The sequence below is a fragment of the Limnohabitans sp. Jir72 genome (assembly GCF_003063575.1).
GTDB lineage: Bacteria > Pseudomonadota > Gammaproteobacteria > Burkholderiales > Burkholderiaceae_C > Limnohabitans_A.
This window is the reverse complement of sequence record NZ_NESC01000016.1, coordinates 1-50342: the sequence shown is the minus strand read 5'-3', so window position 1 is coordinate 50342 and position 50342 is coordinate 1. Positions and strand designations below refer to the sequence as shown.

The following is a 50342-nucleotide window of genomic DNA, read 5'->3' as shown; positions in this document are numbered from 1 at the left end:
GTGGTCGCTCAAGATCAGGCGGTGCACACCGCCCGAGTGCTCAAAGTGGTAGTTGATGCCCCACTCTTGCATGAGGCGGGTGATGAATTCAAAGTCGGTTTCGTTGTACTGCACGCAGTAGTCGCGAGTCGGATACGTTTCGATCAGGCGCACTTCGGCAGCAAAGGCGTAGTCGGCCAAGACGGCGCGGATGACTTCAACCGGGGTTTGGTCTTGAAACACTTTGCAGTCAGTCGTCAGCGTGGCCAGGTGCAGCCAGGGGCGCAGGGTGAGCGCATACAGGGCGTGGCGGCTGTCGGTGCCCAGGTGGCGGGCGGCGGTGATGAGGCCAGAAAGTTCGCGAACGCCTGCGCCCAGGTTGGCTGCGCCCAAGTTGCCCGCCAAGCCCGCTACAAAGCTGCCGTGCCCGTCCAGAGCGATGGCACAAGTGATCTCGCGCCCGACCATGTCGTGCAGGGGGAAGTTGCTGGCGTCGTTGGCGGCAAACTGCAAGGCGTCGGGGCTTTGCAGGATGAGGGTGTACTCAAAGAGGGTGTTGACGGCCTCATGGCCCGAGAGCTTCAGGGGCACCAAGGCGGCAGCGCCGGCCACTTGGGGGATGGCGGGGCTGGTGATGGTGAGGACGCGGGGGGATGGAAAGAAATTTGGCATATCGAATCTGCAAACCTGAACGGAATTCGAGATTAGATACCAAAGTAAACATACAAAACAGCAGAAATTTCAAAGAATCATGACGCAGGGGCAAAAGTACTGGGAAATGAACCTTTGTAGCAATACGCTGGTGCGACGTTTTGGACATCAACCCCAGGCGCACCAGCCACCCCGGCGCGGTGCCACCCAACGTGCGCACGGCGCGGCAGTGAAGTAGACCAAGCCACGCCACGCGCTCACCCTGTTGGTCTTGAGCCATGGAGGAGCCTTACCCCGTGCGCGATTTTGCGCAAACCACAAACCATCGCGCACGGGGTGCGGCTCCTACAAACTCAAGGCGCGTCAATGCATCAAGCCGCCGGATCTTGCCAAGCCGGGTGCTTGGCCATGATCTGCGCATAAGCCTGAGAGCCTTCAAAAGCAGTCAGCCAGCCGCTCAAGCGGCCCCAAGGCTGCGCCGCAAACCAGACCGGGTCGGTGTGCGCGAACTGCCGCACAAAGGGCGCCAGCGCCGCATCCGTCAGGCCCCAATGCGCGCCTGAAAAAAAGGCCTGCTGCTGCAAACGCGCATCCAGCTGCGCCAGCCACTGGGCGCCCAAGTCGCGATCGGTCACGCCACTGGCCAGGCCCGAGCGCTGCGGGTATTTGTAGCGGTCCAGCCGCTGCTTGAAAGGCCCATCGTTGAACGCGATGTCTTGCAAAGCTCGTGCCAAAGCATCGCCCTGCGGCAGCCAATGCATCGGGTCGTTTTGCGCCAGCGCCCACAGCATGATGTCCAGGCTCTGATCGATCACCTGCGAATCGGCCGGCAGCCACAACACCGGCACCGTGCCCTTGGGCGACAAAGCCAGCATGGATGCGGGCTTGCTTTTCAGCACCACCTCGCGGTGCTCGTAAGCCACGCCGCTGACCTGCAAAGCCAAGCGGGCACGCATGGCGTAGGGACAGCGGCGGAAAGAATACAGGATGGGGGAGGGCATGAGGGGGAATGATAGGGCTTGCGTCTGGTGCCCAGGCCAATTCAGTTAGAGTCCCGTCCATCCTCCAATCCGAGAGCGGTCAAGTCCGTGAACCCCTCTCTGTCCTTTGTCATTCCCTTTGGCCGACCAAGACCCGACCCCCACCGCCCCTCTTTCTGTTGAACACGAGTTACGCCATGTGCGCGCGCTCATGCAACTGGAGCAACAGGAAGACCAGGCGCAGTTCAAGCTCAAAAATGCCAGTGCCAGCATCAAAGAGCGCCGTCGGCGTGGCCTGACTTGGTACCCCGTCACCATCACCCAAGAAGACATTGGTTTTGGGGGCAAGGTGGTGCTGGAGCTAGAACGCCCGGCGCATCGGCAAGACCTGCATTTGTTTCAGGTGGGGGCGGCTGCGGCGCTGTTCAGCAGTGCGCCCGGCTACTCTGGGCCTGACCGGCCCGTGGTGAGTGGCGTGGTCACCCGCGTGCGGCGCAACAAGCTGCTGTTGGCCACCACCAAAGAAGCGCTGCCCGACTGGGTGCTGGACGGCAGCACGCTCAACGGCAGCACGCTCGGCATTGACCTGACCTTTGACGAGGTGAGCTACCGCGAGATGAACCAAGCCCTGAGCGCGGTCATGGCCGCACACGGCAACCGCTTGGCCGAACTGCGCGACGTGCTGCTGGGTGCCAAGGCAGCCCGCTTTCGCGAGCCCCAAGCCGACGACCTGTTTTACCCCAGTGCGCTCAACGACTCGCAGCTGGCGGCGGTGCGCCATGTGGTCACGGCGCAAGACGTGGCCATCATCCACGGCCCGCCCGGCACGGGCAAAACCACCACGCTGGTGCAGGCCATTTTGGAAACGGTCCGGCGCGAGCGGCGCGTGCTGGTGTGCGCCCCCTCGAACACCGCCGTGGACTTGCTGACCGAAAAGTTGGCCGAGCGCGGTGTGAATGTGATCCGCCTGGGCAACCCCAGCCGCGTGTCGGAGCTGCTGCTCAAGCACACGCTCGACGCCGGGGTGATGGCCCACGCCAGCTACGCCAAGATGCACGCGATGCGCCAAACCGCCGAACAGCACCGCGAGACGGCCAGCGAACGTGTGCGCAACTTTGGTTTTGAAGAGCGACAGCGCCGCCAATGGCTGCGCGAAGAAGCACGCACGCTGCGCCAAGCCGCCGACGATTTAGAGCGCTTCATGACCGAGGACGTGCTCGAATCGGTGCAGGTCATCACCTGCACGCTGGTGGGCGCCAGCCACCGCCACATTCGCCACCTGGGCTTTGAGACCGTCTTCATCGACGAAGCCGCCCAGGCCTTGGAGCCGGGTTGCTGGATTCCCATTGCCAAGGGCCAGCGCCTTGTGTTGGCGGGCGACCACCACCAGTTGCCGCCCACCGTGAAAAGCGAAAAAGCCGCCCGTGAAGGCCTGCGCGAAACCCTGTTTGAAAAGTGCATCCAGCGCCAACCCAACACCGCCCGCATGCTGACCACGCAATACCGCATGCACGCGCACATCATGGGCTTCAGCTCCGAGAAGTTTTATGGCGGCCAACTGGTGGCGCACGCCAGCGTGCGCCACGCCGACTTGGCCGCCTATGACTCACGCTTTAATTCCCCGCGCTTCAATGACCCGCGCTTTGCACCCGACCTGCCCGTGGAATTCATCGACACGGCGGGCTGCGGCTTTCAAGAACTGGCCATCCCCGAAAGCCGGTCAACCGCCAACCCCGAAGAAGCCCACTTGCTGCTGGAGCGCCTGGCGCAGCTGCTGGCCCCACTGCAGACACCCTGCGAACCCACCGACCCAGACCAGCGCCCGCTGACCATTGGCGTGATCGCACCGTACCGCGCCCAAATCAACTATTTGAAAGACGCCATCGAAGACAGCGCCGTGCTGAATGATTTGCTGCTGCAACGCAGGCTCAGCGTGGGCACCGTTGATTCATTTCAGGGCCAAGAGCGCGACATCATTGCCATCACCTTGACGCGCAGCAACCCCCAAGGCGAGATCGGCTTCCTGTCTGACATCCGCCGCATGAACGTGGGCATGACCCGCGCACGGCGCAAGCTGCTGCTGGTGGGCGATTCGTCCACGCTTTGCAGGCATCCGTTTTTTGGGGAGTTGTTGGCTTATGTGAAGGGCGTGGGGGGCTACCGCACGGCGCATGAGGTGGCCAGACTGAACTGAAACAGAGATGGCCCTTGCTGAGAAGTCAGCGCCTCAATCTATGCGCCCTTGGGCACCTTTGATTTCACCCGCACTTTGGGCTGGCTCGGCGGTGCCGGTTGGGGCGCATCCAGCAAATCTGGCGAAGGTGCTGCGGCCAGGTAGTTGGTTTTGCTCACCACTTTTTTGCCCGTCTTCGCCTCTAGCGCTTTGCGGGCGTTGCCGGCAATCTTTCCGCCCTCTTTGGCGGACGTCCGGTTCTCATCAAAACCCTGTGCGTCGCTGCGGCGGGCAATTTCGGTGGTGCTGGCTTCGCCCAGCATGGTGAAGATCAACTCCAGGTCGGTCATGTGGTCGCGCAGGTTGTTGCCGGTCTTCACCGCATCCAGGCCTTTGAGCTGGCTGTGTTCGACGGGCGTTACGCCAAAGGTGGCGCGGGCAATTTCGGCGGTGAGTATTGAATACTCTTTGCCCTCGGCCACGCCGCGTGCTTTCCACTCGTCGGTCAGCTCCCCGCGCACGGAGATGGAGCGCAGCCGCTTCTCGATCCATGCCTGCGGGTAACCCTTGGCCTGATAAAGCTCGCGGGCACGGGCGCTGGCCAGTTCGGGGTTTTCTATTTCTTTGACGCGCTCGTAACCCACCTGCGCCAGCCAGCGTTTGAACGGCTCGGCCTTGGGCGACGGGATGGACTGGATGATGCGGAATAGTCCTTCGGTGTTGGCGCAATTCACCCGCTGTGCACCGCCTGCCGTTGGAACACGAAGGGGGGTGGCAATTTGCCCCCACCCTTTGGCAAGCTCCGGGTCACGACGGCGCAGGTCTTTCACGTAGCCCTCTGGCTGCACCGAATCGGTCAGCACCCCCACCACGTCAACAATGGCAAACCACCATTCCTCGTTGTGCCAGACACGGCGAATGGTGGTTTCCTGGAATACCGCGATGTGGTGCGCGGGATCGTTGGGGGTGGTGATTTTTTTCATATGGCTCCCTGAAGGGCTGTAATTTTATACAGCTGTTTGGGATTGCTGCAACCGCTATTTCTTCCCTCAGCGATGGAGGTATGGAACTCGCTGGAAACCATTGTCAGAAAACTGGCGATTGGCGTTTATGCAGACTTAAAACCGCAGGCAAATAATTGCGACGCAAGCTGTTGCAGCTGGTCGCGCATTCGGGGCTTATGCCATCCAGTCTTCAAGCTTCAAACCCGGCACCCGCTTGAAGTGCCGTGTGTTGTGGGTCACCAAGGGCAGGCCCAGCGCCAATGCATGCGCGGCGATTTGGGTGTCCATGTCGCCAATGGGCTGCCCGGTTTGCTGCAGGTGGGCGGCAATTTCTCCATAGCGGTCTGCGGCCTCCAGCGTCCATGGCAAAACGGGCAACTCATTGAGCATCAAATCAATGGTTCGGCGGCGTTTGTCTTCGGCTTGCAGCAGTGCTTGCCCAAACCGTGTTTCGGCGCGGGTGATGGCGGAGATGGCGATCTCCTGCTTTTTGAGCGCTACCAACATGCGCGTTTGCAGCGCGGCAGAACTGTTGCGTGCAAAGTAGCCCAAGATGTTGGTGTCGACCAAGTACTTGATCACTTGCGGGCCTTGGTTTTGGCGGTGCGTTTAACGGAGGCTTTGGGGGCTGTTGGCGTATCCCAGTCCGCAAACGGATTTTTCGGTGGATTGTTTTGCCGACTGGAATCCGACAAAAAGTCGTCTGGTAATGGGTTGGCTGTAATGGCAGACATCAGCGCATCCAGCCGACGCTGGCGCAAGGTTTCCGTGTCCTTGGGCTTGAGCGTGATCTCCCCAGTCACCTCGTTGCGAGCAATCCACATTTCATCAACATCCACGCGAAAAGCCTTGGGCAAACGAATGGCCTGGCTGTGGCCGTTGGTGAAAACTTTGGCGGTAGCGAGCATGGCACCCTCCTTGGAATGTATCTATGAAAACGTACCTACTTTATCACCAGCCGAGTCATTCAGTCAAAGTCAGCCGAGGTCGGCTTCCTGTCTGACATCCGCCGCATGAACGTGGGCATGACCCGCGCACGGCGCAAGCTGCTGCTGGGGGGCGACTCGTCAACGCTTTGCAAGCATCCGTTTTTTGGGGAGTTGTTGGCTTATGTGAAGGGCGTTGGGAGCTATCGCACAGCGCATGAAATGGCCAAGCTGACCTGAATCCGTGATGTCCATTGCTGTGAAGTAGGCGCGTTAAGCTATCGGATGGGAATTGCCTGTGTGCGGTTGTAACGCCTGGAGGAATCGAAATGAAAAGCTTGAAAGACCTGAAAGCCCAACTGCTGGCCAACCCCGCCGTTCGCCAAGCCTATGACGCACAAGCGCCCGAGTTTGAGCTGGCCCGTGAACTGATTGCAGCACGCACGAAAGCGGGCTTGACGCAAGGCGATGTGGCCGCACGCATGGGCACGACCCAAAGCGTGGTGGCACGCATCGAAAGTGGCAGGGGTACGCCATCCATGCGAACAGTCCAACGCTTTGCAAGTGCCGTTGGAGCGCGTGCTGTGGTGCGCATGGAGCCTTTGACGGCTGCATGACCCGCTGCCGCAACGCAGGCTCAGCGTGGGCACCGTCGATTCGTTTCAGGGCCAAGAGCGCGACATCATTGCCATCACCTTGACACGCAGCAACCCCCAAGGCGAGATTGGCTTTCTGTCCGATATCCGCCGCATGAACGTGGGCATGACCCGCGCACGGCGCAAGCTGCTGCTGGTTGGCGATTCGTCCACGCTTTGCAGGCATCCGTTTTTTGGGAGTTGCTAGCTTATGTGAAGCGAATGGGGGCCATCGTAAGGCACTTGGGATTGTCATGCCGACGTGATGCTGTGATGGCCATCGTAGCGAATACGCCATGCGAGTTTGCTCTGAACGGCTTGGCTGACTAATCATTAAGTGACGGACGGGCGACTCGGTTTTACCCCGTGATGGAAGGATGGGCCGAGGACGCTGTCATGTTGAGCAATCGCTATATGCTTGACTTATCCTGCGAAGAGTGGCGATTGACATTTTGAACATTGAGCGTACTTGTTATCCGTTTTGTATTCCCCTTGCCAATAGATATTTTTCGCTCCACAAAAAATGCACCTATGTTGGCCATTTTCAAAGCGCGAACCTGGGAAAGAATAGTATTCTGGGGAGGAAAGCCAGCGATCGGGATTGATAGAAAACCCTAGAGATAAGACTGCCATCACAGTGAATGCCACCACCACTGCTATGCCTAGGTGTAGAAAATAGCTCGCAAGGGCAATAAGGCCAAATATTAAAAAAAGACTCCACACAAGCGGGTTGCGTTTAGCAGCCCGTAATGCCAGTTCTTTGCGGTAGTTGTCATAAGCTTCGCGGCCATTATTGGAAAGAACGTGCTCTGCGAGTCTTCGTTGTTTCCGTTCAGCCTCCTCCTCAAGCCGCTCAGATCGTTTGCGGATCTGTCGGCCACAGTTGGAGCAATATGAAGCGCCGGAAGGCAGTTCATGACCACAATCGTGACAAAGCCTTTGTTGTTTATTCATCTTTTCCTCCGAATTTTGTAAATTTCGACAGCTATCGCGACACTCAACGTAATTTATTTTGAAGAACCCGGGGTGCAGCTTGTACAGCCAGCAAGCTGGTGATGCGTTGGTACAGATCGAACAGAAAGGCCACGCGTTCGGCGTCGGAGGCGTAGGACTTTTTGCCGCCGCTGGGTTGGTAGGCGGCGTCTACGGCGGTGTCTAGTTTTTGGTGGGCCTTGAGCAGGGCCGGGGGCATGGTCAGCGGGTCGTAGAGGTCGGCCAGTGACGAGCTTGCAAATTGGGCACGGGCGTCGAGCACGCATTGGGCGGCTTGTTCGATGGCTGTGCGGTGTTTGTCGCTGAGTGCCTCGCCAGCGAAGCCGGGCCAGGGGTAGTTGTTGTAGACGATGGTGTTGGAGTAGCTGTAATCGCTTTTCAACCGTCCACAGGTGTATCGCATCCAGGCGTTGTGCATCGTGCTGGTGAGCACGCCAAAGGTGAACAGTGAGGCGTCGTCGACAAAGAAAATTTTGTCGCCGCAGATGACGTCACTGTCCAGATAGCCGATGGGGATGAATTGGCGGCGTTCGGAAGAAACTTTCGGGATGGCCAAATAGCGTTTTGATTTGGGTTGGCGAATTTCACCGAACAACGTGGGTGTGCTGGCCAGGGACACAGTTGCAGCTTTGGTGCTGGCTTCGCGCATGGCGCGTACACCTTCGACACGCTTGAGCACATGGGGCATGGCGCGAAGTTCCGCTGGTGGGATGTTGACCAACCACAAACACCAGCGGCCGATGTTGTTGATGAATTCATCGCCCATTAAAAATGGGCGAATCCATTTCGCGGCTTTGGGTTCGATAGATATCAACTCAGCTTTTTCTTCATCGCTCAGGAGGAGGTTTCCACCGTCGGTTGCTTTGCCGCCATTGGCCATAGCGCTGACGTTGCAAACTGGTGTTGTTCGCTTATTCAAAAAAACGTTTGGCGCATCCACCAAATATGCGTTGATGCGCTTGACAGGCACGGCATGCGGCAGGCCTTTGATGTCCTCGTATTCGAAGATGGTTTTGACGGCTTGGTTCTCGGGACCAAAGCCCACGATCACGCAATGCACAGCTGCTTTGCCGCTGGCTTCGTTGCTCCACTGAAACGTACGGTGCGCAAAGTGGGTGTGCATGCCCAGGCGCCGCATTTCGCCCCAAAGCACGGCCACTTGTTCGCCTTGTGTGATGCTGTTGGTCGACACAAAGGCGGCTTGCGTACCCGTGCGCCCCTGCATGTATTGCGCGGCCAGCACATACCAGCCGCACACAAAGTCCAGATCACCCGCGCCGTGTATGCCGTGCATCACGGCAGCCAAGTCGGCTTTTTGTTCCTTGCTTTGGTAGGTCTTGCCCAAGAACGGCGGATTGCCCAACACATAGCTGCACCGCTCCGCAGGCAGCACCTCGTTCCAGTCCAGCCGCAGCGCGTTGGCGTGGCGTATTTGCGGTGAGCTTTTGAGCGGGATGCGGGCAAAGTACAGGCCAAACTCCACGCTCACGCGCAGGTTCATTTGGTGGTCCACCAGCCACATGGCCACTTGGGCAATTTGCGCCGGAAACTCTTCGATCTCGATGCCAAAGAATTGGTCCACGTTCACGCCGATCAGGCCATGCACGTCCACCGTCAGCTGGCCTTTGTGGGCGCTCAGTTCGTGGTCGGCCCGCAGCACCTTCAGCTCCAGCTCGCGCAGTTCGCGGTAGCTGATCACCAAGAAGTTCCCGCACCCGCAGGCTGGGTCAAAAAACGTCAGCTGGCGCAGCTTTTTGTGAAACTCAAACAGCTTGTTGCGGTGGCCTTTCACGCGCTCAAACTCGGCGTGCAGTTCGTCCAGAAACAGGGGCTTGATCAGCTTGAGGATGTTGGCCTCAGACGTGTAGTGCGCGCCCAGGTTGCGTCGGGCTTTTTCGTCCATGATGCTCTGAAACAAGCTGCCAAAAATCGCCGGGCTGATGGCCGACCAGTCGAGCGCACAGGCGTCCAGCAGGGCTTCGCGCATGGCGGTGCTGAAGTCGGCCATGGGCAGGGTTTCTTCAAACAGGCGGCCGTTGATGTACGCAAACTGGCCCAGCTGTTCGTCGATGTTTTTGCTGCGCTGGCTCTCGTGCGTGTTGAGCACCTGAAACAGTTGCCCCAGGCGCGGCCCCAGGTCCGAGCCGTCCGGCGCGGTGCGTTCTTCCACAAAGTCTCTGAACGATTGCGCGGGCTGAAAGATGCCCGTGTCGTCGGCAAACAAACAAAACAGCAGGCGCACCAGCAGAACTTCGAGCGCGTGGCCGCTGTAGCCGCTGGCTTTCAGGGCGTCGTGCAGGCGGCCCATGCGTTCGGCGGCCTTGATGTTGACCGGGTCTTCCGAACGGATGTCTTGCACCTTGTAGCCCGCCAGCAGGCCAAAGAGCTTGACGTGTTTGTGCAGGTGCTTGAGCTCAAACTCCACGGTCTCGCCCGTGGCCAGGCGCCGCACCCGAAAGCGGGCAAAGTCGCACACCACCACCAGCTGGGGCAGGTCGCGCTCGGGCAGGTTGTGCAGGTAGCCAATGGCTTGGTCCACCGCGTCGTCCAGGTTTTTGCCGCGCGACTTGTGCTCCACCAACAGCACGCCGGGCCAAAACAGGTCCACAAAGCCTTGTGCACCGCCGAGCTTTTTGACGTTCAGCTCAAAGGTGGCAACGCGTTTGTTGGTGATGCCAAAGATTTCAAAGAAGTCGATCCAAAAGGGCTTGGCTTGGCTGTCTTCGTTGCAGGCGTCGGCCCAGGTTTTGCTGAAAAGCAATGCCCTGGATTTGATTTCGTTCCAATTAAGACCCATTTGGTACTCACAAAATGAGCTGGGATCGTAACTGAAAGTATTCGGTTTTCTGGCGGGGTGAGTGCCAGAGGTGTAACGGTATGGGGTGTGGCCTGGCTCATACAGGCCCCTAGGGCGCAGCAGCTGCCTCTATGCAAAGCATTTCCTACCGTGTCTTCACGTATGGCACAGGCCCCGGGGCTGGGTAGCATCGGTCTCATTCTTTTGACCTTTTTGAGCCTGCGAGATCACCATGCGATTGACCACCACTGCTTTGCTGGCGACGAGTTTGCTCACCGCCTGCGCCATGCCCCAAACACCTTTGAGCCCCGAACCCATCGCCGTGGTGGCGGCGGGCAGCTTGCGCGAGGCGATGACTGAAATTGCCAGCGCGCACGAGGCCCGCACCGGTCAAAAACTGGCCTTGTCTTTTGCGGCCTCTGGCCTGCTGCGCGAGCGCATCGAAAAGGGCGAGGCGGCCCAAGTGTTTGCCTCGGCCGACATGGGGCATCCGCAAAAGCTGGCTGACGCCGGCAGCTGGAGCCCGCCCCGCGTGTTTGTGCGCAACCAGCTGTGCGCGCTCACCCAAGCCAACTTCAATTTGACGCCCGAGCATTTGCTGAGCGCTTTGCTCGATCCGGCCGTGCGTGTGGGCGCCAGTACCCCCAAGGCCGACCCGGCCGGTGACTATGCTTGGGCGCTGTTTCGCCGGGCCGATGCATTGAGCGCTGGCGCTTACGCCACGCTGGACCGCAAGGCCTTGCAGCTGACCGGCGGCCCCACATCGCCCAAACCACCGGCAGGTCGCGGCGCCTACGCGTGGGTCATGGACCAGGGGCAGGCCGATGTCTTTCTGACCTATTGCACCAATGCCGTGGCGGCACAAAAAGAGGTGCCGCGCTTGAAGATCGTGGCCGTGCCGCCCAATTTGCAGGTGTCTGCAGACTACGGCCTCACCGTGCGCCGTGGCACCCACCCGGCGGCACAGGCCTTTGCCGACGCTTTGCTTGCGCCAAGCGCACAGGCGGTGTTTGCACGGTATGGGTTTGGGAGTCCTTGAGTTGATTTGGTGAGGTCAAGGGCGGACGGGCTTGTTCGGGGCCGGGGGCCATGAATTACCCACTTTTATCTTGAAAAAGATAAATTATCTTTTTCAAGATAAAAGTGGGTAATTGGGTTGAGCTCCACAGTTGTGCAAAGATCCCGCATTTCCCCCCCATTCAAGGAGACCTTTGTGAACCACGATCTGATTCAGGATGCCCAGGCTTTGCTGGGCAAGAACGCGTTTGACGGCAGCACGCGCCGTCAGGCTTTGCAGCTGGCGCTGGGGGCCGGGGTGGGCGTCGGGTATGCCGCTGCGGCGGGTACGGTGATGGCGCAGACTGCCATCAAAACGCCTTCAACCGGCTTGGTCTCGGGCGAGGTGACCATCGATGTGAATGGCTTCAAGATGCCCGCTTATCGCAGCGCGCCTGCGGGCAAGACCAATTTGCCGGTGGTGTTGGTGATCTCCGAAATCTTTGGCGTGCACGAGTACATCGCTGATGTGACGCGCCGCTTGGCGCAGGCCGGTTACATGGCCATTGCGCCCGAGCTGTTTGTGCGCCAGGGCGACCCCAGCGCCTACGGCGAGATCGCCAAGCTGCAGTCCGAAATCATTGCCAAGGTGCCCGATGCGCAGGTGATGGGCGACCTGGACGCCACCGTGGCCTGGGCCGCTGCCAATGGCGGCAACACCGACAAGCTGGCGATCACTGGTTTTTGCTGGGGTGGGCGCATCACTTGGCTCTATGCCGCGCACCAGCCCAAGATCAAGGCGGGCGTGGCCTGGTATGGCCGTTTGGTGGGGGCAGCAACACCCCAGACGCCGCAGCACCCCGTGGCGCTGGCCGCACAAATCAAGGCGCCGGTGCTGGGCCTGTATGGCGGTGCCGACACGGGCATCCCCCTTGACACGCTTGATAAGATGAAAGCCGAACTGGCCAAGAGCACAGCCGCTGGCAAGGCGAGCGAGTTTGTGGTTTATCCTGAGGCCCCGCACGCTTTTCATGCCGATTACCGGCCCAGCTTCCGCCAGGCGGCGGCCGAGGACGGTTGGCAGCGATTGCTGGCATGGCTCAAGCGCCAAAGTGTGGCTTGATGAATGCATGAAAAACCGCCCTTCGGGGCGGTTTGTTTTGGCGGTGATGTGAACACCGCGGATGGAAAAATGACTCTATTGGCAATTTTGATCGGCACCTTGGTGGCCGGTATCGGCAGTGTTTGGTTGGCCGCGTGGCTGAGCTTTGGCGTGGTCAGCCGCTACACCCAGCACATGCTCAGCTTGGCGGCGGGCGCTTTGTTGGCCACCGCTTTTTTGCATTTGCTGCCCGAGGCTTTCGAGGCGGGTGTGTCCCCGCAGGCCTTGTTTTTGACCTTGCTCTTGGGCTTGGTGTTTTTCTTTTTGCTCGACAAGGCCGAGCTGTGGCACCACGGGCATGAGCACCACCACGGGCATGGCGGCGATCACGCAAACGATCACGCCAACGACCATGCACACGATCACCATGGCCATGCGCACCACCACCACGCGCATGGCGAGCGCAGCGCCGGGCATTGGGCGGTGTTGGCGGGCGACAGCGTGCATTGCTTTGGCGATGGCATCTTGATCGCCTCGGCCTTCATGGCCGATGTGCAGTTGGGGGCGATCGCCTCATTGGCGGTGCTGGCCCACGAGGTGCCGCACCACATGGGCGATTTGGTGGTCTTGCGCCAGGGCAGCAGCAACCGCCAGGCTGCAGTCCTCAAGGTGTCGATGGCTGGGGCCATCACGGCTTTGGGTGGGGCGGTGGGCTATGTGCTGGTCGACGCCTTGCACGGTGCCTTGCCTTACTTTTTGGTGGTGGCCAGCAGCAGCTTCATTTATGTGGCGCTGGCCGATTTGATTCCGCAATTGCAAAAGCGCCTGAGCGCCAAAGAAACGGCCGCGCAAGTGATCTGGCTGGTCGGCGGCATGGCCATGGTCATGGCGGTGAGCCAACTCGCCCACCCGGGCTGAGCGGCTCAGCCCTTGGCGTTCAGCCCTGAGCGCAGGGCAGGCCGGGGGTGCGGCTCCACTCGCTCCAGCTGCCCGCATACAGGGCTGTGGGGCCATGACCGGCCAGCTCCATGGCGATCAAATTGGGCACGGCGCTCACGCCACTGCCGCAGTGGTGCACCACGGTGCTGGCGCTGCGGCCCGCCAAGACTTTGTCCCACTCGGCCTTGAGCACTTCTGGGCTTTTGAAGAAGCCTTCAGGGGTGAAGTTGTCGGTGAAGGGCCGGTTGAGTGCGCCGGGAATGTGCCCGGCGATCGGGTCCAGCGGCTCGACTTCGCCACGGTAGCGCGGGGCGCCGCGTGCATCGACCACGGTTTGGGTGGGGCGGCCCAGTTGTTCCACCACGCTGTCGATCATCACCAACTGGCGCAAAGGCGCTTTGACGGCAAAGTTGACGGCTGCACCAGCCGCTTGGGCGGGGCCTGAAGCCACCGCGCCGCCAGCGGCTTTCCAGCCTTGCAGGCCGCCGTCGAGCACGGCCACGGCGTCATGCCCCAGCCATTTGAGCATCCACCACAGGCGGCCGCAGTAGTTGCCGGCTTGGCGGTCGTACACCACGACCTGGGTGTCGTTGCCAATGCCTTGGCTGCCCAACCAGGCGGCCACTTTTTCGCGGGCGGGCAAAGGGTGGCGGCCACCGTTGACTGCGTCTGCGTCGTGGTGGGCACTGAGGTTGCGATCCAGGTGCGCTTGCAGGGCACCGGCAATGCGCTCTGACTCGAACATGCTGTCGGCCGTCTCGGGCTTCATCAGGTCCGAGCTGCAGTCGAGCACGACCAGGTTCTGGCCTGACTGCTTAAAAGCTTGCAATTGGCTGGTGGTGATGAGCAAACGGTACATGGTCAATCTCCTGGGTCAGTGTTCTTCGGCGGGGGCTTGGGGCAGGGCGCGTTTGCGCAGGGCAGTGGCGGCGATGCCGCTGGCGATGATCAGGGCCATGCCGATCCAGCCGATCAGCGGGATCACATCGCCAAACAAAAACAGGCCGTACAGCGCGGCAAACACGATGCCCGAATATTGCAAATTGGCCACCAGCAAGGTGGCGCCTCGGGTGTAGGCCTTGGTCATGCACAGCTGGCCCAGCGCGGCCAACAGGCCAATGGGCAACAACCACAAGGCTTGCGGCCAGACCCATTCGCTGGCACCGGTGAACAACATGGCCACGCCGCCCACGATGGTGGTGCCGATCGAGAAATAAAACACGGTGCGCGACTCGGGCTCGCCCATGCGGCCGAGAGCCGCCACCTGCATGTAGGCCAATGCTGCGCCCAGGCCCGAGAGCAAACCGATCACACCGGCAAACAGCTGGTTTTGTTCGATGGTGGGGCGCAAGATCATGATCACCCCGGCAAAGCCCGAGAGCACTGTGAGCACCACGGGGCCTTGGCGGCTGGCGTCTTGCAGGCGGCCCATGACCAAAGTGCCGCCCACCAAAAAGGCCGCCACCCACACGCCGCTCATGTAGTTGAGCGTCATGGCGGTGGCCAGGGGCAGGTGGGCGATGGCATAGAACCAGGCCGACAAGGACACCACGCCGATGGCCGAGCGCCAGACGTGCATCAGCGGCACGGGCGTGCGAATGGACACGCCCTGTGCACGGCACAGGCTGGCCATGACGACCATGCCGATCAGGCCCCGGTAGAACACCAGCTCAAAGGTGTTGAAGTGGCTGGCCGCGAATTTGATGCACACGCTCATCGTTGCAAAAAACAGCGACGCAAGGATCATCCAGGAGGCTTGCATCGGGGCTTTCTGCTCAGGGCGCGGTCATTTGACGGCGGTACCACTCGTGGAAGTGCTGCATGCCGTCTTCCATGGGGCTTTGGTAAGGGCCCACTTCGTTGTCGCCACGGGCCAGCAGGGCTTTGCGGCCCGCGTCCATGCGCTCGGCAATCTCGTCGTCTTCGATGCAGGTTTCCATGTAGGCGGCTTGCTGGGCTTCGACGAACTCGCGCTCAAACGCCACGATTTCTTCGGGGTAATAGAACTCGACCATGTTCAGCGTTTTGCTGGGGCTGATCGGGTGCAGGGTCGACACCGTGAGCACATGCGGGTACCACTCGACCATGATGTGCGGGTAGTACGTGAGCCAAATTGCGCCGCGCTCGGGCAGTTGGCCGTTGCGGTACTTGAGCAGCACCTCGTGCCAGGTTTTGTAGGCGTCCGATCCGGGCTTGCCAAAGCCGCCCGACACGCCCACGGTTTGCACCGAGTAGTGCTCCTTGAACTCCCAGCTCAGGTCGTCGCAGGTGACAAACGAGCCCAGCCCCGGGTGGAAGGGGCCGACGTGGTAGTCCTCCAGATAGACCTCGATGAAGGTCTTCCAGTTGTAGTTGCACTCGTGCAGCTCGACGCGGTCGAGCGCGTAGCCCGAAAAGTCCAGCTGCGAGCGTGGGCCCATGCCAGACAGATCGGCGGCGATGTCGCGGCCGTTGTCTTCAAACAGCAAGCCGTTCCACTCTTGCAGCTTGTAGTTGTTCAGGTTCAGGCAGGGGTCGTGCGAGAAGTGCGGTGCGCCCAGCAGTTGCCCATTTGGCGCATAGGTCCAGCGGTGCAGCGGGCAGACGATGTTGCCGCCCGCGCTGCCTTTTTGCTGGGTTTGCAGGTTGCCCCGGCCGTTCAGCATGACGGCTTGGCGGTGGCGGCAGACGTTGGAGACGAGCTCGACCCCGCCTTGGGCGTTGCGCACCAGGGCGCGGCCTTGGCCCTCGTGGGGCAGGGCGTAGTAGTCGCCCGGGTTGGGCACCGCCAGCTGGTGGCCCACGTAGCGGGGGCCTTGCTGGAAGAGCGTTTTCAATTCGCGCTGGAAGAGCGCCTCATCGAAATAAGTGGAAACTGGTAGTTGGCTTGCGGCCTGCTGCAGTTGAAGACTTAAATCAGACATGGGTGACCTGACCTAGAGACTCCCCCTATGAAGGGGCAGGGACAAAGCGCCAAATCCTGCGATTTGGGCGCAAAAAACGGCAGGAACAGGCCTGCCGGGGAACCGGCGATTGTACCCTGAGGGGCTTGGGGCGCCTTGCGCAGGCTTGCCCCGCGCTTGGCCAAGCGACAGCCCCCTGATTTGTCCTTGGTGTGGGCATGGCTGTCAGTTGGGCTCAGGCCAAGCGCCTAAAATCAGTCTTTTTGCGCGGACTACCCATGCCCAAGGCTTCCAAAACCGAGACTTCAGACGCTGTGCAGGCCTTGCCGTCCACCTACGAGGCGGCTTTGTGCGAGCTGGAGCAACTGGTGGCGCAACTCGAGTCGGGCCAGATGCCGCTGGACCAGTTGCTAACGGGCTACCAGCGCGGGGCCAGCTTGCTGGGCTTTTGCCGTGACAAGCTCCAGGCGGTGGAAGACCAGATCAAGGTGCTGGACAACGGCCAACTCAAACCCTGGACTGGCGCATGAGCACACTGTTTGATTTGAAAGCCTGGATGCAGCCGCATCTGGCGCGTGTGGAAGTGGCCCTGGCCGACGGCATTGCCCAGCCTTCGCCAGCCGACTTGGGCGAAGCCATGCGCTATGCCGTGCTGGACGGGGGCAAACGCCTGCGCCCCTTGCTGGTGCTGGCCACGGCCGAAGCGGTGGGTGGCGACATGGCAGCGGCCCTGCGTGCGGCCTGCGCCATTGAGCTGATCCATGCTTATTCTTTGGTGCACGACGACATGCCGTGCATGGACAACGATGTGCTGCGCCGGGGCAAGCCCACGGTGCATGTGCAGTTTGGCGAGGCCCAGGCTTTGTTGGCCGGGGACGCTTTGCAAACCTTGGCGTTTGAATTGCTCACCCCGCTGGACGGCAGCGTGAGCCCTGCGGTGCAGGCCGCCTGTGTGGGCTTGTTGGCCCGTGCTTCGGGCTATCAGGGCATGGCCGGTGGCCAAGCGATCGATCTGGCCAGTGTGGGCCAGCGCCTGAGCGAGGCGCAGCTGCGTCAGATGCACCGGCTCAAGACCGGCGCCCTGCTGCTGTGCAGTGTGCAAATGGGTGCGGCCTGCGGCACAGCGGTGTCGGCGCCTGTCCAGTCGGCTTTGCTGCAGTTTGGCGAGGCCATGGGCCTGGCGTTTCAGGTGGTCGACGACATCCTGGACGTGACGGCCGATTCGGCCACCTTGGGCAAGACGGCGGGCAAAGACGCCGCTGCCGACAAACCCACTTATGTGGCGCTGATGGGCCTGGAGCCCGCTCAGCGCCTGGCCGACGAGTTGGCGGCACAAGCCGCGCAAGCTTTGCAAGATACCGGTTTGCCCGCTGATCGCTTGGCCGCTTTGCGCGCCCTGTGCGACATGGTGGTGCAACGAACCCATTGATGCCATGACCGATTTCCTTCACGCCATCCAGTCACCGGCCGATTTGCGCCAGTTGCAGCGCACCGATTTGCCCGCCCTTGCGCAAGAGCTGCGGGCCTGTGTGCTCGACAACGTCTCTAAGACCGGCGGGCACCTGAGCTCGAACCTGGGCACGGTGGAGCTGACGGTGGCTTTGCACTATGTGTTCAACACGCCTGAAGACCGCATCGTGTGGGATGTGGGGCACCAGACTTACCCGCACAAAATCCTCACAGGCCGTCGTGAGCGCATGCCATCGCTGCGCCAGTTGAATGGTTTGTCGGGCTTTCCGCGCCGCGACGAGAGCGAGTTCGACACTTTTGGGGTGGGCCATTCGTCCACCAGCATTTCGGCCGCCTTGGGCATGGCACTGGCTGCGCGCCAAAAGGGCGAGTCACGCCACTCGATCGCCGTGATCGGTGATGGCGCCATGACGGCGGGCATGGCTTTTGAAGCGCTCAACAACGCGGGCGTCGAAGAGTGCAAGCTGCTGGTGATCTTGAACGACAACGACATGTCGATCAGCCCGCCGGTGGGCGCTTTGAACCGTTACCTGGCGCAGCTGATGAGCGGCAAGTTTTATTCGACCGCCAAAAATGTGGGCAAGAACGTGCTCAAGAACGCGCCGCCCTTGTTTGAGCTGGCCAAGCGCCTGGAAGAACACGCCAAAGGCATGGTGGTGCCCGCCACCTTGTTCGAGAAATTTGGCTTCAACTACATCGGTCCCATCGACGGGCACGATCTGGAGTCGCTGATCCCGACGTTGGAAAACATCAAGCAACTGGATGGCCCGCAGTTCTTGCATGTGGTGACCAAAAAAGGCCAGGGCTACGACAAGGCCGAAGCCGATCCGGTGGCCTACCACGGCCCCGGCAAGTTCGACCCGGCCGTGGGTCTGGTGCCGCCCAGCACGCCCGCCAAAACCACCTTCACCCAGGTTTTTGGCCAGTGGCTGTGCGACATGGCGCAGCAAGACAAACGGCTGGTGGGCATCACGCCCGCCATGCGCGAAGGCTCGGGCATGGTGGAGTTTCACCGCCGCTTTCCGGACCGCTATTACGACGTGGGCATTGCCGAGCAGCATGCCGTCACCTTTGCGGCGGGCATGGCCTGCGAAGGCCTCAAGCCGGTGGTCGCCATTTACTCCACCTTCTTGCAGCGCGCTTATGACCAGCTGATCCACGATGTGGCCTTGCAGAATTTGCCGGTGGTGTTCGCCATCGACCGCGCGGGCTTGGTGGGTGCCGATGGCGCCACGCATGCAGGCGCTTACGACATTGCCTATATCCGCTGCATCCCCAACATGAGCCTGGCTTGCCCGGCCGACGAGCGCGAATGCCGCCAGCTGCTGAGCACGGCCTACGCGCAAAACCACCCGGTGGCGGTGCGCTACCCACGCGGTGCGGGCGTGGGCGCTGTGCCCGATGCCGATTTGACGCCCTTGCCTTTGGGCAAGGCCGAGCTCCGCCGCCAAGGCGAGGGCATCGCCATCTTGGCTTTTGGTTCTTTGCTGGCGCCTGCTTTGAAGGCGGCCGAAGCCCTGAATGCCACCGTGGTCAACATGCGTTGGGTCAAACCGCTGGACACCGAGATGCTGCAGCGGGTCGCCCAAGACCATGCGCAGATCGTGACGGTGGAAGAGGGCAGCATCATGGGCGGCGCGGGCAGCGCCGTGAGCGAGGCTTTGCAGCAATTGGACTTGGTGCGGCCTGTGCTGCAGCTGGGCTTGCCCGATGTGTTCATTGAACACGGTGACCACGCCCAACTGCTGGCCGCGCAAGGCCTGGATGCGGCGGGCATTGAGGCGTCGATCCGCAAGCGTTTTGCCTGAGGCGTTTGGCAGAGGTTCAGACCGCATTGATGAAAGTCAAATGACTTTCACGGCTTGCGGTGTTTGCGGGGTGAAATCTGACAAAAAGGGTAAACCCGAGCCAGAACCGGTTGCAGACCTTTCTAGAATAGCCAGTACCCCATAAGTCCACGCCCTGAAGTCTGGGGTGTGTTTATTTTTCAATGAGGAGTTATTCCATGGATCGTCGTTCCATTCTGAAAAACGCAGGCATCGCCGGTGTTTTGGCCGCTGGCATTGCGCCTGCCGTGCATGCCCAGTCCGCCATCCGCTGGCGTCTGGCTTCGAGCTTCCCCAAGTCTTTGGACACCTTGTTTGGCGGCTCCGAAGTCTTCGCCAAGAAGGTCAAAGAGATGAGCGGCGGCAAGTTCGAGATCACCACCCATGCGGCTGGTGAATTGATGCCTGCTTTTGGCGTGCTCGACGGCGTGCAGAACGGCACCGTGGAATGCGCACACACTGCGCCTTACTACTTCTTTGGCAAGGACGAAACCTTTGCGCTGGATTGCGCGATTCCTTTCGGTCTGAACAGCCGCCAGATGACGGCCTGGATGTACGAAGGCAACGGCATGAAGCTGATGCGCGAGCACTACGCCAAGTTCAACATCGTGAACTTCGTGATGGGCAACACGGGCACCCAGATGGGCGGCTGGTTCCGCAAGGAAATCAAGTCGGCTGCTGACCTCAAGGGCCTGAAGTTCCGCGTCGGTGGCTTTGCTGGCAAGGTGCTCGAACGAATGGGCGTGGTGCCCCAGAACATTCCCGCTGGTGAGATTTACCAGTCGCTGGAAAAAGGCACCATCGATGCGGCCGAGTGGATCGGACCTTATGACGATCTGAAGTTGGGCCTGAACAAAGTGGCACCGTTCTATTACTACCCCGGCTGGTGGGAAGGTGGTCCTCAGTTGACTTTGATGGTCAACCAGAAGGCTTATGACGCCTTGTCGCCCGAGAACAAGGCCATCGTGGAAGCCGCTTCGGCTGTGGCCCACATCGAGATCCAGGCCCGCTACGATGCGCACAACCCTGGCGCTTTGAAGCAACTGGCTGCCCAAAAGACCAAGGTCCTGCCTTTCCCCAAGGACATGATGGACGTGGCCTTCAAGCACTCGCAAGAGGTTTATGCCGAGTTGAGCGCCAAGAACCCGAACTGGAAGAAAGTCTATGACGACTATTCCAAGTTCCGTGCTGAGCAAAACTGGTGGTTCCGTTTCGGCGAAGCCCGTTTCGACAGCTTCATGCAGGCTCAAAAGCTCTGAGCTTTTTCAGTCCGCTGAAGCCACCCGCCGCGCGCAAGCCCGGCGGGTTTTTTTATACCCGTTGTTCGTGCTGGCGCAGGGCTTGGGCGATGCGGGTGAACTCTTCCAGCATGGCGCGGTCATGGCAGTAGAAGAAGGTGAATTTGCCGCCCAGGTTGCGCACATAGATACGGGGGGCCACCAGATGCTCCAGACCCCGGATGCGCATGATCTTCAGATAGGCCAACTCAGCCAGCGTGACGCGGCGGCGCCACATCCAGCTTTGCTCGATGGCCAAATGGTCCAGCACGATGCGGCTGCGCTGGATGTGCCAGACCATGAAGGCCAACATGGCCCAGACCACGGCCAACCAAGTGCCTTGGGCCGATCGCCAATCGATGTTCAGGCGCCAGCACCAGGCCATCAAGGCCAGCAGGATGAACCAGGCCATCGCTTTGAACACCGGGCCGAAGGCAGAGGCGCTCAAGGGGTGCGACGGGGGCTGGTAGGGGTAGGGCAGCGAAGCGTCTTGCGCACTGGGGGTGGTGTGGGGCATGTGGGGGTCTTCAAAAAGAAAAAAGCACCTCGCCGCTGTGCTGACGAGGTGCTTGAAGGTGGCCGGGTTTACTTCTTGTCGTTGCCGCCCGGGATGTCCTTCATCGGATCGTCCGTGGAGGGCGCGACCGGGTTGGCATTGGCATCCGGTGGCGCGGCCTCGTCTGGTGCGGGTGCGGCTTCCAGCACCACGGAGTTCATGTCAATGACTTCGGGCTTGTCCAAGAAGGCGGTGACCGACTGCGGCACAAAGATCACGATCACCACCAGCAAGATCTGCATGATCACCCAAGGGATGGAGCCCATGTAAATGTCGTTGGTCTTGATGGGCTCGGCGATGCGCTTTTCCTTGAACATGGTGTCGGCAATGCCGCGCAAGTAAAACAGCGCAAAACCAAACGGCGGGTGCATGAAGCTGGTTTGCAAGTTCACGCACAGCAGCACGCCAAACCAGATCAGGTCAATGCCCATCTTGTCGGCCACAGGGGCCAGCATGGGCACGATGATGAAGGCGATCTCGAAGAAGTCGAGGAAGAAGGCCAGGAAGAACACGAACAGGTTCACCACGATCAAAAAGCCCACTTGACCGCCGGGCAGGCCCGACAGCAGGTGCTCGACCCACTTGGCGCCGTCCACACCTTGGAACACCAGGCTGAACACGCGCGAGCCGATCAGGATGAACACCACCATGGCCGTCAGGCGCATGGTGCCGTGCATGGCTTCCCAGAGCAGGTCTTTGGTCAGGCGCTTGTGCATGGCCGCCAAGATCAGTGCGCCGACCACGCCCATGGCACCGGCTTCGGTGGGGGTGGCAATGGCGCGGTCCTGGAAGGGCAAACCGCCCATGGAGCCCAGCACGGTGAAGATCAGCACCGCCGACGGGATGATGCCCTTGAGGCACTTGCGCCACAGCGGCCAGCCGTTCAGGGTGCGGGCTTCTTTGGGCACGCCGGGCACGTATTCGGGCTTGAACACACCCAGTGCGTAGGTGTAGATCGCGAACATGGCGATCTGCATGAGCGAGGGGCCCCAGGCGCCTTTGTACATGTCACCCACGGGGCGACCCAGCTGGTCGGCCAGCACCACCAGCACCAGCGATGGGGGCACCAGTTGGGTGATGGTGCCCGACGCCGCCAGCACACCGGTGGCGTAGCGGGTGTTGTAGCCGTAGCGGATCATCACGGGCAAAGAGATCAGGGCCATGGCAATGACTTGCCCGGCCACGGTGCCGGTGATGGCGCCCAGAATAAAGCCCACGATGATGACCGAGTAGCCCAGGCCGCCTTTGATGGGGCCGAACAGTTGGCCCATGGCGTCGAGCATGTCTTCGGCCAGACCACACTTTTCGAGGATGGTGCCCATGAAAGTGAAGAAAGGAATGGCCAGCAGCAGGTCGTTGTTCAGGATCGAGAAGATCGAGATCGGCAAATTGCCCAGGAAGGCCTGCGGGAACCAGCCCATTTCAATGGCGAAAAAGCCGCTGGCCAAGCCCAGTGCGGCCAAAGAGAATGCGACCGGAAAACCGATCAGCATCACAAACACCAAGCCCACAAACATGATGGGCGCAAAGTTTTCCATTTGCATTTTTATTTCCTTGCAGCGAGTCGTAGAGCAGTTGTGGCTAAGTCGCTCACTGCAGTGGTTTTTCGTAATGGGTGTCCATGGCGTATTGGCCGCGGAGGAAGGCCACGCGCTTGATCAGCTCGGCCAGGCCCTGCAACCAGAGCATGGCAAAGCCCAGTGGCATGGCCAAGGTGGCGGGCCAACGGATCAGGCCACCGGCATTGCTGGAGTGCTCGTTGGTCACGAAAGTGTTCCAGAAATAAGGAAACGAGAGCCAGGCCAGAAAGCCCATGACGGGCATCAAGAAGAAGGCCAGACCGAAGATGTCCACATAGACAGGTCGGTTGCCTTGGAGCTTGCCGTAGACCAGGTCCACGCGCACGTGTTCGTTGACCTTGAGCACATAGGGTGCGCCGATCATGACCATATAGGCAAACAGGTACCACTGGATTTCGAGCAGGCCGTTGGAGCTCCAGTCGATGCCGTAACGCACAAAGGCGTTGCCCGCGCTGATGAGGGCTGCCAGCAAGACGGTCCAGGTGGCCAGCTTGCCCAAACGGTCGTTGAGCCAGTCGATGCCAAAGGCAAATTTAAGCAGTCCAGACAAAATGATCTCTCCAAATGTTTCAGGCATTTTAAGTGCCTCTGTCCATGGAACCATTTTCGGTTAACCCTGACGGGCAGGCCCTGTGTGTGCAGGTGGATGGCTTCAGCCTCGGCAGGGGGCCCGTGTCGGGGGCAAAAATGTTGGAACTGGGCCTGCCGACCAATTGATCGCGCGCCATGAAGGGCGTGTTCCACGCTCATCGCCCACAGGGTGGGGCTCTTACAAAAAGCCATCCCTTGCCTGTTGCTTGAGACTTCAAGGGCCCTGATCAATAAGCGGTATGTGTGTTGTGCCCGGTTTTGAAGTGCCACCAAGGCAGGGCTTTTTTCAGCGATTGCACCTGGCCTGCCAGTTCGGTGGTTTCATATCCGGGCAGGGTGGTCATGTGTTGTTGCCAGGCGTCCGATTGCAGCACGCGTGTCATGGCCTGAACCGAGGGGGTCTCCAGCACCGATTTGAGGCATACCAGCCAGTAGCACTCTTGCATGAGCGGCACAAAGTCCAGCCCCTGGGCTTGGGCGGCAGAGGCAATGCCCAGGCCTGCGTCGGCCACGCCCGCGGCCACGGCAGCGGCCACGGCAGCGTGTGAGCTTTCCTCTTGGTCGTAACCCGTGATCTGACGGGCCGCGATGCCCGCACTGAGCAGGGCATCGTCCAGCAGCAGTCGGGTGCCGGTGCCCAGACTGCGGTTGATGTAGCGCAGGCCCGCTTGCGTCAAATCGCTCAGTTGCTGAATGCGGCGCGGATTGCCGGGCGTCACCATCAGGCCTTGCTGGCGCAGCGCAAAGCCAATGAGTTTGTGCTGCCCGGTGCGCAGCAGGGGTTTGTATGTGCGGGCCACCAGGGAGCGCGGCGAGGGCTGCATGGGGGCGTGAAAACCTGCCACATTGCAGCGGCCCTCGTTGAGCGAGCGCAGGGCATCGACGCTGCCGCAAAAGCGCATGTCCAGGTGCAGGGCCTGTTCGGCGGCGTGTTCCCGCAGGCGGACCAGTGCGTCGTCGTGGCTGGCGTAGACCGTCAGCAAATGGCTGTTGGCATCAAAGGCCACGGCAAAGGTTTTTTCAAGCTCCGCTTGCAGGGCGCTGATTTGGGGGGACAGGCGCGCCTGCGCCTGGCGTTCGGCCCAGAGCAATTTGTCTGCAAACTCGCTCAAACGCGCGGCTTGGCCTTTTTCCCAGAGGATCAGGGGCTGGTCGAGGACTTGTTCCCAGCGCTTGAGCTCGCCCCAGACATGGCGGTAAGACAGTTGCATGGATTTGGCCGCAGCTCCGATGGAGCCTGACTCGCGCACGGCTTGCAGCATGTCCATGAGGGGGTTGCGGATCGGGCTGAGCCGGTTGCGTGATCCGGCACTTTCTGAATGGGGCGTCCAGCTGTAGGAGAGGTTGATGTGTTGCACAGGCCGAAGTTTGCCTGAATATGCCAAACGGTTTGCGGTCTGTGCTCAGGTGCTTATGCAAGTGATTTCATAGTGGGCAACACGTAGCCTTGGTTGGGCAGGCTTCCAGTAGCATCGACCGCTACTTTATGAACACCTTGACCGACAGCGTCTTGACGGCGCTGGGACTCATTTCTTCGCTGGATGCCGCTTTGTGGACGGTGGTGCTGCGGTCCTTGGCCGTCAGTGCCACGGCCACCTTGCTGGCCTATGGTTTGGGCCTGGTGCTGGGGGCATGGCTGGCGGTGGCGCGATTTCCCGGGCGGGGCGCGGTGCTGGTGGCGCTGAACACCTCTTTGGCGCTGCCTTCGGTGGTGGTCGGGCTGATGGTGTATTTGCTGCTGTCTCGGACCGGGCCGCTGGGCTTTTTGGGCTGGTTGTTCAGTTTCAAGGCCATGGTGGTGGCGCAGGTCATGCTGGTGGTGCCGGTGGTGACCGCGCTCACGCGCCAGGTGGTCGAAGACGTGGAGCGTCAGCACGGCGAACAATGGGCATCGCTGGGGGCGGGGCCTGTGTTTCGCAGTTGGTTGCTGGCCTGGGATGAGCGCTATGCCTTGCTGACCATCGGTGTGGCCGCGTTTGGCCGGGCCATTTCAGAGGTCGGCGCGGTGATGATTGTGGGCGGCAACATCGATGGTTTTACCCGCGTCATGACGACCGCCATCGCGCTGGAAACCAGCAAGGGCGATTTGCCGCTGGCGCTGGGCCTGGGGCTGGTGTTGCTGGCGGTGGTGCTCTTGCTCAATTTGTTGTTGGCTGGTCTGCGCCGCTTTGGTGAGCGTCGTCAGGGCTTGGCGGTGCCTTCGCCCAAAGGGTGGGTGGCATGAGTGCTTCGGCCTTGACGCCTGTGGTTCAGTTTGAGGGCGTGGGTGTGCGCCTGGGGCCTTTGCAGGCGCTGACCGGGGTGGACTTGCAGATCATGCCTGGTGAGCGGGTGGCCTTGGTGGGCTCCAACGGCTCGGGTAAAAGCACCTTGCTGCGCGCACTGCATGGCTTGCTGCCCATGGCGCAGGGCCGCGTGACACGACACCCGGCATTGCACCAGGCCATGCTGTTTCAAAAACCGCATTTGCTGCGCACCACGGCGCTGAACAATGTGGCGCTGGGTGCCTGGCTGGACCGCAGATTGGGCCTGTCCTGGCAAGAGGCCAAAACCCGTGCGGCGCAAGCCTTGCAGCGCGTGGGCCTGTCGGCCGTGGCGGCGCAGGGTGGGCGGCAGCTGTCGGGTGGTCAACAGCAGCGTCTGGCCCTGGCGCGGGCCTGGGTCCGGCAGCCCGATGTGCTGCTGCTGGACGAGCCCACCGCCAGCCTGGACCCGCACGCCAAGCGCGAGGTGGAAGCCTTGATTGCCGAGTTTGCCCAGGGGCAAGGGCAGCCACTGACCCTGATCTGGGCCAGTCACAACCTGGGGCAGGTCAAGCGCCTGGCCAGCCGGGTCATTTATCTGGAGGGCGGTCGCGTGTTGGCGGATCTGCCCGTTGGCTTGTTTTTCAACGCCGCCGAGCTGTCTGTGCGCAGTCCTGCGGCCCATGCTTTTGTTCAAGGAGAACTGACATGACTTTCCCATTTGCAATGAGCCGCCGTGCCCTGGTGTGTGCGCTGTTGGCGGCAACGGCCAGTTGGGCGCAGGCGCAGTCCATCGTCATGTCTTCAACCACCTCGACCGAGCAGTCGGGCTTGTTTGCCCACCTGCTGCCCGCCTTCAAAAAGGCCAGCGGGCTGGACGTGAAAGTGGTGGCCCTGGGCACCGGCCAGGCGCTGGACATGGCGCGTCGCGGTGATGCCGATGTGGTGTTTGTGCACGACCAGGCGGCCGAAGAAAAGTTTGTGGCCGACGGCTTTGGCCTCAAGCGATGGCCTGTCATGTACAACGACTTTGTGCTGATCGGCCCCAAGGCCGATCCGGCGGGCACCAAGGGCCGCGACATCGTGGCGGCCCTGGGCAAAGTGGCCGCCACGAATGCGGCCTTTGTGTCCCGAGGCGACAAGAGCGGCACCCATGCGGCTGAACAGCGCTTTTGGAAAATGGCCAACTTGGAAGCGGCCAAAGGCGCTGGCTACCGGGAATGCGGCTGCGGCATGGGGCCCGCGCTCAACATTGCCTCGTCGCAAGGCGCTTATGTGCTGGCCGATCGCGGCACCTGGCTGAACTTCAAGAACCGTGCCGACCTGGTGGTGCTGGTCGAGGGCGATCAGCGCCTGTTCAACCAGTACGGCGTGATGGTCGTCAACCCCGCCAAACACCCCCATGTCAAGCAGGCCGAGGCGCAGAAGTTTGTCGATTGGGTGACCTCGGCTGCGGGTCAGGCCCACATTGCCGATTACAAGATCGGCGGCGAACAGCTGTTTTTCCCGAACGCCGGGAAATAAGCCCCTCACTGCCTGGGCGCGCCCAGCTTGCGGTACACGGTGGCCCGGCTGATGCCCAAGGCGCGTGCAGCTTCTGCCACATTGCCTCGGGCCTGCTGCACCGCTTGGCGGATCATGTCGGTTTGTACCGCCTTGAGGGCTTTGGGGGCCGACATCAAGGGTGGTTCCGTCACAGCTGTAGGGTGCGCGCCCGGACGCGTGGCCAAGGTTTGCAGTCGCAGCCCTGACCACAGGGGCAGCTCTTGTGTGGCGCGTCCTGCGGTGTCAAACAGGTTTTCCCAAGGCGAGGCAAACACATCGCTGGCGTGCATGGCTTTGCCAGCGCTGGCGGGCGAGAGCGTCAGCATTTGCCGCGCTGTCGGGTTGGCACCGACGATGTGGCCATCCTGATCGAGTGTCAGCAAGCCATCGCTGTCATCGCCCGGCTGGTTACCTGGCCAGCTCAGGCGCAACACCAGTGCATGCCCGGTGGACAGCAGCCAGCTGTTTTCAATGCTGCGGGCCGAGCGGCGCACCAGGTGTTTGAGAGCAGGCCGCTCCATGGTTTCGATGCCCGTCAAATCCAGCATGCCTGCACACAAACCATCGGGGCCAAACACGGGCGCACCCGCGCAGCTGTAAATACTGTTGTCATTGAAAAAATGTTCACCCCTGTGGAGCCAGACGGGCTGCAGCTCGGTCAAGGCCGCACTGATCGAGGTCGTGCCCACTGACTTTTCTGACAGGTCCACGCCCACGCGGGCGATGGCGTCGGCGCGGCGGTCCTGCCTGTCCACCGCGCCATGCACATCCACCACGATGCCCTGGGCATTGGTCAGGATGGCGAAGTAGCGGATGTCGGCAATCGCCCGGGCCAGTTCGACCAGCACCGGCTGCGCGGCTTGCACCAGAGGGCGGCTGGCTTCCTGCACATGGCGCATGTGCTGTGCCGACACGGCGTCAAAGCCCACAGGCTGCTCGGGCTGCAGGCCCATGTCCAGGCAGCGTTGCCAAGATTGAGCGATCCAGGGCGAGACGCTTGGTTGCACGTCGGCTCTGCGGCCTTGAAACACAAGGTTTCGGGCTTGTTCAATGCGCATCAGTCGGTCGCTGGGAGGTGCTGTGAGAGGCATGTCGGGAGTGTCTCAAACGGAGGTTTTTGATGTCCAACCTGGGCAATCTTGCCGTGAGTCCAAGTCTTTTGGGGTCGCGCAAACCTCGGTCATTTTATGTGTGCGCATGCACGTGGGGGACTTTTGACATGCGCGCTTTGAACGCATCACCTGGCTCGGCGCTGGTTGAGGCTCAACGGGCCCAGATCAGGGCGACAGTCTTCAGGCCCAAGACGGTCAAGGCCAAAGAGCCAAACAAGTGTACCGAGGCCGTGCCTGCCGCAAACGCGTAGCGGCCTTGTTGCAGCATGCCGACCACTTCGGCCGAGAAGCTGGAAAACGTGGTCAGTGCGCCTAAAAAGCCGGTGACCAGTGCCAGTCGCCAGACCGGGTCCAGGTCGGGCAGTTGCTGGAACACGCCCACGCACACGCCCACCAGATAACCGCCGATCAGGTTGGCGGCCAAGGTACCCCAGGGCATGAGCCCCGCACTGGTGCTGCTGGGGTTGAGCCACAGGCCCAGCTGCCAGCGTGACAAAGCGCCTGCGCAGGCGCCCAGGCAAATCGCGATCACAGAGGGCATGTTCACTCCTGGTCAGTGGTGCTCAAAAGGGCGGGTCGTCGTCGGCCGTTTCGGTCACGGCGGTGGTGGTTTGGGCCGGGGCCGAGGCTGGGGCCGCTTCTGCGCCCAGTGTCATCTCGCCACCCAGCGCTTCGATCAGGCTGTCCAGCAAGGGGCCGAGCAGGCCGGTGGACAGGGCCACATCGCCGTCGAAGCGGTCTTCGTTTTTGTCGGTGCCCGATTCGTCCATCACGCCGTCGAGGAACTGCACTTTTTTCAGCTGCAGGGTCTCGGTCAGCACAAAGGCCACGCGTCCGTCCCAGCTCAGGGCCAACTGTGTGGGCAGTTTGCCTTCCATGACATGCTTGCGCACATCGTCGTTGGCCAGGTGGTGGCGGGTAAAGCGCACGCTGGCAGCGTCTTCACCGGTGGACTTGAGCACGGTTTCGCGCTCCACCGTCAGGTCGGCCGGCCATTCGTCTTCGGTCGGGGCCAGCAGCCATTGGGTCATGGCGGCTTGGGGCGAGGTCACGGTTTGGATCAGCGAGACCGACAAGCCCGCCAACACATTCATCAGCGCGGACATGACTTCGTCGGCTTTGCCCTGGCTGCCCGCGTTGAGCACCAGGCGGCGGTTTTCCAAGTCCATCCACACCACCACGGTCGATTGCCGTGCGAAAGCTTGGGGCAGCAGCGACAGCAGGACGTCGTCCATGAGGTCGCGCTTTTCTTTTTTGCCGGGTTTTCGGCCGGTGGCCGCTTCGATTTCGGCGATGCGTTCATCGGCCTTGCGGCGCACCACGTTGCCAGGCACCGCCTTGGACTCGATCATCAGCTTGATGATCCATTGACCGCCCACCGACTCGACCAGTGGGCCGTAGGCCTCACCGCGTGGCGGAATCCAGCCCACGGATTTCTCCTGGCTGGCACCGCATTCCACAAACTGGGCGGGCTCCAGCGCCGCTTGCACTTCCGTCAGCGACGGGGCAAAGCCCTCGCCGATGCGGTAAACCATCACATTTTTGAACATCCGTCACTCTTTCATGCCACAGGGGGCCAGCGCGGCATCTTACCGGAGTGGAGTGCTGTTTTACTTGGCCACGCCCATCAACCAATCGGGCACGCTGGTGACGATGGACGGGAACACCGTGATCAAGCCGATGCCCACGATCATGCAGGCGAAAAAGGGCAAGGTCACGCGGGCGATGCGGTTGCTGTCGATGCCGGTCATGTTCTGCAACACAAAGAGGTTGAAGCCCACGGGCGGCGTGATTTCGGCGATTTCGACCAACATGATGATGAAGATGCCGAACCAGACCAGGTCAAACCCGGCCTTTTGGATCATGGGCAGCACCACCGCGCTGGTCAGCACGATCATCGAGATGCCGTCGAGCGCCGTGCCCAAAATCAAATACACCACCACCAGCACACCGATCAGGCCAAAGGGCGAGAGGTTCATGCTGTGCACAAACTCGGCCAGCTCGCGCGGAATGCCGGTGAAGGCCATGGTTTTGGTCAAGAAGGCTGCGCCCGCCAAGATGAACATGATCATGCAGCTCACACGCGTGGCGCCCACCAGGCCTTGCCAGAAGTTTTCCCAAGTCAGGCTGCGGCCTGCGGCGGCAATGGCCAGCGACCCCAGCACCCCATAGGCCGCGCATTCGGTGGCGGTGGCGATGCCGGCCACCAGCACCCACACGATGAAGACAATCAGCAAGCCACAAGGAATCAAGCTGCCCGAGCGTCGCATTTTTTCCATGAAGGTGGTTGGGGCTTCCGCAGGCGGCACTTTGTCGGGGTTGCGCAGGCTCCACCAGATGATGTAACCCGAGAACAGGCCCATCAGCAAGAAGCCAGGCAAAAAGCCTGCGAGGAACAGTCGGATCACGCTGGCGTCAGCCGCCACGGCGTACACCACCATGGTGATGGACGGCGGAATCAAAATGCCCAGACCGCCCGCAGCGGCCAATGAGCCCAAGGCAATGTTGCGGTCATACCCGCGCTTTTCCAGCTCGGGCAGGGCCACCTTGGCAATGGTGGCGCAGGTGGCGGCCGACGAGCCCGAGACCGAGCCAAAAATGCCGCAACCCAAAATGGTGGTGTGCATCAAGCGGCCGGGTACTTTGGACAGCCAAGGCGACAGGCCGTCGAACATCTGCTCGGACAGTTTGGTGCGGTACAAAATTTCGCCCATCCAGATGAACATGGGCAGGGCCGCAAGTTCCCAGCTGGCCGAGGTTTCCCAGAAAGATGAAAACAGGTTTTTGCCCGGCAGGGTGTTGGTGAAAAACGCCTGACCGACCCAGCCCACAATCGCCAGCGTCATGGCGATCCAGACGCCGCCGCTGAGCATCAGCAACATCAAAAAGAGGAGCAGGCCTCCGATTTCAAGCAGGCCCATCACATCTCCTCTGAAAAATCACCACGGGCGTGCCGCTCTTCGACACGCGCCACATAGCTGGGCTTGCCGCCCCGGAACACGCAGACGCATTCGTCGAGCACGGCGATCACCAAAATGGCCGAGCCGATCACAAAGCTCATTTGCGGAATCCAGATCGGGATCGCCACCATATTGCCTGCGATGTCATTGAATTCGTAGCTTTCCCAGGTAAAGCGCGCTGCCCAATAGCCCAGGTAGCCAATCGCCACGGCGGCCACGGCCAGTGAGACCAGCTCCAGCCAGCGGCGCACGGGGGCAGACACCGATTCGAGCACCAATGTCACGCGCACAAAGTCGCCGTTTCTAAAGCTGTAGGCCATGCCCAAAAAGGCCGCAGCCGCGCACAGCCAAGCCACGATGTCGTTGACCCAGGAGACGCGCCACTCGAACACGCGCCCCACCGAGGCGGCGATCATCAAGACCAAAATGGCCAGCACGCACAGGGCGGCCAGGTTGCCCCCCAAGAGGTACAAACCGTCCAAAAAGCGCCTGCCTAAGCTGGCGCTGGCTGTGCTGCTGGTGCTCATGTGGGCTTATTTCTTGTTGTAGGCGTCGACCAGGGCCTTGCCTTCGGCACCCGCTTTGTCCAGCCATTCTTTGAGCATGGTGTCGCCCACCTTGGCCATGTCGGCTTTGAGTTGGGCCGATGGGGCCGTGACGGTCATGCCATTGGCTTTGAGGGTGGCCAGCGTTGTGTCGTTGACTTTGCGTGACTCGCTCCAGCCACGGCTTTCAGCATCGGCGGCGGCCTTCATCACGGCGTCTTGCGTGGCTTTGTCGAGTGCGTCAAAAGCCTTCTTGTTGGCGATCACCGCGTTCTTGGGCAACCAGGCCTGCACGTCGTAGTAATACTTGAGGTGTTCGTAGAGCTTGCTGTCCACGCCTGTGGCACCAGACGTCATGGTCGACTCGACCACGCCGGTGGCCAGGGCCTGGGTAAATTCTGCCGCCTGCACCGTCACAGGCTGCGCGCCCACCAGCTCGGCGATGCGGGCGGTCGACGGGCTGTACGAGCGCCACTTGATGCCCTTGAGGTCGGCTGCGCTGTTGATGGCTTTCTTGCTGTAGATGCCCTGGGGTGGCCAGGCCACCGAGTACAGCAGCACCATGCCTTGTTCGGCCAGCTTCTTCTCCATCACGGGCTTTTGGGCTTTGTAAAGCTTCATGCCTTCGTCGTAGCTGTCGGCCAAGAAGGGCAGGCCGTCGGCGGCGTAAATCGGCCATTCGTTGCTGAAGTTGGCCAGCAAAATTTCACCCGCCTGGGCTTGACCGCCTTGCACGGCGCGCTTGATCTCGGGGGCTTTGAAGAGCGATGCATTGGCGTGCACCGTGATCTTGAGTTTGCCGCCGGAGGCTTTGTCCACATCGGTGGCGAACTGGGCCAAGTTCAGCGAGTGGAAGTTGCTGGACGGGTAGGCGGCGGGCAGGTCCCACTTGGTTTGGGCCGAGACCAAACCGGAGAGGGCCAGCAGGCCAGCCAGCAGGCTGAGGTGGAGGGCGCGACGTTTCATGAAAACTCCTGAAAAGGTGGACCAAGCCATGGAGCACAGCAAAAGCTGTGCCTGTGATGTGCACGCAGCCGGTGCATCGGGCTGCTGTTCACTGTAGGCAAGTTGCCAGTGCTTGGGATCGGTGATTTCCCTTAATGTCAACAAATTGTTGGCAAATTGTGATGATGGCGACTAGACTTTCTCACCATTGCCCTGAAAGCGTGTGCCCATGCCCAGCAAACATCCAGCCCCCAACAAAGCCGCCAACCCCATCGTGTCTTCGGCCCATCTGGTCTCGCCCGACAGCGCCGAGATGAGCGAATTCGAGTTCGGCCTGATCGTGGCGGGCAACGCTTTTCACCGCTGGATCGTGCACTGCATGAGCGCGGCGGGCCTGAAAGACCTGACCCCGCTGGATGTGCTGGTGCTGCACCATGTGACGCACCGGGCGCGCGACAAGCGCCTGGCCGACATCTGCTTCATCATGAACATCGAAGACACCCATTTGGTGAATTACGCCCTCAAAAAACTGCAGGGTCTGGGCGTGGTGGCTTCGCAAAAAAACGGCAAGGAAGTGACCTATGCCGCGACCGACGAGGGGCGTCAATTTGTGCAGCGCTACCGCGAGATCCGAGAGAGCTGCTTGATCGACGCGCTCAAAGCCGACGATGGCCTGAACCGCGACATTGGCGAGTTGGCCCGATTGCTGCGTGTGCTTTCGGGCATGTACGACCAGGCAGCGCGTGCTGCCGCATCTTTGTGAACAGAGGCAAGCGATGAGCGAAGCAATCCATCCCTCCACTGGCAAAAACCGCTGGCAGTTCTGGATCGACCGGGGCGGCACCTTCACCGATGTGGTCGGCAAGCGGCCTGACGGCAGCTTGGTGACGCACAAGCTGCTCTCCGAAAACCCAGAGCAATACCGCGACGCGGCCGTGGCAGGCATTCGCCATTTGCTGGGCCTCAAAGCCGGTGAGCCGGTCACGCCCGAGCTGGTCGAGTGCGTGAAGATGGGCACCACTGTGGCCACCAACGCGCTGCTCGAGCGCAAGGGCGAGGCCACGCTGCTGGTGACCACACATGGCTTTGGCGATGCGCTGCGCATCGCCTACCAAAACCGCCCGCGTTTGTTTGACCGGCAGATCGTGTTGCCCGAGTTGCTCTACAGCGCCGTGGTCGAGGCGCAAGAGCGCGTGGCGGTAGACGGCGAGGTCTTGCAGCCTTTGGACGAAGCGCATTTGCGCACCCAATTGATGCATTGGCACACCCAAGGTGTGCGCTCGGTGGCGGTGGTCTTCATGCACGGCTGGCGGCACACGGCGCACGAGCAGGCTGCCGCTCGGCTGGCGCGTGAAGTGGGTTTCACACAGGTCAGCACCTCACACCAGACCAGTCCGATGATGAAGCTGGTCAGCCGGGGCGACACCACGGTGGTGGATGCCTACTTGTCACCGATTTTGGGCCGCTATGTGAACCAGGTGGCTTCTGAGATGCCGGGCGTGAAACTGATGTTCATGCAGTCTTCGGGTGGCCTCACGGACGCACAGGTGTTTGCGGGCAAGGACGCGATTTTGAGTGGCCCGGCGGGCGGCATTGTGGGCATGGCCCGCACGGCTCAGCTGGCGGGGCACGACAAGGTGATTGGGTTTGACATGGGTGGCACGTCCACCGATGTGTCGCACTTTGCCGGACAGTTCGAGCGCGAGTTTGAAACGCAAGTAGCCGGGGTGCGCATGCGCGCCCCGATGATGAGCATCCACACCGTGGCGGCAGGCGGCGGGTCATTGCTGGCCTATGACGGTGCGCGGTTTCGGGTGGGGCCACAAAGCGCGGGTGCCAACCCCGGCCCAGCCAGTTACCGCCGGGGCGGGCCTTTGGCCGTGACCGATGCCAACGTGATGGTGGGCAAGGTACAGCCGAAGTTTTTCCCGTCGCTGTTCGGGCCGGAGGCGAACCAGCCTCTGGACGCCGAGGTAGTGCGCGGGCACTTCCAAAAACTGGCCGCACAGACCGGCCGCGCCGCCGAAGACGTGGCGCATGGTTTCATCCAGATCGCGGTGCAGCAGATGGCCAACGCGATCAAGAAAATCTCGGTGGCGCGGGGTTACGACGTGACGCGTTACACCTTGCAGTGTTTTGGCGGGGCGGGGGGGCAACATGCTTGTTTGGTGGCCGACGCTTTGGGCATGTCGCAGGTGCTGGTGCACCCGCTGGCGGGCGTGCTGTCGGCCTATGGTATGGGCTTGGCCGACCAGAACGTGATGCGCGAGGAGTCTGTGGAGCGACGATTGGATGCTGCGGCCATGCCTTACATGGCCGAGCGTTTGCAGGCTTTGGGCGAAACCTCGCGCCAAGCCTTGCTGGCGCAAATGGGCGTGGATGCCGGAGGTGCCGACCGCATCGAGCTGCGCCAACGCGCGCATTTGCGCTATGAAGGCACCGACTCGGCGCTGGTCGTGTCTTGGGGTGATCAGGCCCAATTGGTGGCCGGTTTTGAGGCGGCTTATCGCCAGCGCTTTGCCTTCTTGATGCAGGGCAAAGCCCTGGTGGTGGAGGCCGTGTCGGTCGAGGCCGTGCTGCCCGGTGATGCGCCCGAAGAGGCCGTTCACGGTCTGAACCCCGAACGCGAAGTGCCGCGCCGTGACACGGTGCAGGTCTACGCCACCAACGCCCAAGGCGTGGCCCAGTGGCAGGATGCCGCGCTGGTGGTGCGCGAAGACATGCGCCCCGGCGACGTGATCGACGGCCCCGCCATCATTGCCGAGAAAAACGCCACCACTGTGGTGGAGCCCGGTTGGCAGGCTCGGCTGACCTCTCTGGACCATTTGCTGCTGGTGCGCGTACAAGCACGGGCGGTGCAGCACGCGGCAGGCACGCAGGCCGACCCGGTGCTGCTGGAAGTGTTCAACAACCTGTTCATGAACATCGCCGAGCAAATGGGTTTGCAGCTGCAAAACACGGCTTACTCGGTCAACATCAAAGAGCGGCTGGACTTCTCTTGCGCCTTGTTCAGCGCCGAAGGGCACTTGATTGCCAATGCGCCACACATGCCGGTGCATTTGGGTTCGATGGGTGAAAGCATTCAGACCGTGATTCAAGAGAACAAAGGTCGCATGCAGCCGGGCGATGTGTTCGTGCTCAACGACCCTTACCACGGCGGCACGCATTTGCCCGACATCACCGTCATCACCCCGGTGTATCTGGAGGGCCATACCGAGCCGGTGTTTTATGTGGGCTCACGCGGCCACCATGCCGATGTGGGCGGTTTGACGCCCGGCTCCATGCCGCCGTTTTCCACGCGCATAGAAGAAGAGGGCGTGCAGATCAACAACTTCAAATTGGTCGAAGCCGGGCGTTTGCGAGAAGCCGAGATGGTGGCCTTGCTGCAAAGCGGCGAATACCCTTCGCGCAACCCGGCGCAAAACATGGCCGACCTGAAGGCGCAGATCGCCGCCAACGAAAAAGGCGTGCAAGAGCTGCGCCGCATGGTGGACCAGTTTGGGCTGGACGTGGTGCAGGCCTATATGCGCCATGTGCAGGACAACGCCGAGGAATCGGTGCGCCGCGTCATCACGCGCCTGAAAAACGGCACTTTCACTTTGCCGCTGGACAATGGCGCGCAGATCCAGGTGGCTGTGCGCGTCAATGCGGCTGAGCGCACGGCCGAGATTGACTTCACCGGCACCAGCGCCCAATTGCCCAACAACTTCAATGCGCCCCGGGCGGTGTGCATGGCGGCGGTGCTGTACGTTTTCCGCAGCCTGGTGGATGACGATATTCCGCTGAACGCGGGGTGCCTGAAGCCGCTCAAGGTCATCATTCCGCAGGGCTCCATGCTCAACCCCAACGCACCGGCTTCGGTGGTGGCGGGCAATGTGGAAACCTCGACTTGCATCACCAATGCGCTGTTCGGTGCTTTGGGTGTGATGGCGGGCAGCCAGCCGACCATGAACAACTTCACCTTTGGCAATGCGCGGGTGCAGTACTACGAAACCATCTCAGGCGGCAGCGGCGCAGGCGGACGTTTTGACGACAAGGGCCAGTTGATAGGCGGTTTTGACGGTACTTCGGTGGTGCAAACCCACATGACCAATTCACGCCTGACCGACCCCGAGGTGCTGGAGTTCCGCTTTCCGGTGCGGCTGGACAGCTACGCGATCCGCCAAGGTTCGGGCGGTGCGGGGCGCTGGCGGGGTGGCGATGGCGGGGTGCGCCGGGTGCGCTTTCTGGAGCCGATGACGGCGGGCATTTTGTCCAACGGACGCATCCATCCGGCCTTTGGCATGGCGGGCGGGCACAGTGGCTTGCCGGGCATCAACCGGGTGGTGCGCAGCGATGGCAGCACCCAAGAGTTGGCGCACATTGGCCAGGTGGAGATGCAGGTGGGCGATGTGTTGGAGATCCACACGCCGGGTGGCGGGGGATTTGGCGCCGTTTGAGGTCTGCATTCGGGGCAGGCCTCAGGCTGGGCCTCCGTGCACACCTCAGCGCGTGTGGGTGCCAGAAACTGAGTCGGCGTTTGGCGTCACGGCGGGCTGTGGCATGGTGGGCTGTGGCATGGTGGGCTGTGGCATGGTGGGCACCGAAGGTGCGTACAACTGGCCTTGCACGCGCAGCCCTTGATCTGACAAGCTGGCCGCTTTTTTAGGGCCGATGCCCTTGATGCGTTGCATGACATCGGGCCAGTCTGCAAACGCCCCTTTTTGTCGCTCATGGAGCACCTGCCGTGTCAGGCTTGGGCCCACGCCCCTGAGGCCATCCAGGTCAATTTCGGAGGCTTTGTTCAGTTCGATTTGAGCCCAAGACAGTCCGGCAAACAATCCGGTGACCAGCACGGCTGCTGTTTTTGCGATCATGCGATGCCCCTCCCTGTACCGGTGAACCCGATGTTTGCCGGAAAGCGAAATTGTCTGGCCGGGGCGGCGGTGGGTAAAGGCTTAAAGCACCTCGCTTGAAACGAGATGTTTCAGGCGGCGTTCAAAGTTCTTCGACGCGGCGTGGCGGGTAGCTGTCCCAGGCCTGGCAACCCGGGCAATGCCAGAAGTGTTCTTTGGCTTCAAAGCCGCAGGCCGCGCAGCGGTAGCGGGCCAATGGGCGTGTGGCTTGCTCCAGTGCTTTCTGAACGGGCGCAGGCAAAGGATCTTGTTGCGCTTGCCCATTGAGCCAGCGCGAGGCCGCCATCAAAGACGGTTGTTTTTGAAGATGGTCCAGGTAACGCTGGTGCGAAGCGGCTTGACCGTCGGGTTCCGCAGCGTCCAGGCTGGCCATGGCTTCGAGCACATCGATACAAGGTTGTTTGGCGTAATGGGCCTCCAGCACATGGAATGCGGTCGCGGTCAAATTCGCTGTCTGGGCCGCTTTGGCCAGACTGGCGGCCGCCAAGGGGGCTGCAGCGTCTGCTTTTTCGAACAGCGCCTTCAGTGTTTCAACCGCCGCATGGGCCTGGCCTTGGGCCAATTGCAGTTGACCCAACAAAATCCGCGGACGGGGTGCATCGGGCGAATCGAGGACGGCGCGCTGCAGCATTTGCAGGGCTTTGGCCGAGTCGCCTTGTTGCACCGCCTCTCGGGCTTGTTCGCATTGGTAATGCGCCATTCGCACGCTGAAGTTGGCTTCCCCCGATTTTTCAAGGAGTTGGGCCACCAGTGTGGCTTCAGGCCACTCGCGTGAACGTTCGTAAATGGCCAGCCGAGCCAGTCGAGCCTGACCTTCGTGATGTGTGCCTTCCAATTTGCGCAGGGCTTCTTCGGCGCGGTCGAGTAAACCGGCTTTCAGATAATCGAGAGCCAAACCGTGCTGAGCACGCTGGCGATCTGTGGTGCTCAGATCCGCACGGGAAAGCAAGTGCTCGTGCACGCGAACGGCACGATCGTATTCGCCGCGGCGGCGAAACAGGTTGCCCAATGCAAAGTGCAATTCGGAGGTGTCCGGATCGTTCTGAACAGCTTCGATGAAGGCGTCGATGGCTTGGTCTTGCTGTTCGTTGAGCAGGAAGTTCAGGCCTTTGAAATATGCGCGAGGGGCTTGGCGGTTGGCGATGCGCAGTTCTCGCAGGTCCAGACGAGAGGCCACCCAACCCAGGCCAAAGGCCATGGGCAAGCCCAGCAAAATCCAGGTCAGATCAAATTCCATGCGGAGTCTCGGGTATCGGGTTCATCACGGCTGGTGGTTTGACATGTTGTTGGATCGCTTGGCGATGACGCCACCAGCGGGGCACCATGCCCAGTACGCCGATGACCATACCCAACGTGAATGCCGACAGCACCACCAATACAGTGGGCGCTTGCCAGAACGTGCCAAAAAAGAAATTCACGCGAGTTTCTTGCTGGTTGTTCAGCGCAAACGCGAACAGGGTGAAAAAAACCGCTGCTTTCAGTACCCACTGAAACAGCCGAAGTAGTCGCTTCATGAAGAACCTCGAGGTGCTGCGAACATTCTAACGGCGGCTTTCCCTGCGATGCGTGTTGTGTGTGTGGGCCAACCGATCAGGCGTGGGTCTTGACGTTGGCAAGAGCTGTGCCAGCATCCACTGCTTCACGCAAAGCTTTACCTGGTTTGAAATGTGGAACTCTTTTTTCAGGGATCTGCACGCTTTCTCCCGAGCGAGGGTTACGCCCGATACGAGGCGGTCTGCGGTTGATCGAAAAGCTGCCAAAGCCGCGGATTTCGATGCGATGTCCTCGGACCAAGGCTTCGCTCATGGCATCCAGCACCGTTTTGACGGCCAGTTCAGCGTCGCGGTGGGTCAACTGCGCAAAGCGCGCCGCCAATTCTTCAACCAGATCAGAGCGTGTCATGGAGTTTTACTTGTATTCAAGTCATTTGTAACAGGCTTGAAAAAAGCCTGCCCCCATCACAGGGGCAGGCTTTTCAGACGGCAGCTGCCATTCAGTTCAACAACGATCAGTTGTTGTCCAATTTGGCGCGCAGCAATGCGCCCAGGCTGGTGGTGCCAGCGTTTTCACGCGAAGACTGTTGCGACAGCGAAGCCATGGCTTCTTGCTGGTCAGCTTGGTCTTTGGCTTTGATCGACAACTGGATGTTGCGTGTCTTGCGATCCACGTTCACCACGACAGCGGTCACTTCGTCGCCGACTTTCAGCACGTGGCTGGCGTCTTCGACGCGGTCACGCGAGATTTCGGACACGCGCAGGTAGCCCACGATGTCTTCGCCCAGGTCGATTTCAGCGCCCTTGGCATCCACGGTCTTGACCTTGCCGGTGACGGTCTGGCCTTTGTCGTTGATGGAGGTGAAGGTGGTGAAAGGATCGGAGTCGAGCTGTTTGATGCCCAAGCTGATGCGCTCGCGGTCCACGTCCACAGCCAAGACCAAAGCCTCGACTTCTTGACCCTTCTTGAATTCGCGCACGGCGTTCTCGCCAGACTCGTTCCAAGACAGGTCAGACAAGTGCACCAGGCCGTCGATGCCGGCAGCCAAGCCCACGAACACACCGAAGTCGGTGATCGACTTGATCGGGCCCTTGACGCGGTCGCCGCGCTTGGTGTTTTGAGCAAACTCTTGCCATGGGTTGGCACGGCACTGCTTCATGCCCAAGCTGATGCGGCGCTTGTCTTCGTCGATCTCGAGGACCATGACTTCGACTTCGTCGCCCAAAGCAACGATCTTGGATGGGGCCACGTTCTTGTTGGTCCAGTCCATTTCAGACACGTGCACCAAGCCTTCGATGCCTGGCTCGAGTTCCACAAACGCGCCGTAGTCGGCGATGTTGGTGATCTTGCCGAACATGCGGGTGCCTTGTGGGTAGCGGCGGTTCACGCCCATCCATGGGTCGTCGCCCATTTGCTTCAGACCCAAGGACACGCGGTTTTTCTCGGTGTCGAACTTGAGGATCTTGGCGGTGATTTCTTGACCAGCAGTGACCACTTCGGAAGGGTGACGGACACGGCGCCATGCCATGTCGGTGATGTGCAACAAACCGTCGATGCCGCCCAGGTCCACGAACGCACCGTATTCGGTGATGTTCTTGACCACGCCATTGACGATGGAGCCTTCGCGCAGGGTTTCCATCAGTTTGGCGCGCTCTTCGCCCATGGAGGCTTCCACCACAGCGCGGCGTGACAGCACGACGTTGTTGCGCTTGCGGTCGAGCTTGATGACCTTGAATTCCAAGGTCTTGTTCTCATAGGGTGACAGGTCTTTGGTAGGACGTGTGTCGACCAAAGAGCCGGGCAAGAAAGCACGGATGCCGTTGACCAACACGGTCAGGCCACCCTTGACTTTGCCGCTGGTCACGCCAGTGACGAACTCGCCGGATTCCAGGGCTTTTTCCAAAGACATCCAAGAAGCCAAACGCTTGGCGGTGTCGCGCGACAAGATGGTGTCGCCGTAACCGTTTTCGATGGAGCCGATGGCCACCGAGACAAAGTCGCCGACCTGGACTTCGACTTCACCCTGGTCGTTCTTGAACTCTTCGAGGGGCACGTAGGACTCGGACTTGAGACCGGCGTTGACGACCACGAAGTTGTGTTCGATGCGCACCACTTCAGCGGTGATGACTTCACCAGGGCGCATTTCGGTACGTTGCAGGGATTCCTCAAAGAGGGCGGCAAAAGATTCAGACATGTGATTTCCTCATCCACAAACAGGACTGACGAGCGCGGAATGCGTCGTTTCCAGGAGCTGACTGTGGCGGTTGGTTGGCGGTGTGAACCGCAGTTGGTTGGCAAAATCCACGAAGCCGGTGTGCAAGCTGCACGAGGGGAGCGACGTGGAACCCGAAAATCAGCCTGCGCAATGCAGGCTGTTGGCCTGAGCTTGGCACAAAGTCATGCGCCAAAAACCTGCCTGCCTTGCCACCAGTTCAGGACCTGATCCACCGAGGCTTCGATGGACAAGGACGAGTTGTCCAGTTGCAAGGCATCTTGCGCGGGCTGCAAAGGCGCAACGCTGCGGGACATGTCCCGGGCATCGCGCGCTTCCAAGTCAGCGCGAAGACTGTCGATATTAGCCGAAAAACCCTTAGAAATCAACTGCTTATGCCGTCTTTCGGCCCTTTGGGCCGCGCTGGCGGTCAAAAACACCTTCAAAGGGGCGTTCGGGAAGATCACGGTGCCCATGTCGCGGCCGTCGGCCAAGAGGCCAGGTAAACGCTGAAAACTGTGCTGCAAGTCGATCAGCGCCTCTCGCACGGCAGGCAAGACCGAAACTTTGGAGGCGTTCATGCCGCCTTGTTCGCTGCGGATGGCATCGGTCACGTCCACGTTGCTGAGCAGCACTTGCTCGCCTTCAAAGCGCACGGGCAGGTGGCGGGCGAGCTCGGCGATCTTGGCTTCGTCGGCGGCTTCCAGCGTCAGGCCTGCTTGCAATGCGGCATGGGCGGTCACGCGGTAGAGCGCGCCCGAGTCCAGGTAGTGGTAGCCCAGTTGTGCCGCCACGCGGCTGGCCAGCGTGCCCTTGCCCGAGGCGGTGGGGCCGTCGATGCAGATGACCGGGATGTTGGAGGCTGCGGTGTGCGCCACCGAGAACAGGGCCTCGAAGTAATCGGGGAAGGTCTTGGCCACGCACTTGGGGTCTTCGATGCGCACCGGGACCTGGTCGGCGTTGAAGGCCGCGAGCGAGAAGCACATGGCCACGCGGTGGTCGTCGTAAGTGTGGATGCTGGCGCGTTGCCACTGGCCGTGGGGCAAGGGGTGGATGGTGATCCAGTCCGGGCCTTCTTCGACGGTGGCACCGAGCTTGCGGCTTTCGGTGGCCATGGCCACGATGCGGTCGGTTTCCTTGACGCGCCAGCTGGCGATGTTGCGCAGCGTGGTGGGGCCGTCGGCATACAGCGCCATCACGGCCAGCGTCATGGCGGCGTCGGGGATGTGGTTGCAGTCGAGCGTGATGCCTTTCAGCGGCCAGGCACCGCGCTGGATTTCGAGCCAGTTGGGGCCACTGGTGATTTTGGCGCCCATCTGTGCTGCGGCGTCCATGAAGCGGATGTCACCCTGGATCGAGTCGGCGCCCACGCCTTGGATGCGGATGCCGTCACCGTTGGCAATGGTGCCCAACGCGATGAAATAGCTGGCCGAAGACGCGTCGGCTTCGACGTGGATTGTGCCGGGCGACTGGTAGCGGCTGCCCGCTGGGATGACAAAGCGGTCCCAGCCGTGGCGTTCCACAGCAATGCCGTAACGGGCCAGCAGGTTGAGCGTGATCTCAATGTAGGGCTTGCTGATGAGTTCGCCCACCACCTCGATGGTGATGGCGCGGTCTTGAGCCGCCAAGGGCAGCGCCATCAGCAAAGCGGTGAGGAATTGGCTGGACACATCGCCGCGCACAGGGATGGGTTTGTCCAGTTGCAGTTTCGGCTGGCCAATGTGCAGCGGCGGGTAGCCCTCATTGCCCAGGTAGTCGATGGCGCAGCCCAGTTCGCGCAGCGCGTCCACCAGGTCGCCAATCGGCCGCTCGTGCATGCGGGGCACGCCTTTGAGGGTGAAGTCGCCGCCCTGCACGGCCAGCGCGGCGGTGAGCGGGCGCATGGCGGTGCCTGCGTTGCCCATGAAAAACTCAATCGCCTCAGTGGGCCAGGCGTGGCCGCCCAGGCCGGTGATGGTCACCGTGGTGCCATCGACAAGAACGCCGCAGCCCAGTTGGCGCAGCGCCGCCAGCATCACACGGGTGTCGTCCGAGTCCAGCAGGTCGTGCACCACGGTCGTGCCTTGGCACAGCGCCGAGAGCAGCAGCACGCGGTTGGAGATGCTTTTGGAGCCGGGCAAGGTGACGGTGCCAGACGCGCCTTGCAGCGCAGGAAGGTCGAGGAAGGCGGTGGAGAACATGGGTCAGTCTTCAGAGGCTTTGTTGCAAGCGTTGCCCGCTTGCAGCGTCCAGGCCGAGCGCACATCGCTGGCTTGTTGAATCAGGTGTTGCAGCGCGGCGGTGTCGCCTTGCTTCAAGGTGTTTTCAAATTGGTCGAGGGCTGTGCGAAAGTGCGCCACTTGCGTGAGCACTTCGGCTTTGTTGGCGCTCAAAATGTCGCGCCACACCGATGCATCTGAGGCGGCAATGCGCGAGAAGTCTCTGAAACCCGGACCTGCCATTTCCAAAAACGCAGCTCCTTGTGATTGGGTCGTCAAAGCGTTCACAGCGGCAAAAGCCAGCATGTGCGGCAGGTGACTCACAGCTGCAAAGGTGGCGTCGTGCGCCTCGGGCGTCATGGTGCTCACGTGGCTGCCGATGGCGGTCCACACATCGTGCGCGGCTTGCATGCGGTGGATGCTGGTTTTGGGCAGCGGCGTGAGGATGGTGCGGCGTTCTTTGTACAGCGCGCTTTCTGCGTGTTCGATGCCCGCGACCTCTTTGCCTGCAATCGGGTGGGTGGGCACGAAGCAGCTCAGGCGGTCGCCCAAGGAGGCAAGTGCTGCGGCGATCACATCGCATTTTGTGGAGCCCACATCCATCAGCAAGGCACTTGGTGCCAGTACGTCGCGCATGGCGGCAAAGCTGCTGTGCATCGCGCCCACGGGCACGGCCAGCAGCACCAAGTCTGCGCCTTGCACGGCCTCGGCCACGCTGGCGCAGGCCTGATCGATGACCTTCAGTTCAAGGGCGCGTTGGCGGGTTCTTTCTGATGCACTGAAGCCAGCGATGCTTTGCACCAAACCGGCTTCGCGCAAAGCGAGCGCAAACGAGCCGCCCATCAGGCCGCAGCCGATCAAGGCAAGCCGCTGGAAACTCATTCTGAGACGGGGTATGAACCCAGGACCTTGTAGAAGGCGCACAGACCCTGCAGCTCTTGCAGGGCCGCCGCCACATGGGGTTCGCTGATGTGGCCTTGCAAATCGATGTAGAAGTAATACTCCCACTGGCCCGATTTGGCGGGGCGCGACTCAAAGCGGGTCATGGACACGCCGTTGTTTTTGAGTGGCACCAACAGATCGTGCACGGCGCCCGGGCGGTTGGGCACCGACACCACGAGGCTGGTGCAGTCTTTGCCCGAGGCGGGTGGGGTGGCCAGCGTTTGCGGCAAGGCAATCACGGCGAAGCGGGTGCGGTTGAAGGCTTCGTCCTGGATGGCGTGGTGCACGATGTGCAGGCCAAACTGGCTGGCGGCACGTTCGCTGGCCAAGGCTGCCCAAGCGGGGTTGGATGCGGCCAGGCGAGCGCCTTCGGCATTGCTCGAGACGGCGCGCCGCTCTACATGCGGCAGGTGCTTGGACAGCCAGCCCTGGCACTGAGCCAGCGCCTGGGGGTGGGCCATGACCACCTCGATGCCTGCGTCCGAGTTGAGCTGGCGCAGCAGATTGAAGCGCACCTGCAAGCTGACTTCACCCACCACATGCACAGGCGAGCGCAAGAACAAATCGAGCGAGCGGGCCACCACGCCTTCGGTCGAGTTTTCCATGCCGACCACGCCATACTGGGCCGTGCCCGCAGCGGTGGCGTGGAAGACTTCGTCGAAGTTGGCGCAGTAAATCAGGTTGGCGGCGCTGCCGAAAAACTCGATGGCGGCTTGCTCGCAGAATGTGCCTTGGGGCCCAAGCACCGCCACGCGTTGCGGGGCTTCGAGGGCCAGGCAGGCCGACATGATCTCGCGCCAAATGGAGGCGATGTGTTCGTTCTTGAGCGGGCCGGGGTTGGCCTGGGTGATCTTGTCGATCACTTGGGCTACGCGGTCAGGGCGGAAAAAGGGCGAGCCTTCGGCGCGTTTGATTTCACCGACTTGCTCGGCCACTTTGGCGCGGTCGTTCAGCAGTTGCAGCAGTTGCTTGTCCAGCGAGTCGATCTGCACCCGCAAGGCGCCCAGCGCTTCAGACTGGATAGGTTGTTGGCTCATGGTCCTGAGGGCTTTAAGCCTGTGTTTTTTCGAATTCGCGCAGGTAGTCCACCAGCGCCTGCACGCCCGCCAAAGGCATGGCGTTGTAAATGCTGGCGCGCATGCCGCCGACCGACTTGTGGCCCTTGAGCTGCAGCAGGCCGCGTGCCTTGGCACCGGCCAAAAAAGCGTCGTTGCGCGATTCGTCACGCAAGAAGAAGGGCACGTTCATGCGCGAGCGGCAGGCCTTGTCGACTTTGTTGACATACAGCGCCGAGTTGTCCAGGCAGTCGTACAGCAGCTGGGCTTTGGCGATGTTGCGCTGTTCCATGGCCGCGATGCCGCCATGCTTTTTGAGCCACTGGAACACCAGGCCCGCGATGTAAATGCTGTAGGTCGGCGGGGTGTTGTACATGGACTGGTTGTCGGCCACCAGCTTGTAGTCAAAGGCACTGGGGCAATGGGGCAGGGCACGGCCGATCAGGTCTTCGCGCACGATGACCAGGGTCAAACCAGCCGGTCCGAGGTTTTTTTGCGCACCACCAAAGGCCAAGCCCACGCGTGACCAATCGACCGGGCGTGAGGCCACATGGGAAGAAAAGTCGACCACCAGCGGGGCGTTGCAGCCCAAGGCTTTGAGATCAGGCAGTTCCTGGAACTCCACACCGTGGATGGTTTCGTTGCTGCAGATGTGCACATATTTGCTGTCAGCGCCGAGGTTCCAAGTTGCGGGCGAGGGCACCGAGGTGAACCCATCGGCCTGTGCCGATGCAGCCACTCGCGATGTGGCGTATCTGACGGCTTCTTTTTGCGACTTCTGACTCCAGCTGCCGGTTAAGACGAAATCGACCGCGCCACCTTGAGACAGGTTCATCGGCACGATGGCGTTCTCAGCCAAGCCGCCGCCTTGCATGAACAGGATCTTGAAGTTCGCAGGCACGGCCAGCAATTCGCGCAGGTCAGACTCGGCCTGCTCGCAGATGCTGATGAACTCCTTGCCGCGGTGGCTCATCTCCATCACGCTCATGCCAGAGGAGCGGCCTTGTGCATCATGCCAGTCGAGCATTTCGGCTGCAGCTTGTTGCAAGACCTCTTCGGGCATGACGGCCGGGCCGGCCGAGAAATTGAAAGCTCGACTCATGCCTTATTCCGCTGCAGGTGTGTTGTTGTCCGTGGTGCCTTCTTCAGCGTCGGCTTCGGTGTCGTTCGCATTGGCATCGTTTTCCACGATGCGTTGCAAACCGCTGAGCTTGGCGCCTTCGTCCAGATTGATCAGTGTCACGCCTTGTGTGGCGCGGCCCAGTTCGCGGATCTCAGCCACTCGGGTGCGCACCAGCACGCCGGTGTCGGTGATCAGCATGATCTCGTCATCGGCATGCACCAAGGTGGCGGCCACGACTTTGCCATTGCGCTCGGATTGCTGGATGGCGATCATGCCCTTGGTGCCACGGCCGTGGCGTGTGTATTCAACGATGGACGTGCGCTTGCCGTAGCCGTTTTCGGTGGCCGTGAGCACGCTTTGCGTTTCGTCTTCGGCCACCAGCATGGCGATCACGCTTTGACCTTCTTCGATCATCATGCCGCGCACGCCACGGGCGCTGCGGCCCAGAGGACGCACATCGTTTTCATCAAAGCGCACGGCCTTGCCGCCGTCGCTGAACAGCATCACATCGTGTTTTCCGTCGGTCAAGGCTGCACCGATCAGGAAGTCCCCATCGTCCAGGTTGACGGCGATGATGCCACCCTTGCGCGGGTTGCTGAATTCGTCCAACGAAGTCTTCTTCACCGTGCCCATGGAGGTGCCCATGAACACATAACGGTCTTCGGGGAAAGTGCGGGCTTCGCCTGTCAGGGCCAGCACCACGTTGATTTTTTCGCCTTCTTGCAAAGGGAACATGTTCACGATGGGGCGACCACGTGAGCCGCGAGAGCCCGCAGGCACTTCCCAGACCTTGAGCCAGTAAAGGCGGCCACGGTTGGAGAAGCACAACAAATAGTCGTGCGTGTTGGCAATGAACAGCTGGTCGATCCAGTCGTCTTCTTTGGTGGCCGCTGCTTGTTTGCCGCGACCACCACGCTTTTGTGCGCGGTATTCAGACAAGGGCTGGCTCTTGATGTAGCCGCTGTGCGACAAAGTCACCACCATGTCGGTGGGCGTGATCAGGTCTTCGGTGGAGAGGTCTTGTGCGCTGTGCTCAATTTCGCTGCGACGTGCGCCGACTTTGGTTTGGCCGAATTCCTGGCGCACAGTGCCCAGCTCGTCACCAATGATGGTCGAGACGCGTTCGGGTTTGGCCAGAATGTCCAGCAGGTCTTCGATGACCGACATGACTTCTTTGTATTCCGCCACGATCTTGTCTTGTTCCAGACCGGTCAGGCGTTGCAGACGCATTTGCAAAATTTCTTGCGCTTGCGTGTCGGACAGTCGGTACAGGCCATCTTGGCCCAGACCGTATTCGCGCTCTAGACCTTCTGGGCGGTAATCGTCAGCGTTGATGGTCGAGCCATCGTCGCGGGCACGAGTCAGCATGGTGCGCACCATCTGGCTGTCCCAGGCGCGTGTCATGAGCTCGGCTTTGGCCACAGGTGGCGTCGGTGCATTGCGGATGATGGCGATGAAGTCATCGATGTTGGCGAGCGCCACGGCCAGACCTTCGAGCACGTGGCCACGGTCACGCGCTTTGCGCAGCTCGAACACGGTGCGGCGTGTGACGACTTCGCGGCGGTGCTGCAAGAAGACTTGGATGAGGTCTTTCAGGTTGCACAGCTTGGGCTGGCCGTCGATCAAGGCGACCATGTTCATGCCGAAGGTGTCCTGCAGCTGGGTCTGCTTGTACAGGTTGTTCAGCACCACTTCGGGCACTTCGCCGCGCTTGAGCTCAATCACCACGCGCATGCCGGACTTGTCGGACTCGTCTTGGATGTGGCTGATGCCTTCAATTTTCTTTTCATGCACCAACTCGGCGATGCGCTCGAGCAAGGACTTTTTGTTGACCTGGTAGGGCAGCTCGTCCACGATGATGGACTGGCGCTGGCCCTTGTCGATGTCTTCAAAGTGGCACTTGGCGCGCATGACCACGCGGCCACGGCCTGTGCGGTAGCCGTCCTTGACGCCTGTGATGCCATAAATGATGCCGGCGGTCGGAAAGTCTGGCGCCGGGATGATCTCCATCAACTCGTCAATCGACGCTTCCGGGTTGCGCAACAAATGCAGGCAAGCGTCTACCACCTCGTTCAAGTTGTGAGGCGGGATGTTGGTGGCCATGCCCACGGCAATACCGCCCGAGCCGTTGATCAGCAAATTGGGAATGCGCGAGGGCAGTACCAGGGGTTCTTTTTCCGAGCCGTCGTAGTTGGGGCCGAAGTCGACGGTTTCCTTGTCGATGTCGCCCAGCATCTCGTGCGCGATCTTGGCCAAGCGAATTTCGGTGTAACGCATCGCCGCCGCATTGTCGCCGTCGACCGAACCGAAGTTGCCTTGGCCGTCCACCAGCATGTGGCGCATGGAAAAGTCTTGTGCCATGCGCACGATGGTGTCGTAAACCGACTGGTCACCGTGCGGGTGGTACTTACCGATCACGTCACCGACGATACGGGCAGACTTTTTGTAGGGGCGGTTCCAGTCGTTGTTCAACTCATGCATCGCGAACAGGGCGCGGCGGTGCACGGGCTTCAAGCCGTCACGGGCATCGGGCAGGGCGCGACCGACGATCACGCTCATGGCGTAATCGAGGTAGCTGCGCCGCATTTCCTCTTCCAGACTGATGGGCAGTGTTTCTTTAGCGAACTGGGTCATATATAGAAGAGTGATGGGTGACGCGATTTGGACCCACGATTTTAGGTGCAATAGGGTGTCGCAAAAATGCAACAACTTTGTTTCCAAATTTGTAATAGGTTGTCAGGGCCATCGGCCAATTAACGGTACCCACGAATGTCTATGGCACAATAAATGTCAGCGCTACAGGTGACGGTCATCTGTAACGTTCTTTTTTCGCAGCGAGTCTGCGGCTTAATCCCTAAGAGGAAGACCATGAAGAAACTCAACAAAGTGGCAATGATGTTTGCAGCCGCAGCTCTCGCAACGGCCGCTGGCGCGCAATCGGTTGACAACTGGCGTAACGGCTCCGGCGACTTGATTTGGAAAAGCGCCAATCAAGAACTCTGCTGGCGCGATGTTTCCTGGACGCCTGCAACTGCTGCTGCTGGTTGCGACGGTGCCATCGTGGCTCCTAAAGCTGCTCCAGCACCAGCACCAGTGGCTGCCCCAGAGCCTAAAGCTGCTCCAGCACCAGCACCAGCACCGGCACCAGCTGCTGCAACCAAAGTCACTTACGCCGCTGACGCGTTCTTTGACTTCGACAAAGCTGTGTTGAAGAAAGAAGGCAAAGCCAAGTTGGACGATCTGGTCGGCAAAGTCAAGGGCATCAACCTCGAAGTCATCATCGCTGTGGGTCACACAGACTCCGTGGGCGGTGACAGCTACAACCAGAAGTTGTCTGTCAAGCGCGCTGACGCTGTGAAGGCTTACTTGGTGTCCAAAGGCATCGAGAAAAACCGCGTTTACACCGAAGGCAAAGGCGAGAAGCAGCCCGTTGCTGACAACAAGACTTCTGCCGGCCGTGCTAAAAACCGCCGCGTGGAAATCGAAGTGGTCGGTACGCGCGCCGCACAATAATCCTTTTGAAGGATTCCAAAAAGCCCCAGCAATGAACTGACCCCAATAAGTTGGACGGTTTAAAAAGCTGATTAGGCCATAGAGGGCTGAGTTCTGTACTGCACAGGACTCAGCCCTTTTAGTTTGATCTTGATCCGATCGTTGTTGTAGTAGTGGATGTACTCCTTCAAGCCCATCTCAAGCTCTTTCACATTCTCGAATTT

Annotated in this window: 48 protein-coding genes; 17 read left to right on the top strand and 31 right to left on the bottom strand. The window is 60.8% G+C overall.

Going from position 1 to position 50342, the window contains the following annotated elements:
• A partial coding sequence (locus B9Z52_RS16700; protein WP_199222127.1) for a type VI secretion system Vgr family protein occupies nucleotides 1-651 on the bottom strand: 651 nt, incomplete at its 3' end.
• Nucleotides 652-1001: 350 nt separating this feature from the next.
• Entirely contained in the window at nucleotides 1002-1631 is a 630-nt protein-coding gene (locus B9Z52_RS16695; RefSeq protein WP_108414983.1) for a glutathione S-transferase, read from the bottom strand.
• A 106-nt stretch (nucleotides 1632-1737) separates the two neighbouring features.
• Between B9Z52_RS16695 and B9Z52_RS16690 the strand changes: the two genes are divergently transcribed.
• A complete protein-coding gene (locus B9Z52_RS16690) occupies nucleotides 1738-3804 on the top strand; it encodes an AAA domain-containing protein (protein ID WP_233252001.1) in 2067 nt (688 codons plus the stop codon).
• Nucleotides 3805-3842: 38 nt separating this feature from the next.
• On the opposite strand, the gene B9Z52_RS16685 is transcribed toward B9Z52_RS16690, so the two are convergent.
• From B9Z52_RS16685 to B9Z52_RS16675, 3 genes are all read right to left on the bottom strand, one after another.
• The gene (locus B9Z52_RS16685) at nucleotides 3843-4766 is read right to left on the bottom strand and encodes a Bro-N domain-containing protein (protein ID WP_108414981.1); all 924 of its coding nucleotides are present in this window, start codon (nucleotides 4764-4766) and stop codon (nucleotides 3843-3845) included.
• Between the two features lie 195 nt (nucleotides 4767-4961).
• The gene (locus B9Z52_RS16680; RefSeq protein WP_108414980.1) at nucleotides 4962-5369 is read right to left on the bottom strand and encodes a type II toxin-antitoxin system VapC family toxin; all 408 of its coding nucleotides are present in this window, start codon (nucleotides 5367-5369) and stop codon (nucleotides 4962-4964) included.
• Nucleotides 5366-5695, bottom strand: coding sequence for an antitoxin (locus tag B9Z52_RS16675; RefSeq protein ID WP_108414979.1), 330 nt, complete (start codon nucleotides 5693-5695; stop codon nucleotides 5366-5368). Before B9Z52_RS16675 ends, B9Z52_RS16680 begins: the two co-directional genes overlap by 4 nt.
• 42 nt (nucleotides 5696-5737) lie before the next feature.
• Here B9Z52_RS16675 and B9Z52_RS16670 point away from each other — a divergent pair, with 42 nt between their 5' ends.
• From B9Z52_RS16670 to B9Z52_RS16660, 3 genes are all read left to right on the top strand, one after another.
• The gene (locus tag B9Z52_RS16670) at nucleotides 5738-5953 is read left to right on the top strand and encodes an AAA domain-containing protein (RefSeq protein WP_108414978.1); all 216 of its coding nucleotides are present in this window, start codon (nucleotides 5738-5740) and stop codon (nucleotides 5951-5953) included.
• A gap of 89 nt (nucleotides 5954-6042) precedes the next feature.
• Nucleotides 6043-6330: a helix-turn-helix domain-containing protein gene (locus tag B9Z52_RS16665; RefSeq protein ID WP_108414977.1), complete on the top strand. Its 288-nt coding sequence runs from the start codon at nucleotides 6043-6045 to the stop codon at nucleotides 6328-6330.
• 25 nt (nucleotides 6331-6355) lie between these two features.
• Nucleotides 6356-6556: an AAA domain-containing protein gene (locus tag B9Z52_RS16660; protein WP_199222126.1), complete on the top strand. Its 201-nt coding sequence runs from the start codon at nucleotides 6356-6358 to the stop codon at nucleotides 6554-6556.
• Nucleotides 6557-6771: 215 nt separating this feature from the next.
• On the opposite strand, the gene B9Z52_RS16655 is transcribed toward B9Z52_RS16660, so the two are convergent.
• The gene (locus B9Z52_RS16655) at nucleotides 6772-7302 is read right to left on the bottom strand and encodes a zinc ribbon domain-containing protein (protein ID WP_108414976.1); all 531 of its coding nucleotides are present in this window, start codon (nucleotides 7300-7302) and stop codon (nucleotides 6772-6774) included.
• A gap of 43 nt (nucleotides 7303-7345) precedes the next feature.
• Nucleotides 7346-10138 (bottom strand): DNA methyltransferase, encoded by a 2793-nt coding sequence (locus B9Z52_RS16650; protein WP_108414975.1) that lies wholly within the window; start codon nucleotides 10136-10138, stop codon nucleotides 7346-7348.
• Nucleotides 10139-10370: 232 nt separating this feature from the next.
• Between B9Z52_RS16650 and B9Z52_RS16645 the strand changes: the two genes are divergently transcribed.
• From B9Z52_RS16645 to B9Z52_RS16635, 3 genes are all read left to right on the top strand, one after another.
• A complete protein-coding gene (locus tag B9Z52_RS16645; protein ID WP_108414974.1) occupies nucleotides 10371-11177 on the top strand; it encodes a molybdate ABC transporter substrate-binding protein in 807 nt (268 codons plus the stop codon).
• A 174-nt stretch (nucleotides 11178-11351) separates the two neighbouring features.
• Complete coding sequence (locus B9Z52_RS16640; RefSeq protein ID WP_108414973.1) at nucleotides 11352-12257, top strand: dienelactone hydrolase family protein; 906 nt, start codon at nucleotides 11352-11354, stop codon at nucleotides 12255-12257.
• Between the two features lie 69 nt (nucleotides 12258-12326).
• Nucleotides 12327-13154: a ZIP family metal transporter gene (locus tag B9Z52_RS16635; protein ID WP_108414986.1), complete on the top strand. Its 828-nt coding sequence runs from the start codon at nucleotides 12327-12329 to the stop codon at nucleotides 13152-13154.
• Nucleotides 13155-13173: 19 nt separating this feature from the next.
• Here the strand turns inward: B9Z52_RS16635 and B9Z52_RS16630 are convergent, their stop codons facing one another.
• Genes B9Z52_RS16630 through B9Z52_RS16620 form a run of 3 tightly spaced genes read right to left on the bottom strand, consistent with a single transcriptional unit; the run spans nucleotide 13174 to nucleotide 16078 of the window.
• Nucleotides 13174-14034, bottom strand: a complete 861-nt coding sequence (locus B9Z52_RS16630; protein WP_108414972.1) for a sulfurtransferase — start codon at nucleotides 14032-14034, stop codon at nucleotides 13174-13176.
• 15 nt (nucleotides 14035-14049) lie between these two features.
• Nucleotides 14050-14937, bottom strand: coding sequence for a DMT family transporter (locus tag B9Z52_RS16625; protein WP_108414971.1), 888 nt, complete (start codon nucleotides 14935-14937; stop codon nucleotides 14050-14052).
• Nucleotides 14938-14950: 13 nt separating this feature from the next.
• On the bottom strand, nucleotides 14951-16078 hold the full coding sequence (locus tag B9Z52_RS16620; protein WP_108414970.1) for an aromatic ring-hydroxylating dioxygenase subunit alpha: 1128 nt from the start codon (nucleotides 16076-16078) through the stop codon (nucleotides 14951-14953).
• A gap of 257 nt (nucleotides 16079-16335) precedes the next feature.
• Here B9Z52_RS16620 and B9Z52_RS16615 point away from each other — a divergent pair, with 257 nt between their 5' ends.
• From B9Z52_RS16615 to B9Z52_RS16600, 4 genes are all read left to right on the top strand, one after another.
• Entirely contained in the window at nucleotides 16336-16587 is a 252-nt protein-coding gene (locus B9Z52_RS16615; RefSeq protein ID WP_108414969.1) for an exodeoxyribonuclease VII small subunit, read from the top strand.
• On the top strand, nucleotides 16584-17486 hold the full coding sequence (locus tag B9Z52_RS16610; RefSeq protein ID WP_108414968.1) for a polyprenyl synthetase family protein: 903 nt from the start codon (nucleotides 16584-16586) through the stop codon (nucleotides 17484-17486). The genes B9Z52_RS16615 and B9Z52_RS16610 overlap by 4 nt, the downstream gene beginning before the upstream one ends.
• A 4-nt stretch (nucleotides 17487-17490) precedes the next feature.
• Nucleotides 17491-19335 (top strand): 1-deoxy-D-xylulose-5-phosphate synthase, encoded by a 1845-nt coding sequence (dxs, locus tag B9Z52_RS16605; protein WP_108414967.1) that lies wholly within the window; start codon nucleotides 17491-17493, stop codon nucleotides 19333-19335.
• 197 nt (nucleotides 19336-19532) lie between these two features.
• Nucleotides 19533-20612, top strand: coding sequence for a TRAP transporter substrate-binding protein (locus B9Z52_RS16600; RefSeq protein WP_108414966.1), 1080 nt, complete (start codon nucleotides 19533-19535; stop codon nucleotides 20610-20612).
• Nucleotides 20613-20664: 52 nt separating this feature from the next.
• On the opposite strand, the gene B9Z52_RS16595 is transcribed toward B9Z52_RS16600, so the two are convergent.
• From B9Z52_RS16595 to B9Z52_RS16580, 4 genes are all read right to left on the bottom strand, one after another.
• Entirely contained in the window at nucleotides 20665-21147 is a 483-nt protein-coding gene (locus B9Z52_RS16595) for a hypothetical protein (RefSeq protein WP_108414965.1), read from the bottom strand.
• Nucleotides 21148-21215: 68 nt separating this feature from the next.
• Complete coding sequence (locus tag B9Z52_RS16590) at nucleotides 21216-22730, bottom strand: TRAP transporter large permease subunit (RefSeq protein ID WP_108414964.1); 1515 nt, start codon at nucleotides 22728-22730, stop codon at nucleotides 21216-21218.
• 46 nt (nucleotides 22731-22776) lie between these two features.
• On the bottom strand, nucleotides 22777-23316 hold the full coding sequence (locus B9Z52_RS16585) for a TRAP transporter small permease subunit (protein WP_108414985.1): 540 nt from the start codon (nucleotides 23314-23316) through the stop codon (nucleotides 22777-22779).
• Between the two features lie 268 nt (nucleotides 23317-23584).
• On the bottom strand, nucleotides 23585-24715 hold the full coding sequence (locus B9Z52_RS16580) for a substrate-binding domain-containing protein (protein WP_369907950.1): 1131 nt from the start codon (nucleotides 24713-24715) through the stop codon (nucleotides 23585-23587).
• A gap of 128 nt (nucleotides 24716-24843) precedes the next feature.
• Here B9Z52_RS16580 and B9Z52_RS16575 point away from each other — a divergent pair, with 128 nt between their 5' ends.
• From B9Z52_RS16575 to B9Z52_RS16565, 3 genes are read left to right on the top strand one after another with little or no spacing between them, the layout of a single operon-like run.
• Complete coding sequence (locus B9Z52_RS16575) at nucleotides 24844-25581, top strand: ABC transporter permease (protein WP_108414963.1); 738 nt, start codon at nucleotides 24844-24846, stop codon at nucleotides 25579-25581.
• Complete coding sequence (locus B9Z52_RS16570; protein ID WP_108414962.1) at nucleotides 25578-26312, top strand: ATP-binding cassette domain-containing protein; 735 nt, start codon at nucleotides 25578-25580, stop codon at nucleotides 26310-26312. Before B9Z52_RS16575 ends, B9Z52_RS16570 begins: the two co-directional genes overlap by 4 nt.
• On the top strand, nucleotides 26309-27124 hold the full coding sequence (locus B9Z52_RS16565) for a substrate-binding domain-containing protein (protein WP_108414961.1): 816 nt from the start codon (nucleotides 26309-26311) through the stop codon (nucleotides 27122-27124). The genes B9Z52_RS16570 and B9Z52_RS16565 overlap by 4 nt, the downstream gene beginning before the upstream one ends.
• Nucleotides 27125-27129: 5 nt before the next feature.
• On the opposite strand, the gene B9Z52_RS16560 is transcribed toward B9Z52_RS16565, so the two are convergent.
• From B9Z52_RS16560 to B9Z52_RS16535, 6 genes are all read right to left on the bottom strand, one after another.
• Nucleotides 27130-28236: a helix-turn-helix domain-containing protein gene (locus tag B9Z52_RS16560; protein ID WP_108414960.1), complete on the bottom strand. Its 1107-nt coding sequence runs from the start codon at nucleotides 28234-28236 to the stop codon at nucleotides 27130-27132.
• Nucleotides 28237-28408: 172 nt separating this feature from the next.
• Nucleotides 28409-28798 (bottom strand): fluoride efflux transporter CrcB, encoded by a 390-nt coding sequence (crcB, locus tag B9Z52_RS16555; RefSeq protein WP_108414959.1) that lies wholly within the window; start codon nucleotides 28796-28798, stop codon nucleotides 28409-28411.
• A 22-nt stretch (nucleotides 28799-28820) separates the two neighbouring features.
• Nucleotides 28821-29807: a recombination-associated protein RdgC gene (locus B9Z52_RS16550; protein ID WP_108414958.1), complete on the bottom strand. Its 987-nt coding sequence runs from the start codon at nucleotides 29805-29807 to the stop codon at nucleotides 28821-28823.
• 60 nt (nucleotides 29808-29867) lie between these two features.
• Nucleotides 29868-31178 carry a TRAP transporter large permease gene (locus B9Z52_RS16545; protein ID WP_108414957.1) on the bottom strand — a complete coding sequence of 437 codons (1311 nt, stop codon included), beginning with the start codon at nucleotides 31176-31178 and terminating at the stop codon, nucleotides 29868-29870.
• Entirely contained in the window at nucleotides 31178-31744 is a 567-nt protein-coding gene (locus tag B9Z52_RS16540; protein WP_108414956.1) for a TRAP transporter small permease, read from the bottom strand. The genes B9Z52_RS16545 and B9Z52_RS16540 overlap by 1 nt, the downstream gene beginning before the upstream one ends.
• 6 nt (nucleotides 31745-31750) lie before the next feature.
• The gene (locus B9Z52_RS16535; RefSeq protein ID WP_108414955.1) at nucleotides 31751-32728 is read right to left on the bottom strand and encodes a TRAP transporter substrate-binding protein; all 978 of its coding nucleotides are present in this window, start codon (nucleotides 32726-32728) and stop codon (nucleotides 31751-31753) included.
• Between the two features lie 208 nt (nucleotides 32729-32936).
• Between B9Z52_RS16535 and B9Z52_RS16530 the strand changes: the two genes are divergently transcribed.
• Nucleotides 32937-33470: a winged helix DNA-binding protein gene (locus B9Z52_RS16530; protein WP_108414954.1), complete on the top strand. Its 534-nt coding sequence runs from the start codon at nucleotides 32937-32939 to the stop codon at nucleotides 33468-33470.
• A 13-nt stretch (nucleotides 33471-33483) separates the two neighbouring features.
• On the top strand, nucleotides 33484-37146 hold the full coding sequence (locus B9Z52_RS16525) for a hydantoinase B/oxoprolinase family protein (RefSeq protein ID WP_108414953.1): 3663 nt from the start codon (nucleotides 33484-33486) through the stop codon (nucleotides 37144-37146).
• A 45-nt stretch (nucleotides 37147-37191) separates the two neighbouring features.
• Here B9Z52_RS16525 and B9Z52_RS16520 read toward each other — a convergent pair whose 3' ends face one another.
• From B9Z52_RS16520 to gyrA, 10 genes are all read right to left on the bottom strand, one after another.
• Complete coding sequence (locus B9Z52_RS16520; protein WP_108414952.1) at nucleotides 37192-37563, bottom strand: helix-hairpin-helix domain-containing protein; 372 nt, start codon at nucleotides 37561-37563, stop codon at nucleotides 37192-37194.
• 121 nt (nucleotides 37564-37684) lie between these two features.
• Nucleotides 37685-38839 (bottom strand): lipopolysaccharide assembly protein LapB, encoded by a 1155-nt coding sequence (gene lapB, locus B9Z52_RS16515; RefSeq protein ID WP_108414951.1) that lies wholly within the window; start codon nucleotides 38837-38839, stop codon nucleotides 37685-37687.
• Nucleotides 38829-39116 carry a lipopolysaccharide assembly LapA domain-containing protein gene (locus B9Z52_RS16510; protein ID WP_108414950.1) on the bottom strand — a complete coding sequence of 96 codons (288 nt, stop codon included), beginning with the start codon at nucleotides 39114-39116 and terminating at the stop codon, nucleotides 38829-38831. The genes lapB and B9Z52_RS16510 overlap by 11 nt, the downstream gene beginning before the upstream one ends.
• A gap of 76 nt (nucleotides 39117-39192) precedes the next feature.
• Nucleotides 39193-39504 carry an integration host factor subunit beta gene (locus tag B9Z52_RS16505; protein WP_108414949.1) on the bottom strand — a complete coding sequence of 104 codons (312 nt, stop codon included), beginning with the start codon at nucleotides 39502-39504 and terminating at the stop codon, nucleotides 39193-39195.
• Between the two features lie 106 nt (nucleotides 39505-39610).
• Entirely contained in the window at nucleotides 39611-41290 is a 1680-nt protein-coding gene (gene rpsA / locus B9Z52_RS16500) for a 30S ribosomal protein S1 (RefSeq protein WP_108414948.1), read from the bottom strand.
• A 203-nt stretch (nucleotides 41291-41493) separates the two neighbouring features.
• On the bottom strand, nucleotides 41494-43488 hold the full coding sequence (locus tag B9Z52_RS16495; RefSeq protein WP_108414947.1) for a bifunctional 3-phosphoshikimate 1-carboxyvinyltransferase/cytidylate kinase: 1995 nt from the start codon (nucleotides 43486-43488) through the stop codon (nucleotides 41494-41496).
• A gap of 3 nt (nucleotides 43489-43491) precedes the next feature.
• Nucleotides 43492-44388, bottom strand: coding sequence for a prephenate dehydrogenase/arogenate dehydrogenase family protein (locus B9Z52_RS16490; RefSeq protein ID WP_108414946.1), 897 nt, complete (start codon nucleotides 44386-44388; stop codon nucleotides 43492-43494).
• Nucleotides 44385-45485: a prephenate dehydratase gene (gene pheA, locus B9Z52_RS16485; RefSeq protein ID WP_108414945.1), complete on the bottom strand. Its 1101-nt coding sequence runs from the start codon at nucleotides 45483-45485 to the stop codon at nucleotides 44385-44387. Before pheA ends, B9Z52_RS16490 begins: the two co-directional genes overlap by 4 nt.
• Before the next feature lie 13 nt (nucleotides 45486-45498).
• Entirely contained in the window at nucleotides 45499-46605 is a 1107-nt protein-coding gene (serC, locus tag B9Z52_RS16480) for a 3-phosphoserine/phosphohydroxythreonine transaminase (RefSeq protein ID WP_108414944.1), read from the bottom strand.
• A 3-nt stretch (nucleotides 46606-46608) separates the two neighbouring features.
• Nucleotides 46609-49260, bottom strand: a complete 2652-nt coding sequence (gene gyrA, locus B9Z52_RS16475; protein ID WP_108414943.1) for a DNA gyrase subunit A — start codon at nucleotides 49258-49260, stop codon at nucleotides 46609-46611.
• 234 nt (nucleotides 49261-49494) lie between these two features.
• On the opposite strand from gyrA, the gene ompA reads away from it, so the two are divergent.
• Nucleotides 49495-50139 (top strand): outer membrane protein OmpA, encoded by a 645-nt coding sequence (gene ompA, locus B9Z52_RS16470; RefSeq protein ID WP_108414942.1) that lies wholly within the window; start codon nucleotides 49495-49497, stop codon nucleotides 50137-50139.
• 71 nt (nucleotides 50140-50210) lie between these two features.
• On the opposite strand, the gene B9Z52_RS16465 is transcribed toward ompA, so the two are convergent.
• The coding region (locus B9Z52_RS16465) for an IS3 family transposase (RefSeq protein ID WP_146182808.1) at nucleotides 50211-50342 on the bottom strand (132 nt) is incomplete at its 5' end.

Excerpts from the sequence above, each read along its gene's own strand:
- B9Z52_RS16550 (WP_108414958.1), bottom strand. The coding sequence starts at position 29,807 with ATGTTCAAAAATGTGATGGTTTACCGCATCGGCGAGGGCTTTGCCCCG.
- B9Z52_RS16510 (WP_108414950.1), bottom strand. The coding sequence starts at position 39,116 with ATGAAGCGACTACTTCGGCTGTTTCAGTGGGTACTGAAAGCAGCGGTT.
- B9Z52_RS16545 (WP_108414957.1), bottom strand. The coding sequence starts at position 31,178 with ATGGGCCTGCTTGAAATCGGAGGCCTGCTCCTCTTTTTGATGTTGCTG.
- B9Z52_RS16645 (WP_108414974.1), top strand. The coding sequence starts at position 10,371 with ATGCGATTGACCACCACTGCTTTGCTGGCGACGAGTTTGCTCACCGCC.
- pheA (WP_108414945.1), bottom strand. The coding sequence starts at position 45,485 with ATGAGCCAACAACCTATCCAGTCTGAAGCGCTGGGCGCCTTGCGGGTG.
- B9Z52_RS16615 (WP_108414969.1), top strand. The coding sequence starts at position 16,336 with ATGCCCAAGGCTTCCAAAACCGAGACTTCAGACGCTGTGCAGGCCTTG.
- B9Z52_RS16600 (WP_108414966.1), top strand. The coding sequence starts at position 19,533 with ATGGATCGTCGTTCCATTCTGAAAAACGCAGGCATCGCCGGTGTTTTG.
- B9Z52_RS16570 (WP_108414962.1), top strand. The coding sequence starts at position 25,578 with ATGAGTGCTTCGGCCTTGACGCCTGTGGTTCAGTTTGAGGGCGTGGGT.
- B9Z52_RS16610 (WP_108414968.1), top strand. The coding sequence starts at position 16,584 with ATGAGCACACTGTTTGATTTGAAAGCCTGGATGCAGCCGCATCTGGCG.
- B9Z52_RS16695 (WP_108414983.1), bottom strand. The coding sequence starts at position 1,631 with ATGCCCTCCCCCATCCTGTATTCTTTCCGCCGCTGTCCCTACGCCATG.
- B9Z52_RS16685 (WP_108414981.1), bottom strand. The coding sequence starts at position 4,766 with ATGAAAAAAATCACCACCCCCAACGATCCCGCGCACCACATCGCGGTA.
- B9Z52_RS16625 (WP_108414971.1), bottom strand. The coding sequence starts at position 14,937 with ATGCAAGCCTCCTGGATGATCCTTGCGTCGCTGTTTTTTGCAACGATG.
- B9Z52_RS16650 (WP_108414975.1), bottom strand. The coding sequence starts at position 10,138 with ATGGGTCTTAATTGGAACGAAATCAAATCCAGGGCATTGCTTTTCAGC.
- B9Z52_RS16535 (WP_108414955.1), bottom strand. The coding sequence starts at position 32,728 with ATGAAACGTCGCGCCCTCCACCTCAGCCTGCTGGCTGGCCTGCTGGCC.
- B9Z52_RS16490 (WP_108414946.1), bottom strand. The coding sequence starts at position 44,388 with ATGAGTTTCCAGCGGCTTGCCTTGATCGGCTGCGGCCTGATGGGCGGC.
- B9Z52_RS16620 (WP_108414970.1), bottom strand. The coding sequence starts at position 16,078 with ATGTCTGATTTAAGTCTTCAACTGCAGCAGGCCGCAAGCCAACTACCA.
- serC (WP_108414944.1), bottom strand. The coding sequence starts at position 46,605 with ATGAGTCGAGCTTTCAATTTCTCGGCCGGCCCGGCCGTCATGCCCGAA.
- B9Z52_RS16655 (WP_108414976.1), bottom strand. The coding sequence starts at position 7,302 with ATGAATAAACAACAAAGGCTTTGTCACGATTGTGGTCATGAACTGCCT.
- B9Z52_RS16505 (WP_108414949.1), bottom strand. The coding sequence starts at position 39,504 with ATGACACGCTCTGATCTGGTTGAAGAATTGGCGGCGCGCTTTGCGCAG.
- B9Z52_RS16565 (WP_108414961.1), top strand. The coding sequence starts at position 26,309 with ATGACTTTCCCATTTGCAATGAGCCGCCGTGCCCTGGTGTGTGCGCTG.
- B9Z52_RS16520 (WP_108414952.1), bottom strand. The coding sequence starts at position 37,563 with ATGATCGCAAAAACAGCAGCCGTGCTGGTCACCGGATTGTTTGCCGGA.
- B9Z52_RS16525 (WP_108414953.1), top strand. The coding sequence starts at position 33,484 with ATGAGCGAAGCAATCCATCCCTCCACTGGCAAAAACCGCTGGCAGTTC.
- B9Z52_RS16575 (WP_108414963.1), top strand. The coding sequence starts at position 24,844 with ATGAACACCTTGACCGACAGCGTCTTGACGGCGCTGGGACTCATTTCT.
- lapB (WP_108414951.1), bottom strand. The coding sequence starts at position 38,839 with ATGGAATTTGATCTGACCTGGATTTTGCTGGGCTTGCCCATGGCCTTT.
- B9Z52_RS16635 (WP_108414986.1), top strand. The coding sequence starts at position 12,327 with ATGACTCTATTGGCAATTTTGATCGGCACCTTGGTGGCCGGTATCGGC.
- B9Z52_RS16665 (WP_108414977.1), top strand. The coding sequence starts at position 6,043 with ATGAAAAGCTTGAAAGACCTGAAAGCCCAACTGCTGGCCAACCCCGCC.
- B9Z52_RS16495 (WP_108414947.1), bottom strand. The coding sequence starts at position 43,488 with ATGTTCTCCACCGCCTTCCTCGACCTTCCTGCGCTGCAAGGCGCGTCT.
- B9Z52_RS16540 (WP_108414956.1), bottom strand. The coding sequence starts at position 31,744 with ATGAGCACCAGCAGCACAGCCAGCGCCAGCTTAGGCAGGCGCTTTTTG.
- rpsA (WP_108414948.1), bottom strand. The coding sequence starts at position 41,290 with ATGTCTGAATCTTTTGCCGCCCTCTTTGAGGAATCCCTGCAACGTACC.
- crcB (WP_108414959.1), bottom strand. The coding sequence starts at position 28,798 with ATGCCCTCTGTGATCGCGATTTGCCTGGGCGCCTGCGCAGGCGCTTTG.
- B9Z52_RS16630 (WP_108414972.1), bottom strand. The coding sequence starts at position 14,034 with ATGTACCGTTTGCTCATCACCACCAGCCAATTGCAAGCTTTTAAGCAG.
- B9Z52_RS16560 (WP_108414960.1), bottom strand. The coding sequence starts at position 28,236 with ATGCCTCTCACAGCACCTCCCAGCGACCGACTGATGCGCATTGAACAA.
- B9Z52_RS16595 (WP_108414965.1), bottom strand. The coding sequence starts at position 21,147 with ATGCCCCACACCACCCCCAGTGCGCAAGACGCTTCGCTGCCCTACCCC.
- ompA (WP_108414942.1), top strand. The coding sequence starts at position 49,495 with ATGAAGAAACTCAACAAAGTGGCAATGATGTTTGCAGCCGCAGCTCTC.
- dxs (WP_108414967.1), top strand. The coding sequence starts at position 17,491 with ATGACCGATTTCCTTCACGCCATCCAGTCACCGGCCGATTTGCGCCAG.
- B9Z52_RS16590 (WP_108414964.1), bottom strand. The coding sequence starts at position 22,730 with ATGCAAATGGAAAACTTTGCGCCCATCATGTTTGTGGGCTTGGTGTTT.
- B9Z52_RS16675 (WP_108414979.1), bottom strand. The coding sequence starts at position 5,695 with ATGCTCGCTACCGCCAAAGTTTTCACCAACGGCCACAGCCAGGCCATT.
- B9Z52_RS16530 (WP_108414954.1), top strand. The coding sequence starts at position 32,937 with ATGCCCAGCAAACATCCAGCCCCCAACAAAGCCGCCAACCCCATCGTG.
- gyrA (WP_108414943.1), bottom strand. The coding sequence starts at position 49,260 with ATGACCCAGTTCGCTAAAGAAACACTGCCCATCAGTCTGGAAGAGGAA.